Below are 57,462 nucleotides of genomic sequence, written 5' to 3' on the forward strand. Positions count from 1 at the left end.
GAGGGGGTGCCGGGAAACCCGGTCACCTCGACGTACCGGAACCCGTGGAAGGTGAAGCGGGGTTCGTAGATCTCCTCCCCCCGGCCCTTGAGGGTGTACGTGTCGGTCGCCGCCGCGCTCCGCAGGTTGGCGGTGTAGACCGTGCCGTCGGGGTTGAGCACCTCGGCGTGCCTGAGCCGGACTGTCGTTCCCGCGTCGCCCGACACGCGCAGGCGGACCGAGCCGACCATGTTCTGGCCCAGGTCGAACACGTAGACGCCCGGCTTGGGTTGAGTCATCTTCTGCGGCGTCAGCTCCCGCTCCACCCGTACCGGGCCGTCCACCTGCGCGACGATCAGCCCGGGACCGACGTCCCCGGCGTCGCGGACGCCGAGCCAGTTCCCGTCGTCGAAGCCGGGCGAGGTCCAGCCGGGAGTCTCCTTGCGCGCGTCGTACTTCTCGCCGTTCAGGAGGTCGGCGGCGACGATCGGCCCGGCGGTGGCCCGCCAGTCGGCGCCCGATGTGATGCGCTCGCTCGTTCCGTCCGCGTACTCCACCTCCAACTGGGCTAGCAGCGCCGGGCGTTGACCGTACTGGCCGGGCCCGAACATGCCGACGTTGCCCGCGTACCAGCCGGGAGCCAGGTACGCCCCGATGGCGTTGGCGCCGGGCCGCAGCAGTGTGGTGACGTCGTACGTCTGGTACTGGACACGTGTGCGGTAGTCGGTCCAGCCGGGAGCGAGCTGGTCGCGGCCCACGCGGCTGCCGTTGAGGTGGGCCTCGTACAGGCCGAGTGCCGTGGCGTACAGGCGCGCGCGTGCCACCTTCCGGCGCGGGAGCCTGAATTCGTGCCGCAGCTGGGTGACGGCGTACGACACCGGGACGACCCTTCCCCACGGCCCGCCGCCCCACGCGGCCGCCGTCCTGGCCGCCGGCCAGTTTCCGTCGTCGAACCCGAACTCGCGCCAGTCGGCTGGAGGTTCCTGGTCCGTGGCCTTCCAGGAGGCGTCGGTGAACACCTTCCGCTCACCGGAGGCGGTACGCACCACGAGGACGGCGATGAGTCCCGCCGGGCCCTCGGTCGCGTTGGTGGCGGAGACGGCGATAACGTTGTCACCAGTGTGTACCCGGTCCAGTACGTCGATCACGGCCGGGCGGCGCCAGTCCTCGTTGTCCGTGTCGAGGTCGGTGCGGGCCACTTCGACGCCGTTCACGGAGACGGCGTACACGTTGTCCGCGGTGATGGCGAGCGTCGCCGCCGTGATCCCGCCGGGCAGTTCGGCGGTGCCGCGGAACCAACGGGTGGCCGCCGGAACGCTGCTCGTCGGATCACCCTCGGGGAACCAGATCCAGGACCCGCCCTCGAAGGACGGGGCGTCCGCGAGGCTCGCCGGTGCGCCGATCCACTGTGCGGTCCACTCCCCGGCACCCATGAGACCGGTTTCCCACCACGAGGGCGCGCTCCACCCGGAGACACGGCCGTCACCGTCCCACACCCGCACGGACCAGTGGTAGCGCGTCCGAGGCTCGAGTCCAGGACCCGCGTACGGTACGAGGACGGACTCGCGGGACACGACCTTCCCGCTGTCCCAGACGTCCGGGCGGGAGAGCGCCGACTCGCTGGTGGCGACCCGGATCTGATAGGCACTCTGCCGCGTGCCCGCCTTGCCGGAGGCCAACGGCCAGCTCAGCCGTGGGCGCCGTGCATCGAGCCCCAGGGGGTGCTGGACGTATTCCACGGTCGGTGCCGTGACGCGCAGGCCGTTGCGTCCCGTCCGTGCCGGTGTCCGGGGCTCGCCGGTCGCCGGCGCGGCTGCCGCTGGTATCGCGTTCGCGGTCGCCGCCGCGACTGTGGCGATCGCGCCCGCCAGAACCTTCCTCCTACTGATCACTACGACTCCTCACACAGGAATGAATGAATCGATTCAATAAGGATGGGCGTGGGTAACGTAACGGCGGGTGAGGCGAAGGTCAATCGGTGTGCATTGTCTTCCTGTTGGGGTGCCGGCTTCGCGGCAGGTCCGAGCGGAGCCGCGGCACGCAGGGGTCGCGACGCGATTGAACGGTTTCAATCCCGGCACCGTTAATGCGGTCTGTCGGCCGGGGACTCCGCGTGCCGAAAACCTGGCAGGATCAGACAGAGTACGGCCGCGACGGCGGTCGTGGCGGCGAAGGCGCCCACCGCCCAGGCGCCGGACACGTGCTGGATGATCAGACCGGCGATCAGTGGCGCCAGCGCCGCCAGCGCGGTGGCCGCCATGACCACGGTGCTGATGACTCGGCCGCGCATCTCCTCCGGCGCGCTGCGCAGCACCACGGCGACCAGCGCGCTGTTCGCGGCCGGCGCGAGCAGCAACGCCAGGGCGACCGGTGCCGCCACCAGCGGTGACGGGATGAGCAAGGCCGCAGCGCCGAACAGCAGGGCCCCGGCAAGGGTGATCGTGGTGGTCAGGGTCGCCAGTCCCGTACGCCCTTGGAGCCGGGGGGCGACCACGGCGCCGAACAGCCCGCCGACCGCGATGGCCGCCTGCACCAGGCCGATCACCGCGGTGGAGGTACCGTGCTGTCGCATCGTGAGGGTGATGCTGAAGATCACGCCGCTGAAGGCGAAGTTCACCAGGGGCGTCTGAATCACCGCCGCGCGCAGCACCGGCACCTGCCAGACGAGCCGCAGGCCATCGGTCACCTCACGCCACAACGCCTTGCGCCCGGCCGCGTTCTCCGGGCGGAACCGCCCACGGATCCGGCTCACCGTGCCGCACGAGACCGCGAAGGAGACGGCGTCGGCCAGGAACGGGACGGCCCGGCCCAACCCGAACAGCACCCCGCCGAGCGCCGGGCCGGCCAGGCCGGCAGCGTACGTCCGGGCTTCGGTGGCGGCCCACGCCTGCTCGAGCTGGTCGTCCGGCACGATCCCCGGCAGCGCGGCGGCGGCGGACGGGTCGAACATGACACCGGCACTCCCCTCGATCAGGCTCACGGCCAGGACCACCGGCCAGGACGCGAGATCCAGCACGATCAGGGTGCCGAGCAGCGCCAGCAGGACGGCGCGCACGGTGTCGCAGATGATCATCGTCAGCCGCCGGTCGAACCGGTCCGACAGCGCCCCGGCGGGCAGTTGCAGACACAGCAGGGTGATGGCCCGCACCGTACCCACCACTCCGGCGAGCACCGCCGAGTGGGTCAGGGCCAGGATGAGCAGCGGGTAGGCGATCCCGCTGATCTGCGTGCCGGTATCGGACAGCAGTTGGCCGATCCACAGCATCCGGAAGCCCTTGTTGCGCCGGAGCGGAACCCGTCGTGGCACGTCGGTGGCTGTCTCTATTCCGCTGGCGTCGCTCACCCTCAACAAGGTACGCGCCGAGGTCGTCACCTGGTGCCGGGCCGGAGAACGTCTGCCCTGCCACTTCGTCGGGCGGGGCCGGCTCCGGGGTGCATGGCGGCGCGGCGGGGAAGAGGCTCGCTGACGCGGCGCTACCGTCATCAGGTGACAGGAATCAATGCCGACCGGCGGTGGTCCGAGTCCATGCCGGCGGCCTATGAGCAGTACCTCGTGCCGGTGGTCTTCCAGCCCTTCGCCGAGGACCTGACCGCCCGGGCGACGGCACTCCGCCCTCACCGCGTCCTCGAACTGGCTGCGGGGACTGGCGTGTTGACGTCTGGCCTGCTCGCTGCGGCACCCTCGGCCGAGGTGACGGCCACCGACCTGAACGAGGCCATGGTCGCTTTCGGGTCGACCCGGGCCCCGGGCGCGGTGTGGCGCCGGGCCGACGCACAGCGGCTGCCGTTCCCGGACGGAGGCTTCGACCTGGTGGTCTGCCAGTTCGGCGTGATGTTCTTTCCCGACCGCGTCGAGGCCTTCACCGAGGTCCACCGGGTGCTGGCCCCGGGGGGCCGGTTCCTGTTCAACACCTGGGGCCCGATCGGGACGCACGCCTTCGAAGTCGCGCTGCAGGCCGGGCTGGAGCGGGCATTTCCGGTCGACCCGCCGCGGTTCATCCCGACGGTTCCGCACGGCTACGCCGATCCCGCTGTCGTGGCCGCTGATCTGGCGGCGGCCGGGTTCGCCGTCGAGGACGAGCAGGAGCTGACGCTTCAGGGCCGGGCCGCGTCGACCGCCGACCTTGCCACCGGGTACCTCACCGGGACACCGGTGCGCGTGGCCGTTGAGGAGCGCGGCGACGGACCGGCGGTCCGGGCCGCCGTCATTGAGGAGATGACGGCCCGTCTGGGCCCGGGGCCGGTCACCGCCCCGATGACGGCGTACGTCTTCCGCGCCGCGGCCTGAACGCAGGACGCGCCCCGCGCCGAGGACGGGCGCGAGTCAACCTCGACGGGGCGCTGTCTGATGCGGCACCGGGGAAGGCGGAGCACTGACCGCACTCTCGTTCCCGGCGCCGAGCCACGGGGAAGCGTGCCTCCACCCCCATTGATGCGGGTGGAGAGTGATGTCGCGGAGTTCTGCCATTACTTGGGCGCGTGCGACCACGGCCCGCCCGGACGCCCTCCTTCACGAGGTGCCGCGGCCCCCGGCGCACAGCGCGTCGTCGATCAGGGTGCTGGCCGCGTTCTCCTGGTCCAGGATGTGCTCCGGGGTGTCACCGCGAGCCTCGGACATGGAGACCACAGCGCTCCGACGCCCGTCGTCGGTGACGCCGTTGAGGGTGACGTATCCACCGTCCCCGCCCTCGTGGCTCCAGTAGGTTCCTCCGCAGGACAGGGGGCGTTCCACCAGGCCGAGCCCGTATCGGCCCCCGGGCCACCACTGCTGGACGTCCGCGCTCACGGGGACGGTCTGCTTCATCTCTGCGAGTTGCCGCGGCGGCAGCAGGCGGCCCGCGAGCAGCGCGCGGAGGAGGCGGTTCTCATCCCGCGTTGTCGTGGCGAACGAGGTCTCGTGGTCCACCGCGACCTGATCGGTGACGTCCACCAGGGAGCCGGGGCCGAAGAGCTGGTAGGCCTCGGCGTGCGGCCGGGGCAGAGCGGAGGAAGTGCCGGTCCACCGGGTCTGGTCGAGGCCGAGCGGGCGCAGGACGCGGTCTTCGATCTCCCGGTGGGCGGGGTGACCGGTGGCCCGCTGGATGATCATGCCGAGCAGGACGTAGCCGGGGTTGGAGTACGCCCAGCCCTCGCCGGGCGGGAAGTCCGGCGCGTGGGCCATGGCGCGGGTTACCAACTGCTCGGGACTGTAGACGTCGTGGCGCTGCTGGTAGTACTCCTCCGCCGAGGTGTACCCGGGCAGGAAGTTGTGGATGCCGCTGGTGTGCTGGAGCAGCTGACGGATGGTGATCCGGCTGCCGTCGTTGCCGTTGCCCCGCACCACTGCGGGCAGCCAGTGGTCGACGGTGTCGTCCAGGGACAGCCGGCCCTCGGCCTCCAGTTGGAGGACCACGGTGGCGACCAGCGTCTTGGCCGTGCTGGCCATGCGGAAGTAGCCGTCGGAAGAGACCGGACGGCCGGTGCGCAGGTCGGCCGTGCCGCTGGTGGCGACCGACTGCCGACCGTCAGGTGCGACCACGCGGGCCTGCACGCCGCTGACACCGAGTGCGTGGATCGCCTCGGTGTTCCGGCGCAGCTGATCTGCGGCGGAGGGACCCGCGGGCCGGGCTACGGCGGTGGCGGCCTCGGCGGCGAGCAGCATGGCGCCGGCCAGAACCACCGCGAGGCGAGTGCGTGAAGTCGAAGTCATGGCCGAACGCTAGGTCCGCCCCGGGAGCGGAGACGATCCTGCGCGCCCCAGGATCGGGATGGGGATATCCCCCGCACGGGCCCGACATGCGCCGCCATCGCCACGGCACCGGGAAAGGGACCACCCGCTCACAACCGACGTCGGTTGTCATCGACACTTTCTCCGTCGCGTGCGGGTGCGGGTGCGGGTGCGGGAGATCGGTTCACCGCCCTGCGCCACTTCACCCTGGACGACGGAACAACGCGGTCCACAGGAACGTCACACCGAAGAGTGCCGACTCGTCGACCTCCACGAGGTCAGAGAAGATCCAGCGCAGCGATTCGGGCGTGTAAGCGAGGCCGCCCCTCAACTCGCGCTCCCGGTAAAGCTCCGCGTCGGCGAGTTCCGAACCCATTCCTCCCTCGCCGGCGGCGAAGCTGGTGAGGGCGAGATGGCCGCCCGGGGCAAGGACGCGGTCGAGGAGACTCAGGTAGCTGACCCGGCGGTGCGGCGGCAAATGGTGGAAGCATCCTGAGTCGACGACCAGGTCGTACGGGCCGCTCAACTCCGTTGGGGGAAGAGTGAAAGCGTCACCACGGAGGAAGCGGACATCGACGCCAACCTCGCGAGCCCGGTCCTCGCCCCACGCGACCGCCACCGCGGAGAGGTCGACCGCGTCCACGTCGAAGCCGCGCGAGGCGAGGAACAGGGCATTGCGGCCCGCCCCGCAGCCCAGGTCCAGGGCCCGACCGGGAGCGATCAGTCCCTGGTCGAGATGGGCGGCCAGGTTCTCGTCGGGCTTCGCCACGAAGAACGGGACCGGCTTTGACCGGTCGGCATAGAAGCGATCCCAGAAGTCCTTGCCGTCACCGGTCGCCAAGCGGCCAGCCTCGGATTCAGATGCGAAGAGCCCGTCCAATAGCGCGAGAACGTCCTCGACAGTGCGTACGGTCCGGTCCACCCGGCCCCCCTTTCGATCGAATGCGATCATAGGAGCGAGGGGAATAAAAGACCAGGTCAGGCGGCGTTTCGCGACGCCTGGAGTCGGCTGCTGCGGGCCCCGGAGGAGACCGGGGGCAACCCACTCCAGGCCCCCGCCCCACATCCGCCCAAGCACCCCTACGGGGCCGGGAAAGGCCCATCCCCGGGCCCCGCCCGGCAGAAATTTATCGACGAGTTGGGCTGCGGTCCGGCCTGGCAGCGGCGGGTGCCGGATCAGCTCGGCAGCTGAATCCAGCGACTGGATCGCTGGGCGATCGGCGGCGGAGCTGACTGAGCCGTTCACCTTCGTGGTTGGCACGGACGGTGCGCTTCGGCTGGCGCCGCGGCGGAGCGAGCACGTGGCCTGTGCCGGCGGAGCCATGGTTCTGAGTGCCGGCGAGATCGGTTTCGTGCGCGAGGCGGACCGGTGGGCCGTGAACGAGGTCAGCAACCAGTCCACCGGGTACTGCCCCGACATCGGCTCCTGGTGGGATGTCGCTCGTGCTCTGGACGCCGTAGGACTCGAACGGCCCTCCGGCTTCACGCACGAGGTGGTGTTCCGGCGGTGCCCTGGCTGCCGGGAGCACAACATCGTGCGAGGCGACGACTTCGTCTGCGTCTTCTGCGGCAGTGATCTGCCAGAGACGTGGAACGTGGATCCCACCGTGTGACGGCCGGCGCTGACAGCCCCCTTGCCGCGGATAGCAGGGGCGTTTCGCATCCCTCCACAGCCCGTGTTCCAGGGCGGGGTCGCCTTCCGTCCAGTACAAAGTGGTGCCGCCGGACTCGTCCCGTCGCTCAGTCGGGGGGATGCCGGCATCGAGCAGCCGCAGGTACGCCTCCAGGCGTGGTGACTTCGTCTCTGTACGGGCGTTCTCATAGTTTTTCACTGTTCGTCAGTCTTCATCCTCTCTTCTGGCCCGTACTTTCACCTGCGGCGCTGGAGAAGCGTGCGGCGAGTTCGGCGAAGGCAGCGGTCAGTTGAGGTGGACCGATGACGTGGATGTCGGTGTCGAAGCGACCGATGGTGGCGGCAAGACCGGTCCACGACCAGGAGCCGAGGGAGAGCCGACAGCGGTCGGGGCCGAGTTCTTCGACGATGCCGTCCTGCGCGAAGGGGGCCACAGCCTGCGCGGGGAGGTCGAGGACGACTTCGCCGCGGCATGGCCAGTCGGCGGTGGAGCCGTCGGTCCCTCGGAATCGGCCGGTCACGAAGGCCGCCACGTCATCGCCGGGGAGATCACGGGGGGTGAAGCGCGGGCCGGTGGGCGTGCGGGGGCGTATGCGGTCGACCCGGAAGGTGCGCCAGTCGGCACGGTCGAGGTCCCAGGCGATCAGGTACCAGTGACCGCGCCAGGTGACGAGGTGATGGGGCTGTGTCCGGCGCGGTCGCTCGGCGGGGTCTGTGGCGTCGTGCCCGTAGTCGAAGCGCAGTTCCTCCCGGGCGTGGATGGCGCGGCTCACCTCCGCGAGAAAATTCGTGCCGGCCGGGGAGGCGTTGCCGGTGCCGGGTGACTGGACGGCGGTGACCTGGAGCATGTCGATGCGCTGACGCAGACGGGACGGCATGACCTGACGGATGGTGGACAGGGCCCGTGCGGCGTCTTCGCCGATCGTGGCGCTGCCTGCCGCCGCCTGCAGGGCGAGGGCCAGGGCGACGGCTTGGCCGTCGTCGAACAGCAGCGGCGGCAGTTGCGAGCCCGCCGCCAGGCGGTAGCCGCCGGAGGGCCCCTTGAAAGCGAGGATCGGGTAGCCCAGTTCCCGTAGGCGGTCGATGTCGCGGCGCACGGTGCGCGGGGTGATGTCGAGCCGCACGGCGAGGTCGTCGCCCGACCAGTCGCGATGCGTCTGAAGCAGCGAGAGCAGCGCGAGCAGCCGCGAGGACGTCTTCTGCATGCGGACCATTCTGCCCGCAGTACAGGACACAACCTGTCCGCTACCCGTGGAATGGTGCTTATCAAGATCCGCCAGAGAGGCCATAGCCCCTGGCGACGAGGTTGCCGCCCGCACGGTTCCATCCTGCGGCGGCGCACCTCGCCGAACCGTGAGCAAGGAGAAGGCCATGTCCGTCACGACCACCACCCACCTGAACTTCCGGGGCGACGCGCGGGCGGCGCTGGACTACTACCAGTCCGTCTTCGGCGGGCGCATCACCGCCGTCACCTACAAGGACATGGGCAACGTGCAGAACGAGGACGAGGCGGACTGGGTGGTGTGGGGCGAGGTGGCGGGTGACAACGGCTTCCACGTCATGGCCTACGACGTGCCGTCCCCTCTGTCGTGGGACCAGGGCAGCAACCCGTTCTTCGTCTCCGTGCGCGGTGACGACACCGAGGAGATCGGTGCCCTGTGGCAGAAGCTGGCTGAGGGCTCGACGGTGGTGCAGCCCCTGGGATCGTCGCCGTGGGCACCGCTGTACGGCATGCTCACCGATCGCTTCGGCGTGACCTGGGTGCTGGACGTGGCGGCCCCGTTCAGCGGCTGATCCGCATCCGGCGGAAACACACCATGGGCCCGGGCCGCCACGCGTCGCGCGGCGGCCCGGTGCCGCAGAAGCGAACCGGAAAACCAGAAAACCGGAAACCGGAGCAAGGGACGGAGCACCATGCGCATGCGACAGCTTGGGCGGACCGGCATCGAGGTCAGCGCCTACTGCCTGGGCACCATGATGTTCGGCAGGAACGGCAATCAGGACCACGACGAGTGCGCGCGCATGATTCACCGCGCCGTGGACGCGGGCATCAACTTCGTGGACACCGCCGACGTGTACGGCTACAGCGAGACCGAGGAGATCGTCGGCAAGGCCCTCAAGGGGCGGCGCGACGAGGTGGTGCTGGCCACCAAGTTCAGTGGACCGATGGGCGAGGGGCCCAACCGCAGCGGCAGCTCACGCCGCTGGATCATGACGGCGGTCGAGGGCTCGCTGCGGCGGCTGCGGACCGACTACCTCGACCTGTACCAGATCCACCACCCCGACCCGCACACGGACATCGAGGAGACCCTCTCCGCCCTCAGCGACCTGGTGCGGGCCGGGAAGGTCCGCGCGATCGGCTCCTCGAACTCGCCGGCCTCACAGATCGTCGAGGCCCAGTGGGTGTCCCAGCAGCGTGCGTTGCACCGGCTGCGGACCGAGCAGCCCACCTACTCCGTCCTCAACCGCGGCATCGAGCGTGAGGTCCTGCCGACCTGCCGCCGTTACGGCATGGGCGTCCTCGTGTGGAGCCCGCTGGCCATGGGCCTGCTGACCGGCCGCTACCGCAAGGGCGCCGCTCCGCTGAAGAACGCGCGCATGCGGTGGGTCCCGCGGCACCTCACCGACGAGACCAAGCTGGACGCCGTCGAGCGGCTCCTGCCTGTCGCCGAGGACGCCGGCATGTCCCTCACCCACCTGGCCATGGCCTTCGCCACCGGCCACCCGGACATCAGCTCCGCTGTCATCGGACCGCGCACCACGGAGCAGTTGGACGACCTCCTCGCGGGCGCCACCTGCACGCTCGACGACGACGTCCTGGACCGGATCGACGCGATCGTCCCGCCCGGCACCGACCTCGGCCCCCTGGACGTCTCCCCCATCCCGCCATCCGTCACCCGACCCGACCTGCGCCGCCGCCCGGTCCACGAGCGCGCCGCGGCCTGATTCCATGACCGTCCTCAGCGTCCGTGCCCTCAATCGCGCCACCCTGGCCCGCCAGTACCTCCTCAAGCGCACCACCACACCAGTCCGGGAGACGGTGGCGCACCTGTGCGGACTGCAGGCCCAGGCACCCCAGGAACCCTTCACGGGCCTGTGGTCGAGAGTGCACGCCTTCACCCCCTGCCAACTGGACCGAGCACTGACGGACCGGCAGGTCGTGCGTACACACCTGATGCGCCGCACCGTCCATCTGGTCACCGGCAATGACGCACTCGCCTGGCGGGCCCGCCACGACACCATGTTGCGCCAGCGGGTGATGGCCACCTACCGACGCGAACTCGCCGGCATCGACCCCGACGAAGTCGCCGCGGCCGGCCGAGCGGTCATGGCCGACCACCAGCCCCGCACCATGAGCGACCTCGTCCAGGCGCTCCAGGACCGCTGGCCCGGCCCGCCCCGCCGCGTCCTGGGCGAGCTCCTCGTCGCCGCACTCATCCCGATGGCCCAGCTCCCCCCGCGCGGTCTGTGGCAGACGACAGCGGGCGTGCGCAATCTGCCCCTGGAGACCTGGCTCCGACGAGCCCCCGCCCCACTGCCGGACGACGCCGACGACCCTGTCGGACAGCAACTGGTGCGCCGCTACCTCGCCGCCTACGGGCCCGCCGCCACCGCGGACATCCGCGCCTGGAGCGGTCTGGCCGGTCTCCCCGCCGCGGTCAAAGCCATCCGGAACGAGCTGATCACCTTCCACGACGAACGCGGCCGCGAACTCCTCGACCTGCCCGACGCACCACGCCCTTCCCCGGACACTCCCGCCCCCGTCCGGTTCCTCCCGGCCTTCGACAACGCGATCCTCGGCTACCACGACCGCAGCCGCATCATCGACGACGCCCACCTCGGCCTGTCCGTCTCAGGACAGCGCGCCGTACTCGTCGACGGACGCGTCACCGCCACCTGGACCACACGCGACCAGCACCTCCGTATCACGCCCCTACGGCCCCTTTCCCCCCGGGAACAGGAAGCCGTCAGCGAAGAGGCCCACGACCTGGCCGACTTCCTGGACCAAGGCATCGACCATGTGGAGATCGCAGCCGCCCCCGCCGGCCTCGGCTGATCGGTGGTGCCGGCTGGCCGACGCCTCCCACCGCGTACGCACGTCCGGGCTCGGCCACCGCCACGGGTGACGCCGGGCCGGTCCTGCCCTGCCACGCGACCGTGCGGCCGTTCGGATCACCGAAGGCGGCCCCTGGTGGTGATTGTCGGACGCCTCGCGAGCGGCGGCTGCCGCAGGAGGCAAGGCATCTCGGCGAAGGGCGCACCCGAAGCCCGTGAGGAGATCAGCCATGTACGCAGCAGTCCGCACATACGAGGGCGTGACCGATCCCGCCGAGGCGGGACGCCTGGTGAACGAGGGGTTCGTACCGCTGGTTCGGCAGATCCCCGGGTTCGTGGCCTACTACTGGATCGATGCCGGGAACGGGGTCATGGTCTCCACCAGCGTCTTCCAGGACCAGGCCGGGGCCGAGGAGTCGGTCTCAAGAGCGGCGGACTTCGTGCGCCAGAACCTCGCCTCCCTCCTCCCCAACCCACCCCAGATCACGGCCGGGAACGTGGTGGCTTCCGCGTAGTGACGCCCTTGCCGGTGGACTCCTTGGGCGGAATCGTAGTCGTGTGTCCCGAGGCCCCCTTACTCTCCCGGTGTCACCAGCCCTGTCTCGTACGCGATCACGACCGCCTGGGCCCGGCTGTTGAGGTCGAGCTTGGTCATGGTTCGGTTGAGGTGGGTCTTGACCGTCGCCTCGCTGATCGACAGCCGGTCGGCGATCTCGAGGTTGGACAGGCCGCGTGCGGTGAGTTTGAGGACGTCGACCTCGCGGGACGTCAGCGCGCCCAGGTCCGGCGGGCGTGGCGCGCCCGGAGCGGGTCGGTCGTGGTGGGCGTATGCCTCGATGAGCCGTCGGGTCACGCTGGGGGCGAAGAGTGCGTCGCCGCCGGCGACCGCGGTCACCGCGGCCAGCAGCCGCTCGGGGCCTGAGTCCTTGAGGAGAAAGCCGGAGGCCCCGGCGCGCAAGGCTCCGTAGACGTATTCGTCGAGGTCGAAGGTGGTCAGGACCAGCACCCGGGGCGCGGGGGCGGGGGCGTCGGTGATGATGCGTGCGGTGGCCTGGATGCCGTTCATGCCGGGCATGCGGATGTCCATCAGGATCACGTCGGGGCGCGTCCTCGCGGCCAGCCGCACCGCCTCCTCGCCGTCCGCCGCCTCGCCGGCGACCTCGAAGCCGGGCGCTGCGTTGAGAAGGCCGACGAGGCCGGCGCGGATGAGGAACTGGTCGTCGACGACGAGGACTCTGGTCATCTCGTACGTTCGTCTCCCCACCGTGCGCCGGTCGCCGAGGTCGGCAGGGTCAGGCGGACCGCGAAACCCCCCTCGGCGCGTGGGCCGACGCTGATCGTCCCGCCGTAGAGCTTGGCCCGCTCCCGCATGCCGATCAAGCCATGTCCGCCGCCTGCCAGGACTCTGGCCGGAATCAGCCCGTCTGCGTTGCCCGTTCCGTTGTCCGTGACGGTGACGGTCAGTTCCTGCTGCCGGTAGTGCAGCCGCACCTGCGCGGCGGCATGGTGGGTGTGTTTGAGGACGTTGGTCAAGGCCTCCTGGACGACGCGATACGCGCACAGCTCCACGCCCGGCGCGAGCGGACGCACGACGCCCTGGATGCTCAGCTCGACGGGGACGCCACCGCCCCGGACCCGCTCGACCAGGTCGTCGAGGCGGGCGAGCGTGGGCATGGGCGCGGCGGACGCGGCGCCGCCCGGATCGTCTTCCCGCAGGACACGGAGTATGCGCCGGAGCTCCTCCAAGGCCTCCCCGCTGGTGTCCTCGATGGTGCCCAGCGCGCCCCGAACCGTGGCGGCGTCGGAGTCCAGGACGAACCGGGCCAGGCCCGCCTGCACGGAGATCACCGACATGTGGTGGGCGACGACATCGTGCAGTTCCCGCGCTATGCGCCCACGTTCGGCGGCGACCTCACGGCGGGCCCGCTCGGCCTGCTCGGCGCGCAACTGCCGGGCGAGTTCGCCGGAGCGGCGGGCCAGTGTGCCGGACCACACCAGCACCAGGCTGAACAGCAGGGCCTGGTTCACGACCAGCGTCATGGGCAGGTTGTCGCTGATCGCACCGGCATACATCCACTTGGCGGTCATCATGGCGGCGCATCCGACAGCGATGCGTGTCGAGTACACCGACGCCACCGTGTACAGGGCGAGCATCGAGCCGAACGCGGACACCACCGGCCAGTACCCCAGGCTGATGTAGGCGACGCCGGCCAACTGCACGGCCGCGAACACCATGAGCGGTGCCCTGCGCCGCAGGACGACGGGCAGATGCGCCAGCGCGAGCAGCACATAGGCGCTCGCGTCGAGCTCCGGCCAGCCCTGTGTCACCGACTGTCGTCCCAGCCGGACTGCCGCCAGCATCATGGCGAGCGCGACCAGGGTGTCGACGACCAGCGGTCGGGGCGGACGGATGCGCATCGCCGCAGCGTAGCGCCGACGCGCGTGGGGTGGCATCAACCTTCCGCGGTACCACAGAAGTTGCAGTGATCGCGCGGCTACCGCGCTCGGCGGGGCGGGAGATCCACCGGGTGCGGGACGCGGGAGCGGGGTGCGTGGTCGCACCTCCGATTCCTCTCATACGGCAGCCGCCGAGGCACCGGGCGAACCGACACTTCTGGGGCGACGGCGCCCGCCAGGGAGCCCGAGCCTCGACGCCTCTGCGGTGTCCGGCCTCCCCTTGGAGGGCGGACACCGCCCGTTGCACCGGAGGCGCGGCCTGGAGCTGCGGGTTGCCGTTGGCGGCGGGCGGGCGGTTTCGTCGTGCGGTGTCCGACGTTCCGATCAGGCCGTGGTCTTCGACTGTGGGTCGCTGCCCGTGGCGCGTAGTTCCTCGTTGATACGCCGGGCCTCTTCCAGTTGGTCTTCGAGGATGACGATGCGGCAGGCGGCCTCGATGGGGGTGCCCTGGTCGACGAGTTCGCGGGCACGGGCGGCGATGCGCAGCTGGTATCGGGAGTAGCGGCGGTGACCCCCCTCGGAACGCAGGGGGGTGACCAGGCGGTGTTCGCCGAGGGCACGGAGGAAGGCGGGGGTGGTGCCGAGCATCGCGGCGGCCCGGCCCATGGTGTAGGCGGGATAGTCGTCGTCGTCCAGAGGGGCGACGGCGGGGGTACTGCGAGGGGGCATAGACCTCTTCTTTCAGGGGACGCGTCGGGGGGCCCGAGTGCCGTACCGGCACCCGGGCCCCGAGCTTTCAACACCATCTACCGGCCGACTGCGTCGACCTTCTCTTTCCGCAGGCTCCGCCCGGGAGGGCGGGAGGCTGCGGGGATCGTGAATGCGTGACCGGGGACCACCTTCCAATCCGGGGCCTGCGGTACCCGAGCGGACTTCTTCCTCGCCCGGGCGATCCTGATGGCGTCTGCTCCTTACCTCGTTCGATTACTGGGTTGTACTGCTGGATACCGCGGTACTGCTCGCGACCCCTGGGCCGCGTCCTGCTTGACCTGCATGCACGCCAGTTCGTGTCTGTCGTGCCTCTTCGACTTCCTGGCTACGGAGAAAACAATAGATCCACGCACGGCCAATGTCTACTTCCGCCACGACAGATTTTCTTCGTGATTGGCATGCGTATGCCTACCGCAGAGGCGTACGGACAGGGGCGCGACGTCCATCTCGCCCCACCAGTCGGTCCGGCGCCGGCAGCCTGCCGCCGCGTTGCTGTGTGCCACCAACGTGACAGGGCTGCCGGCTGTGACCTGCCCGAGGTCGTCGCGTACGGCACGGACGATGCGGAGCCAGAAGGGCGCCGGAGCACCGGCGCCTGTGTGCAGCGGGGTTCTTGGTCATGGCGTCGATGCCCGCCCGAGGGGTGGGAGCCGAGCAGGTCCTCAGTCACAGTGGACGTACTCGGCCGAGGGGGAAGTTGTGACGGGGGAAGGAGGGCCGATGACGGAACCCGGTCTGTTCGAGCTGGAAGCCGTCGTGGTGGGGCAGCCGAAGCGTTCACGGTGGCGCAGATACATGGGCCCCGTCCTGGCCGTGTCCACCGTGAAGGGGACCCCGCTCGCCTGGGTCACGTACACCGACGGCACGTACTCCGTCCTCACGGAAACGTCGGGCGAGTTCCTCTTCCGTATCGAGAAGTTCGGATCGGCGAAGTTCCGCTTCACCGACGCCGCGGGCCGGGAGGTCGGCACCGCTGGTGCCCGTGGGCTCATCAAGACCCGGCAGCTGAGCCTCCAGACGGAGCAGGGACGCCCACTCCTCCTCACGCGGCCGGGTCTCCCCTACACCGAATGGCATCTCACGGAGACCGATCCGGACGGGGGCCCGGCGCCGGAGATCCTCGGCCGGGTCACGGTGAGCACCATCGACTCGTGGATCGGGTTGCAGCAGTACGTTGTCGAAATGGACCCTCGCCTGGACGCCGACGAACGGCGGACCGTCGTCGCCTCGGTCGTCTGTCTGCACCTGCTCCGCCGGCCTCCCGGTGACAGTACCGCGCCGGTGTGAGAGGGGCCCTGGTGCTGTGCCCGGGACGGTTCCACGTCGTATCGGGCGTCAGCGCGGGCGCGGGAGGAAGACGACAAGAACTCCTGACGTGGTGGCTTCAGTCGTCGCCAGAGGATGACGCCGCAGGCCGGGCCGAGGAAAGCTCCTGGACGTCGTCACGGATCTCCCGGCGGTTGCGCAAGCGGCGAAGCCACGCGCGAAACTGCCGCCCGCCCTCCGTCCATCCCAGCCCTTGCTCGACCTATCGAATCTCGATAGATTCCTATCGCGATTCGATGGAAGGATGGGCCATGGGAAAGCTGACCGTGCGTGCGCTGCGCGCCGTGCTCGTGGTGGTGCTCGCCGGCACCGTGTTCGTGCAGGCGTTGATGGTGTGGGCGTTGGCCACCGACCCGGAGGACGGGTCGCTCCCGCTGACCCCGCTGCGCGTGATCACGATCCTGGGCATGGCGTCGGTCCAGGTCGCCCTGGTCTGCGTATGGCGGCTGGTGACGATGGTGCGACGCGGAACCGTGTTCTCCCACGCCGCCTTCCGGTATGTCGACGGCATGATCGGCGCGATCGTGGCGGCTGCCCTCGTGTGGTTCGCGGTCACGGCCGTCAATGCGCCGGGCCAGCGGGACGACCCGGGTGTCACCGTCATCATGGGCGGGGTCGGCGTGGCCATCCTGGGGGTCGCGCTCATCGTGCTCGTGCTGCGGACGCTGCTCGCCCAGGCCGTCGCACGCGACGTCGAAGCGGCGCAGATGCAGGCCGAGTTGGACGAGGTGATCTGATGCCGATCGCCGTCGACATCGACGTGATGCTGGCCCGGCGGAAGATGTCCGTGGCCGAGCTCGCGGACCGCGTAGGGATCACGCCCGCCAACCTGGCGGTACTCAAGAACGGCCGCGCCAAGGCGGTGCGCTTCGCCACGCTCGCCGCGCTCTGCGAGGTGCTCAAGTGCCAGCCGGGCGATCTGCTGCGCTGGGAGGCCCAGGACGCCGCAGGCGGATGACGATCAGATGCCCGGCGCGGGGCCGGCTCGGCGTGACCGACGACCCGTCCGGATGCGCCGAGGGTCGGCCGGCCATACGCCATCCCGTGGTGACTGATGGAGCACGGCCGGGCGCCTGCCCACCCGGTCAGGTCGGGCGGTGGCACCCGGCAGCGCCGGTGCGGACTCCGGCCGCGGGATGAAACGCCGGGACCAGAGCTCTCATCCCGCACCCGGTCAGCGGACTCGGATGAACAGCACGTCGTATCCGCTGTCCGTACTGCGGGTCTTGACGTAGACACCGTCCGACCCGCCATTGGGGTTACCGGTGTTGCCTTCGACGGTGGTGAAGCTTGAGCCGCCGCTCACCGTTCTCACGATGCCTATGTGCTCCTCCCCGCCGGTGTAGTCGTTGCCCCCGTCCCAGTCGAAGGCCACGATGTCGCCCGGCTGCGGGTCCGTCGTCACCGAGAGGTGGTAATTGCCGGCCCGCGCCTGGTTGACCCAGTGCGACACCCAGGTGCTGCGGTAGGAGCTCGCCCCGGTCTGCTGGGCGACCCAGCTCACGAAGGTCGCACACCAGGCGTAGTCGCTGGTGGACAGCGACACGCCGACGGCCGATCCGTAGCTGTTCGCCCGAGCGCTGCCCTCGACCGTGCCGACCTCGGCCGCGGCCACATCGAGGATCTTGCTGTACCCGCCACCGGGCGGCGGCGAGGACGGCGGGGTGACCGCGCCGTACAGAGCGGCCTTGGTGTTCGGACCCACCTGGCCGTCGACCGACAGCCCCTTCTCGGCCTGGAAGTCCCGCACCGCGCTGTCGGTCAACGGTCCGAAGTCGCCGTCCACGGCAAGATCGGCTCCGTGGTGGTTGAGCAGGCTCTGCAGCTCGGTGACACAGCCGCTGCGCTGACCCTGCACGATATTGCTCGGGCACGAGCTGGAGTTCAGGTTGATCGGGGCCGGTGCGCCGCTGCCGCCACCCGTGCTGATGTTCGCGTACAGGGCTGACTTGGTGTTCGGGCCGACTTCGCCGTCGACGGAAAGGCCCGCCGCCGACTGGAACGACTTCACAGCCGCCAGGGTCAGGGGACCGAACTCGCCGTCGACGTCGAGGTGTTGCCCCTTGCCGTTGAGCAGGGCCTGCAGCGTCGCGACACAACCGCCGCTCTGCCCCTCCACGATGTTCGACGGGCAGGACGCCGATCGCAGGTCCAGGGCGGTGGACGGTGACTCGTCGGTGTTGTAGAGCTCCCGCTTGGTGTTCGTGCCGACCTGGCCGTCGACCGAAAGGCCGTGCCCGGACTGGAAGTTTCGGACCGCGCTGTCCGTCGCCGGTCCGAAATCGCCGTCCACGTCGATGGAGTAACCGAAGTGGCGGAGCAGCCGCTGCAGTTCGGTGACGCAGCCTCCCTTGTTGCCCTGGACGATGTTCGCCGGGCAGGACGAGGACGTGAGTTTGATCGGTGCCGGGGCCGAGCCGCCGGTCGCGTACAGCTTGGCCTTGGTCTGGGGGCCCACCTGTCCGTCCACGGCGATCGCGGTGGAGGACTGGTACTCGCGCACCGCGTAGAGCGTGTTCGCCCCGAAATTGCCGTCCACCACCAGACCGGCGCCGTGGGCGTTGAGCAGGTTCTGCAACTCCGTGACGCAGCCGCTCACCTGGCCCTGCTGGATCACGTTGGGGCAGGATGAGGAGGTCAGCTTGATCGCCGCAGGCGCGGCCGACGCCGGACCGGCTCCGAGCAGCGTGGCTGCCGAGAGGAGCGCCGTCGTGGCGGCGAAAACGCCGGTTCTGACTCTCCAACCCGGTCTCGGGGTCATGGTGACCCGATGCCGGGTAGGCGCTTTGTCGGTGTGAACGCGAAATGCACTCTTTCTCATGACTGCGAAACGTCTCCTTCGCTGGATTCGCGGATTGCGGTCGGACCGGTCGGCCGACCCGAGACCGCACACCGCGGTGATGTGTCGTTCATGGAGGGGCCACCCGCCCGGCAGACGCTTGCCTCAGGCCTGCAGCCGATAGACGGCGGAGAAAACGGTATTTTCGCCGGGTCGGCACGATTGGGCACCAACGGTCTTACCCAGCAACAGAGTTGAGGTGCTCAAGAGTCGTGATCGGGCTGTCGTTCCGCGCACGACGGTGGCAGTTCACGCTGTTGAGCACAATGTCTGCGTGCCATGGTCATGCTGGCTCCTTCCGGCCGCGAGCCGGGCAACGCCCCGTTGGATCCCTCCGAGCAGCCCGCGAGCTGTATGGCTCCGCTGGTCGGGCGGCGCCACTGTGCCATGACCGTAGGGCGGCGGCGCACCCTCCGCGTCGAGCAGCGGGTGGAACTCCCGCTCCACTGTGCGCGGTAGCCGTGGAGGTACCTGCGACTTCCGCGGTACCACCAAAGGTTGACGCTGCCGCGCGGCTTGGGCCCACGCTGCGGCGACACGCATGCGTGCGCCCCGAGCGCTCACCGTCGACACGCCGTCGCGCTCGACCGCGACGGCGATCCGGCCGGGACGGCCGTCGGTGGCGCAGGGCACCGCTGGCCTGTCGATCCCGGCCGCGACGCCCGGACCACCCCACCGCCACAGCGAGCAGGAAGCCGAAGCCACGCTCGACAGCTCCGCCGGGCATGGTGGTGCCCCGCACCACGGGGTGGGACGGGGTGGGGTGGTCAGAGGTCGAGGTAGAAGCGGATGGTGGTGCTGTCCGGAGCTGCGTGGAGGCGTACGAGGTCGGCGATGTAGTGGACGAGCATCAAGCCACGCCCGCCCAACTGGTCGCGTGTCGGGGGTCGACGGCCGGCCAGCGGATCGGTCAGCCGACCGCGGTCGTGGACCTCGCAGGCGATCTGCTCGCCCTCGGCCCAAATCCGCAGCGTCCCCGATCCACCACCGTGTACCACGCTGTTGGTGGTCAGCTCCGCCACCGCCAGCGTCAGATCCTGCAGCCGCTCGCCGGCGAGGCCCAGCCGCTTGGCTGCCTGGACCGCGAAGGAGCGGGCCTGCGGGAGTGCTTCCGCGTCGAACGTCAGCGACTCCGCTCCGGGCGGGTACGTGAGCGGCTGGTTGTAGCGAGCGACAACCTGCTCGGGAGCGTAGGCGTCGCTGGCCAGTTCGACGCCGGTGTCGATGACGACGGGATGGGTGGCGTAGGCGTCGGCGAGCACACCCGGTTCCAGACCATCCGCGTCGTACGGGCACAGGATCGTCACCTCACGGCCCTGGAAGGCGGCGTTGATGAGCGCCTCGTGCTGCACGCACGCCGGGTACTCCATGGCCGAACGACCGGCCCAGATCGGCTCGCCGATGATCCGCACCCGGCCGGCCGGGTGAGCGTCGGCGAAGGCGCGCAGTACGCCCGGGATGATCCGCCCCGGGTTGCGGCCCGCCTCGGTCATGTCGAGGAGCTTGACCTCGGCGGCGCTCGCTCCCAGTTCGGCCTTGATCAGTTCAAGGTTGGGGCCGGGAACGGCGACCGCGACGGCCTCTCCGGCGGCCAGTCCTTCCACGACGAAGGGCACCGTGCCCGCCGTGTACTGCTCCTTGCCCCGGTAGAACAGCGCGGGGTGGACAAAGGGTTCATTGCCGGTGGCCGTCATCATCGCCCCGCCACCTCGATCGTCGAAAGGCCGGGCCAGAACAGGGCCAGCATGCGCCCCAGCTCCGGCGGGGGTCGCTCCACGACGATCCGGCCGGTACCCAATTGCTGCGCGGTGACCGCCAGCGCCGCCGTGCCGCCCACATCGATGAACGTCAGGCCGGACAGTTCCACGAAGGAGACGTCCGTGTGGACGCTCGCCAGGCCCTCCAGGGCCTGTGTCCAGGAGGAACGGGTGATCACGTCGATCTCTCCAGCGGCACGAATCCCAGGGCGACCGGACAACGAGCGGATCTCCAGCGCAGCGCCGCGACGAGACGGCGCTGGGACCGGGATCGGCCCGGCCACACCGTGGGAGGCGTCCACGTTCTCTCCCCTACCTCAGATACCGCTGATCGGCGCTCCCCGGCTCTTCGCTTTACCGCGTCTACGGAGCGACGCACGTCATCGTATCGCCCCGCCAATACGGGCTGCTCCGTCGGGGGATCGTGCTGCCTGCCCGTCCGTCAGGGCGCCGGTGGTCAGGGGCTCTTTCGCCGGTCTCAGCGGTGGGGAGCCGAACGGATCCAGAAGGTGTTCGCATGGTCGTGGTCAGGCGGGGTAGTCGGGTCGCCGTCGGCCCGCGGCGCACAAGGGACGGGCCGACAAGCAAGGGAGGGAAGCAAGGATGACCGCGACAACGAGTCTCCAGCCGAACGTCGATCACGCTGCCGCTCGGCTGCCGGAGGTTGCCGATCCGCAGAAGGTGGCGCCCAAGGACGCGCGGTCGCTGTCGAAGCTGTTCTTCGAACAGCTGGCCGTCCTGGAAGAGGGCACCCACGCGTATCAGTACGCCCGCAACACGCTGATCGAGATGAACATGTCCCTCGTGCGCTACGCGGCCGGCCGGTTCCGCAGCCGTGGCGGGGACGAGATGGAGGACATCGTTCAGGTCGGCATGATCGGGCTGATCAAGGCGATCGACCGGTTCGAGCTCTCGCGTGAGGTCGAGTTCACTTCCTTTGCCGTTCCCTACATCGTCGGGGAGATCAAGCGGTTCTTCCGTGACACCTCATGGGCTGTGCACGTCCCCCGGCGCCTGCAGGAAGCCCGCGTCGAACTCGCCCGCGCCACCGACGAACTCCGCAGCCGTCTGGGCCGCACCCCGACGGTCAAGGAACTGGCCGAGCTGATGAGCCTTTCGGAGGAAGAGGTCATCGATGCGCGCTTGGCCGCCAACGGCTACAACTCCTCCTCCCTCGACGCCGCCATCAGCGGTGACGAGACCGGGGAGGCGGCGCTGGCCGACTTCATCGGAACAGAGGACGCCGCGATGGAGCTGGTGGAGGACTTCCACGCCCTGGTCCCGCTGCTCGCCGAACTGGCCGACCGCGACCGGCAGATCATCCACATGCGGTTCGTCGAAGAACTGACCCAGGCGCAGATCGCCGAACACATCGGCTGCTCCCAGATGCACGTCTCACGCCTGCTCTCGCGAACCCTGGCACGCCTGCGCCAGGGCATGCTCACCACGAACTGAACCAACGACGGCCGGCAGCCCACTCCCCCATCGGGCTCCGATGGCGGAACACCCGTCACCTACGGCGGCCCACAGCCGGGGCACGCCCGAACCTGAGGAACGGACAAGCACGCGGAGGTCTTGAAGAAGTCGCCGGGGAGTACTGTCGGACCGGGGGAAGCGCAGCGCTCAAGCTCCGTCGGCCGCCGGCCATGCGCCGCGGTCCAGCAGGTCCAGCACGAGTGCCGCGATGTTCCACGCGTCGTCCTCGCCCCGGTGATGGCGCCCCTCGAGCGGCAGTCCGGCGATCTGCAGGGCCTGGCTCATGCCGGGCTTCCTGCGCAGACCATGGGCCGCGGTGAAGACGGCCTTGGCGTTGGTGTGGGTGCGCTCCGTCGGATACCCGAACGGGTAGGCCACCCCGTCGGCACGGCCCTGCCGCACGAACTGCCGCCGGTCGTAGTCGCCCCAGCTCGTCCAGGGGCGCTCCGCCGCACCGTGCTCCTCGACCAGGAGCCGGCACGCCTCGGCGAAGGTCACGCCGTGCGCCACGTCGGCTTGAGTCAGGCCGGTCAGTTCGGTGCAGAACGGGCTGACGGACGACCGGACCGGGCGCACCAGAATGCCCTGCCGGGACACTCGGCGCCGCTCCCGGACGTCGACGACCGTCAGACCGATCTCGATGATCTCGCTCACCGAGCCGGGCGGCGGCTGTCCCTCCCAGCAGGTGGCCTCCACATCGATGACGTTCAGCAGGGCGGGGTGAGGGCGCATGGGGCGAGGCTATGAGGGGGCGGAGCCGTTCGGCATCCCTATTTCCGCTGGGCCACTGGTCGGACCAGCGGATGAGCCTCCGATGACGCCGTCAGAGTGATGTACGGCCATGACCGCAACCGGCGCGGCCTCTGCGCGCCTCATGTCCGGCAGAACCCCAAGAAGCCGGTGAGGAGAACAACGTGACGACCACCGCCCCCGAGCACGGCGCAGCCCACGCCTACGTCGACCCCTACGCCGTCGATGTGGCCGAAGTCGTCTGGCCGAAGCCGGCCGACTCGGACCGGGACATGGACTACCTGCTGCCGCCGCCGAATCCCGCCGAGCGCCTCGGCCTCACCATCAGCCCCCGCGACCAGCGACGCATCGACCTGCACGCGGCCCTGACCTCGGCCGGAATCCCGCCGTACCCCGACGACCGTGACGCCATCGAACAGCTCAGCGCCCTGTCCGACAACGTCAACGCCGCCCTGCAGCGCTGGCTGCACCACCCCAGGTGACTCCTGGGCGAGGTCGCCGCGGCACACGCCGGGTGTTCAGGGCGGCGACCCATCCGCGCGTGAGGCGCGGTGCCGCCCGGCCGGCTGCGGTAGAGGGTGGCGTGCGTGGGGGCAAGGGCAGGCCGACGGCCGTTGGCTTGCCGGCCCTTCGAAGGTCGTCAGCATCGGCGGCGGCATGGGCTCCCTCGCCCTCACCCACGGCCCAGCCGGCCCGGGTCACGCGTGCCGAAGGGCGACGCGATCCGCGCGGTGAGCCGAGAGGTCGAGGGCACAGGAGTCGATGACACGCCGACGAGACGCCGGTCTACCGGGGGCTGCCCGGGCGCGTGGTCGGTCACAGACGGCGCGAAGCCCCCGTCCTCGGTGTGGGCGTCGTCCTTCTCGCCGTTGGTGAGGACGATGCACGCGGCGCGCAGGCTGGCGCTGGCCCGCGCGGTGGCCGAGTGACGGGTATTCGCGCGACCTCAGCGCTCGGGGAGCAGCGGCTCTCGCTGGGGAGGGATCAGGGCCGGGTGGCAGGGGAGATCTGCCACGAGGTGCGGGGCATCGTGCTCTCGCGGCACCGAGTGGGCCTGGACGAGTGGATCGACGCCCTGGCCCGGGCTCTGGCTGACGCCGCGGCTTCGAATGCCCGTGCCCGCGAGGCCATCGAGCGTTTCCTGGCCTGACCGTCGTCGTTCCCGTGGCGTGACACGGACGCGGAGGGGCATGGTCGTGGGGGGTGTCTCCGTACTGCCGAAATCGTCTCCAGTACCCCTGTTTCACTTCGGCATGCACGTTCCGCACCGTCTGAATGCCCTGGGTTCGGACTTGGCCCAAGACTTTGTTTCGCGCTCGGCACCTGGGTTAGCCTGCGGCGTATTTTCCTCATCGCGCAGATCCGTGAACTGCGGAAATGCATGCACGACAGCCGGGCCGCCGATGCGGTCCGGGGGGAGTTCCGAGTCCTCGGTAGGGAGGACTCCTGGGGAGCGGAACGAGGGTGCGCATGACCAGCAACAGCACCGGTGTCGTAGAGGCCGTGCCGGGCGACCAGGAGTTGAGGCGGCTCCTGGCGGGGCTGACTGCCGTACGGGACGGGGACTTCGGCACCCGCCTGCCGGACGACGCCGACGGCCTCATGGGCGACATCGCCAAGGTGTTCAACGGCATGGTGGACCAGCTGTCGGTGTTCACCTCCGAAGTCACCCGGGTGGCCCGCGAGGTGGGCACCGAGGGGACGCTCGGCGGGCAGGCGGAGGTGCCGGGGGTCTCGGGCACCTGGGCCGATCTCACGGACTCGGTGAACGCCATGGCGGGCAACCTGACCACCCAGGTCCGTGACATCGCGCAGGTGGCCACGGCGGTGGCCAAGGGGGACCTGTCGCAGAAGATCGACGTGCCCGCCCGGGGCGAGATCCTTCAGCTGAAGGAGACCGTCAACACGATGGTCGACCAGCTCTCCGCCTTCGCCGACGAGGTCACCCGCGTCGCCCGCGAGGTCGGCAGCGAGGGACGCCTCGGCGGACAGGCCCAGGTGCCTGGTGTGGCCGGCGTCTGGCGGGACCTGACCGACTCCGTGAACCACATGGCGGGCAACCTCACGAGCCAGGTCCGCTCCATCGCGCAGGTGACCACTGCGGTGGCGCAGGGCGACCTCTCCCAGAAGATCACCGTCGACGCGCGCGGCGAGATCCTCGAACTGAAGAGCACCATCAACACGATGGTCGACCAGCTCTCCGCCTTCGCCGACGAGGTCACCCGCGTCGCCCGCGAGGTCGGCACCGAAGGACGCCTCGGCGGACAGGCGGATGTGAAGGGTGTCAAGGGCACCTGGCGCGACCTCACCGACTCGGTGAACTTCATGGCGGGCAACCTCACCGGGCAGGTCCGCAACATCGCCCTGGTGGCGACCGCCGTCGCCAAGGGCGACCTCTCCCAGAAGATCACCGTCGACGCGCGCGGCGAGATCCTCGAACTGAAGAACACCATCAACACGATGGTCGACCAGCTCTCCGCCTTCGCCGACGAGGTCACCCGCGTCGCCCGCGAGGTCGGCACCGAAGGACGCCTCGGCGGACAGGCCCAGGTGCGCGGTGTGTCGGGAACCTGGAAGGACCTCACCGACAACGTCAACGTGATGGCGTCCAACCTGACCGGCCAGGTCCGCTCCATCGCCCAGGTCGCCACCGCCGTGGCGCGCGGTGACCTGTCGCAGCGCATCACGGTCGAGGCCAAGGGCGAGGTGGCCGCGTTGGCCGAGGTCATCAACACGATGGTCGACACGCTGTCGGCCTTCGCCGACGAGGTCACCCGCGTCGCCCGCGAGGTCGGCACCGAAGGACAGCTCGGCGGACAGGCGCATGTCCCGAACGTCGCGGGCACCTGGAAGGACCTCACCGACAACGTCAACTCGATGGCCAACAACCTCACCGGCCAGGTGCGCAACATCGCGCTGGTGACGACCGCGGTGGCCAGGGGCGACCTGTCGAAGAAGATCGACGTGGACGCGCGCGGCGAGATCCTGGAACTCAAGACGACGATCAACACGATGGTCGACCAGCTCTCCGCCTTCGCCGACGAGGTCACCCGCGTCGCCCGCGAGGTCGGCACCGAAGGACGGCTCGGCGGACAGGCCGAGGTGGAGGGCGTCTCGGGCACCTGGAAGCGCCTGACGGAGAACGTGAACGAGCTGGCCGGCAACCTGACCCGGCAGGTCCGCGCGATCGCCGAGGTCGCCAGTGCCGTCGCCGAGGGCGACCTGACGCGTTCGATCACCGTGGAGGCGTCCGGCGAGGTCGCCGAGCTCAAGGACAACATCAACTCCATGGTGGAGTCCCTGCGCGAGACCACCCGCGCCAACCAGGAGCAGGACTGGCTCAAGACGAATCTCGCCCGGATCTCGAGCCTGATGCAGGGCCACCGCGACCTGCCCGTGGTCGCCGAGCTGATCATGGACGAGCTGGTTCCCCTGGTGTCGGCGCAGTACGGTGCCTTCTACCTGGCCGAGGACGCCGAGGACGGGCCCGAACTGCGGCTCGTCGGCTCCTACGGCTACCCCGAGGACAGCAGTCGGCCCACGCGTATCGCCATCGGCCGCACCCTGGTCGGCCAGGCCGCCCGCACCCGGCGCACCATCATGGTGGACGAGCTGCCGCCCGGCTACGTGACCATCTCCTCGGGGCTCGGCCAGGTGGTGCCGACCGCGCTGGTGCTCTTGCCGATCGTGGTCGAGGGCCAGGTCCTCGGCGTCATCGAGCTGGCGTCGGTCACCCGCTTCACCCAGATCCACCTGGACTTCCTCGCCCAGCTGATGGAGACCATCGGCGTCAACGTCAACACGATCGTGGCCAACGCCCGCACCGACGAACTGCTGGTCGAGTCGCAGCGTCTGACGGGTGAACTGCAGTCCCGTTCGGCCGAGTTGCAGGTGCAGCAGGAGGAGCTGCAGCGCTCCAACGCGGAACTGGAGGAGAAGGCCTCGCTGCTGGTGGCGCAGAACCGGGACATCGAGGCGAAGAACCTCCAGATCGAGCAGGCGCGGCAGGAACTGGAGACGCGCGCCCAGCAGCTGTCGCTGGCCTCGAAGTACAAGTCGGAGTTCCTGGCGAACATGAGCCACGAGCTGCGCACCCCGCTCAACAGCCTGCTCATCCTCGCCCAGTTGCTGGCACAGAACCCCTCCCGCAACCTCACGCCCAAGCAGGTCGAGTACGCGCAGATCATCCACTCCGCCGGCTCGGACCTGCTGCAGCTGATCAACGACATCCTCGACCTGTCGAAGGTCGAGGCCGGGAAGATGGACGTCACCCCCGAGCGGGTGGCACTGCGGCAGCTGATCGAGTACGTCGAGGCCACCTTCCGGCCCATGACGACGCAGAACGGCCTGGACTTCACGGTGACGACCGCTCCCGGCGCCCCCGCGGACCTGCTCACGGACGACTCCCGGCTGCGCCAGGTGCTGCGCAACCTCCTGTCGAACGCGGTGAAGTTCACCGAGCAGGGCGGCGTGGAGCTGAGCATCGAGCCCGCGGCGGACGACGCGGTGCCCGAGGGCGTGATCCGAGGCGGCGCCGTGGTGGCCTTCCGCGTCAAGGACACCGGAATCGGCATCCCCGAGCAGCATCTGGAGACGATCTTCGGCGCCTTCCAGCAGGCGGACGGCACGACGAGCCGGAAGTACGGCGGCACCGGTCTCGGTCTGTCCATCACACGCGAGATCGCCCATCTGCTCGGGGGTGCCGTGACGGTGGACAGCACGCCCGGCCAGGGCAGTACGTTCACGCTCTTCCTGCCCGTGGCCCGGCCCGACTTCGAGGAACTGATCAGCCACGGCAGGGCTTTGGAGCGGACCTCTGCCGAGCCCCTTCCCGAGGGATCGTCCCGCCCGGTGCCGGCGCCACGGATCGGGCCCGGGCCACGGCCCCGACGCCTGCTGGTCGTGGAGGAGCGGCCGCGCGGTCTGCTGACCCTCGTCGCGGAGAGCGTGGTCGCCGACCTGACACACGGCCGCGACGACAGCGTCCAGCGGCCCTCGGTCGACGTCATCACCGCCGTCGGAGCGCAGGAGGCGGCCGGCGCCCTCGCGGCCGATCCGTGCCACTGCGTCGTCCTGGAGCACGGCATGCGGGACGGCGAGACCTCCCGTTTCCTCGAGGCCCTGGAGGGCGACTCGGCGCTGGCAAGCGTTCCGGTGCTGGTGCACAGCGGTCACCGCACGGACGTGCCGCTGGAGGAGACGCTGCGGTCCCGCTCGGCGGGCGGGGCACTGGAGGTCCTGTCCAGTCTCGACGAACTGCGCGAGCGCATCGCCCTGCACCTGTCCGCCGAGGAACCCGGGGACGTGCTGTCCCTGGTCCGGCCCGAGGAGCCGCAGCAGCTGACTCCGCTCCCCGTCTACGACACGCCGACGGGCCGCACCGTCCTCGTCGTCGACGACGACGCGCGGAACCTCTTCGCGCTCAGCGGGATCCTGGAACTCCACGGCTTCCGGGTCCTGCACGCCGAGAACGGGCGCAAGGGCATCGAGACGCTGGTGAACAACCCGGACGTCGCGCTCGTGCTGATGGACGTGATGATGCCGGAGATGGACGGGTACACGGCGACGGCCGAGATCCGCAGGATGCCGCAGTACGCGGAGCTGCCCATCATCGCCGTGACGGCGAAGGCGATGCCCGGCGACCGGGAGAAGAGCCTCTCCTCGGGCGCCAGCGACTACGTCACCAAGCCTGTCGACACGCACGACCTCATCGCCTGCGTCCGCCGCTGGCTGCCCGCATGAGCACGCAGGCGCCCGTCCCGCACACCGGCGGGCCGGGCGCTCCGCAGCGCCTCCCGTTCCGCGCCCCAGGGCCCCGCAGCCGAGGAGCATCCACGCCGTGAGCATGTCCGAGCATCTGCGCGAACCGGGTCGGGGCGGTGAGCCGACGCTCGAATCCGCCGCTGCCCCGGCGTCGTCCGCCGTCCCGTCCGTGACTCCTGACGGGCTGTCGGTGACCGCCGAGGGTCCGTCGACGATTCCGGGCGGGCCGCCCGCGGATCTCGTGGGCGTCTCGTCCGCCTCTCCGGTCGGCAGACTGGCGGCCACCGTGGAGCGGCTCAGCCGAGAGGTGCGGGCCGCCCAGGCGGAGGCCGAGGGCCGTGCCCTGATCGAGCTCGCCAAGGGCATCCTGGTCGAACGACTGAAGTGCGGGCCGCCCCAGGCAGCCCGGCAGCTCTCCGAGTTGGCCGAGCAGGCCCAGGTCACCCTTCTGGAACTGGCGGTCGATGTCATCAACCAGGCCGCCCGGGACCGTATGTCCGAGGTGACGGAGGCGTTCCTCGCGGCGACCCGGGTCTCCGACGAAGCGGAGGCCGAGTCGGCCGCCGTACGTCTGCGCGCGGCCGAGAGCGGCGCCCTGGCCGCGAACGACGCCCAGGCCGTCGCCGACGCCTTGCTGGAGCAGGCGCTGTGTCCCCTCGGGGCGGTGGCCGTGGCCATCTGGGCCGCGGGTTCCGACGGTTCGCTCTCCCTTGCGGGCAGTGCCGGGTTCTCACCGGCCGAGGCCGCGCGCTGGCGTTACGTCCCACCGGACGTGGTGACGGTGGCGCGGCACGGCCTCACCGAGCGCGGGGGGCAGTGGATCCCGACCCTCGGGCAGACCGGGCTGCCCACCATCGGCCTGCACCACCATCCGGACGGCGGCAGGGTCGCCCTGCCCGCGGGCACCGGAGGGCGCATCCACGGCGTGCTGGAGATCGCCTGGCCCACTCCCCTGGCGCCGCAGCCGCCGCAGATCGTGCGCCAGGTGGAGGCCCTGGCCGAGCTGTGCGCCCACACGCTGGAAACACGCACGCCGCTGCACGACGGGGTCCAGGAGCCGCGCCTCCTGCCGGACGCCGCCGAGTTGATGGACCTGGCCGACGGGCTGCACGATCCCGCCCTGGTCCTGGTGCCGCACCTGGACGGCGCCGGGCACCTGGTGGACTTCCACATCCAGCACGTGAACGGCCGTTTCCTGGATCCGGCCGGCCGGCCGCGGGCGGTCGTCAACGGCGCCCTGCTTCTCGAGGCCTACCCGATGGCCGCGGGCGACAGCGAGCTGTTCCAGCGCATCGAGCGCGTGTACGCCACCGGCGAGCCGTTCAGGACCCGGCGGATGAACCTCACCGCCCTCGTCGACCAGGTCCCCCTCTCGGCGGTCGCGGACATCAGCATCAGCCGGCACGGCGGTGCCGTGCTCCTCATCTGGCGTATCGAGGACGAGACGGCACGACTGGCGAGCCTGCTCCAGCACGCCCAGCGTCTCGGCCGCATCGGCGGGTTCGAGGAGAACACACTGACCGGTGAGATCACCTGGAACGGGCAGCTGTTCGATCTGTACGGGCGCCCGCAGTCGAGCACGCCGGTGCCCCTTGAAGAGCTGCCGACCCATGCGCACCCCGACGACAGCGTCTCGATCCGTCGCTTCCTGCGCACGCTGTTGCACCACCGGCGGCCGGCGGCCGCGGCCTTCCGGCTGCAGCGGCCGGACGGGGTGACCCGCCACATCAGGATCGTCGCCGAACCGGTGCTCGACACCAACGGCCGGCTGCTCCTGGTCCGCGGCGCCTGCCAGGACATCTCGGCCCAGCACTGGACCGAGGTGGCGCTCGCCGCCACCCGCGACCAGTTGGCGCACACGGAGCAGCAGGCCACCGAACGCAACCGGCTGACCCTGCAGTTGCAGCACGCCATCATGCCTCCCACCCAGGCACCGTTGCAGGTGCCCGACCTGCAGGTGGCCGTCCGTTACCGGCCCGCGGAGACCGAGCAGCTGGTGGGCGGCGACTGGTACGACGCCGTCGTCCTGCCGTCCGGAATGGTGCTGCTGTGCGTGGGAGACGTGGCCGGTCACGGCATCGAGGCCGCCACCAGCATGGTCGTCCTGCGCAACGCGCTGCGCGGCCTGGCTGTGACGGGAGCCGGGCCGGGCCAGCTGCTGTCGTGGCTCAACATCGTCGCGCACCATCTGACGGGCGCCGTCACCGCGACGGCGGTGTGCGGTCTGTACGACCCGGAGCGGCGGACGCTGCGCTGGGCCAGGGCGGGACATCTGCCACCGGTGCTCGTCCGGAACACCGAGGCGGCTCCCCTGCCCCTGGTGAAGGGGATGCTGCTCGGAGCCGTGCCCGAGGCCCGGTACGAGGAGGCCGAGATGCAACTGGCCGCCGAGGACACTCTGTTGATGTACACGGACGGCCTGATCGAGCGCCGCGACCGGTCCGTGGAGGAGTCCCTGACGCATCTGCTGACCACCGCGAGCACGGCGCTCAGCGCACTCGACCACCAGCTGGACCGCCTGCTGACCTACAGCAAGTCGGACACCGACGACGACACGTGCATCGTGGGTATCCGGGTCGGGTGAGAAACGCGGTGACACGAGGGAGGGCGACGGCACCGGGGTGAGAATCGAGCCCGGCGCCGGTCGGTAATCCGCTGGAGGAGCCGTTTGCCGCGCTCCTATAGTGGCCCGCATGCGCGTCCCCTACCCCCGAACTCACCATTTGCCCTGGTCACCGGGCGTTTCCGCGGATGATGTGCGGGCCGGTGGGGTGAGCGGGTTCGTCGGGCGGGAGGTCGTGGTCACCGAGAAGCTCGACGGGGAGAACACGACGCTGTACGCGGACGGGCTGCACGCGCGGTCCGTGGACTCGGCGCACCATCCGTCGCGGGCGTGGGTCAAGGCGCTGCAGGGGCGGGTGTGCGCGCGGATACCGGCCGGGTGGCGGGTGTGCGGGGAGAACATGTACGCGCGGCACTCGATCCCGTACGACGCCCTGGAGGGGTATTTCTACGGGTTCTCGGTGTGGGACGACCGGGAGCGGTGCCTGGGGTGGGACGAGACCGTGCGGTTTCTGCGGGGGCTGGGGGTGCCGGTGCCGCCGGTGTTGTGGCGGGGGGTGTTCGACGAGCGGGCCCTGCGGCGGCTGCGGGTGGAGACCGGGCGGCAGGAGGGGTACGTCGTACGGACCGTCGAGGGCTTCGCGCGGGAGGACTTCGCCGGGCGGGTCGCCAAGTGGGTGCGGGCCGGGCATGTGACGACGGGGACGCACTGGATGCACGCCGCCGTCGTGGCGAACGGGCTCGGCCCGGCGGCCGCGACGTGGGCCGTACGGTCCGGGGCGGCGCCGGACGGGGAGGCGCTGGCCGGGCATCTCGGCGTGGCGGACTTCGACGCGGGCGCGGCCGCCGAGGTGGGCGCGCGGCTGGACGCGCTGGGGCGCGCCGGGGACGTACGGCTCGCGGGAGTGCTCGCCGCGCTGGGGCACCGCACACCCAGGGCGAGGCTGATGGGCCGGGCGGCCGGGGTGCTGGGTGTGCCGCTCGCGCGGCGGGTCGCCGATCTGGTGGGGCTGCACGCCGCCCTCCAGCGGCCGTACCCGGACGACGAGCGGCGGGCCGGGCTCGTACGGATGTCGTTCGCGGCCGATCTGGGTGTGCTGCACGCCGTCGCGGGGGCGGTCGCGGGGGACGAGCGGGCGCGGCAGGAGGTGGAGTGGTCCGCGCTGCACGCTCAGGAGGCCGGGCTGCTCGGTGAGGCGCCGCTCGGGGCGCTGAGGGCGGGGCTGCGGCAGGCGCTGGAGCGGGACGGGGTCGGCGGCGACGCCGGGGACCGGTGCTGGGCGCAGGCGCGGGCGGCGTACGCCCTGGAGCGGGCCATGACGGTGGAGGAGGCCGTCGCGGCGACCTGGCGGTGGCGGGGCGGGGACTTTCCCCGGCTGGTGCACCTCGTGGGGCCCTCCGGCAGCGGCAAGAGTGCGTTCGCGGCGCGGCTGGAGGGTGTCTCGGCGTGCGTTGCGCTGGACGGGCTGCGCGAGGCGCGCGGAGCGCGCGCGGACCAGAGGGCCAACGGCGAGGTGTTGAGGGAGGGGCTGGAACGGCTGGACGGGGCGCTCCGGGCCGGTGGCACGGTGGTGTGGGACGCCACCTCGCTCAACCCGCACCAGCGGTCCCTGGTGCACGCCGTGGCGCGCCGGCGTGACGCGCTGGTCACACACGTCGTGGTGCTCGTGGACGAGGACGAGCTCGTACGGCGCAACGCCACCCGTGCGCATCCGGTGCCGGCAGAGGTGCTGACGGGGCAGCTGCGCCGGTTCGTGCCGCCGTACCCCGGTCAGGCGCATCGCACCTGGTACGTGGGCGCGGACGGAACCGTCCAGGACCGTGACGGCACACTGGAGGGGGAGGACGCCTGATGCGTACCAGTGAGGAGATCTATCACCGCGTGCGCTGGGACGCGCGTTTCGACCCCGCGCGGTTCGTGCTCGGCATCCACCAGCGCGGTGCCGCGCCCAAGCGGGTGCCGCTGCCGGCGTTCGTGCCGGGCGGCGAGATCCCGTGGCACCGGGTGCTGTTCGTGGAGGCGGACGGCGAGGTGGTGTGGGACCGCGCCACGGGCGTGGACCGCATCGACGCCTCCGGTGCCGGCCGGGTGCGCGAGGCGCGGCTGCTGCGGGCGCCCTTCTTCACCGCGCGCACGCCGCACGCGTGGGACGCGGCCGCCGGGCGGTGGATCCCCGCGACGGCCACCGCGCGGGAGGCGGGGCCGGACCGGGTGCGGGTGCTGACCTGGAACACGCTGTGGGACCGCTACGACAGCCACCGCATCGACACCGCCGGACGCAGGCCGCTGCTGCTGCGGGCGCTGGAACGGGCCGACGCGGACGTCATCGCCCTGCAGGAGGTCGAGGCGGGGCTGCTGGCCATGCTGCTGGACGCGGCCTGGGTACGGGCCGCCTATACCGTCGGCACCGACCCTGACGGCAAGGACGTCGACGACTGCGGGCTGCTCCTGCTGAGCCGGCTCCCGGTGAAGGAGGCGGGGCTGCACGTCCTCGGGCACCACAAGGCCGTCACCGCCGTCGTCGTGGACACCGCGTCCGGGCCGCTGACCGTGGCCGCCACCCATCTCAGCAGCGACCACTCGGAGGACGGGGCGGGCAGGCGGGGCGCCGAACTGACCCGGCTCGCCGAGGGGCTGGCGGGCGTCCAGGGCGGCCTGGTCCTGGTGGGCGACTTCAACGACGGCGGGTCCGGCCCGGCGCGCACGCTCGGCATGCTCGACGCGTGGACCGAGACGCACGGGCCGGACGACCACTCCCCCACCTTCGACCCCGGTGCCAACCCGCTGGCCGCCGTCTCCTCCCTGACCGGCCGCGCCTCCCGCCTCGACCGTGTCTTCGTCCGCCCCGTCGACGGGCCGCGGGTGGCGGGCGCGGCGCTGCTCGGCGACACGCCCAGCCCGCAGGGGCTGTACGTCTCCGACCACTACGGCCTCGCCGCCGACCTGCACTGCGGCGCCGGCGCGCCCGTCGACGTGCTCGACGCCGCGCCGACACCCCGTACGGCGCTGGCGTGGGTGCCGCCGCGCGAGCTGTGGCCGGCGATCCAGGACGTGCGCCGGGATCACGACGTGCAGATCCGGCGCTGGCCGCCGCACGTCAACGTACTGTTCGGGTTCGTCCCCGAGTCGGACTTCGAGCGGGCGGCACCGCTGCTCGCCACGGCGGTCGCGCAGGTGGCGCCGTTCACGGCACGGCTGGAGGGACTGCACACGTTCGGGCACCGGGACGGCGCCACCGTGTGGCTGGACCCCGCGGCAGACGACGACACGCCGTGGGCGGAGCTGTGGCAGTCACTCGTTCGGCGCTTCCCGCGCTGCGGTGGACGCCACGACGGATTCACCCCGCACCTGAGCCTCGGCCGGAGCGGCGACCCGCACGCCGTCGCCGTCGACTGCGCCGCCCGGCTGTCCCGGCGGGGCGACGAACCGATGCGGCCGCGGGCCACGGTCGCCCTCGGCACCGGCGAGGTGCGCTGGCTCGGGGAGCCGGCCCTCGGCCGGCCCGACCGGGGATGGGAGGAGTGGGCCGTGCCCGCCGCCGCGGGCGTCCGGCCCGCCGTCGACGCCACGGCGGCCGAACACGTCGTACGGCGTCTGACGGACGCCCTCGGCGAGGGTGCCGTCCATCTCGCCGGGTCACGGCGCATGGGCTGCGCGCTGGAGGGGGCCGATCTGGATGTCGTCGCGGCGCTGCCCGGCACCGTCGACCTCGCGGCCGTACGGGAGCGGGTCACAGCGGCGCTGCCGGACGCCGAAGGCATGCGGGAGGTCGTCGGCGCGCGCGTGCCGGGGCTGCGGTTCCGTGTCGCGGGGCTCGACGTGGATCTGGTGGCCGTGGCCACCGGGTCGGTGCCGGTGAAGGACGCGGTGGCCCGGCGGGGCGAGCTGGGCGAGGCCGCGGCCATCGCGCTGAGCGCGGTGTCCGACGCGGACGCGGTCCTGGCGGCCGTGAGCGCGGACAGCGCGGGCGCGGGAGGGGTGCCGCGGTTCACGGCGCTGGCCCGAGGTGTGAAGGCGTGGGCGAGGGCACGCGGGCTGGACGCGGCGCCGTTCGGCTCCCTGCCCGGGGTGGCTTGGGCGGTGCTCGCGGCCCGCACGGTGCGGGAGTCGCCGGAGGTCTCGGACGCCGGTGATCTGCTGCGCCGGTTCTTCGGCACATGGGCCGCGTGGGACTGGCGCGAGCCCGTCGCCCTCGCCGGGGACGGTCACGACACGGGCGGGGCCCTGACCGTGCTGACGCCCAGCGCGCCCGTGCGGTCCTGCACCGAACAGGTCGGCCCCGACGGGCGGGACCTGCTCGGCATGGAGCTCTACCGGGCCTGGGAGATCGTGGAGGCCGCGGCCGAGTCCGGTGGGGATCCGTGGTCCGAGCTGCTCTCCCCGCCGCCCCTGCACCGGCGGCACGCGGCCTGGGCCGTGGTGACGGTCCTGCCCCGGCGGGCCGAGGAGTTCGACGAGCTGAACGGGCGCGTACGCGGGCGTATGCGCGCGCTGCTCGGCGCGTTGGCGGACGCGGGCGTCAGGGACGCGCAACCCTGGCCGCGGGCACTGGCCCCCGCGGCGGCGTCGGGCCGGGGGCCGGCAGGCGTGCGATACGCGATCGGGCTCGGCCGTACGCCACTCGGCGCGCAGCGGCTCGCCGAGATCGCCGGCCGGTGGGTCACGGGACTGCCGGGAGTCGAGGTGACCCGCGTCGAGGGCGGGGCGATGCCCACCCTGCGGTGACCCGCGGCGGAGGGGAGGCCGAGGCGGTGCTCACAGGAGGTCGGCCCAGCCGCTCCAGCCGCTGCCGGCCTTGGTGACGCGGGACTTGAAGCCACCGGTTCCGGTGCCCGCGTAGAAGTACAGGGCGCCGGAGGAGTTCGTGGCCATGAGGTCGGCCTTGCCGTCGCCGTTGGCGTCGCCGGGCGAGAACACCTTGTTGTACTGCTGCCAGCCGGTGCCGACCTTCACCCGGGCGGCGAAGGGGGCGGACGCGGTGCCGGTGCCCGCGTAGCGCCACAGGACGCCGGCTGTGTCCCGGGCCAGCAGGTCGGCACGGCCGTCACCCGTGAAGTCGCCCGCGCCGACGAGGGCGTTGTAGCGCTCCCAGCCGGTGCTGATCTTGACGCGGGCGGCGACCGTGGTGCCGGAGCCGTCGCCCGCATAGAGGTACAGCGTGCCGGTGGTGGTCACCGCCAGCAGGTCTCCCCTGCCGTCACCGGTCACGTCGCCGGGGCCGACGATCCGGTTGTAGGACGTGGAACCGGTGGCGAGTTGCGGGTCCGAGAGGGCGTAGAACGCCGGGTTGGTCAACCGGCCGCTGCTGACGGACTGGACGACGAGGTCGGAGAGGCCGTTCTGGCGGAGCGAGGAGGCGTGGGCCAGGCGGGTGGTGGAGGAAGGCCAGGCACCGCCGATCAGGAGCTTCCCGGTCAGCGTGCCGGTGCCGGTGACCTGGTAGCTGTAGACGCTTCCGGCCGACGTACGCGCCATGATCCCGTACTTGCCGAAGTGCGGGTTGTTGCCCGCGCCCGCGAGCTGCGTCGCCTTGCCCCAGCCCGCGCTGCGGGCGGATCGGGTGCCGAAGGTGCCCTTGCCGTTGCCGGGGTAGAACCACAGGGCGCCGGTGAAGTCCCGGGCCAGCAGGTCGGTCTTGCCGTTGCCGTCCCAGTCGCCGCCTCCGATGATCTGGTTGTACGACGCCCACTCGGTCTTCGGGTCCTCGACCCGGGTGCCGAGGGTGCCGCCCTTCTTGCCCGGGTAGCGGTAGAGGACTCCGGCCGGGGTACGGGCGAGGAGATCGCCGATGCCGTCGCCGGTGAGGTCGCCGGCGCCGATCAGCTCGTCGTACTGCTGCCAGCCGGTGCCGATCTGCACACGGCTGCCGAACGCGCCGGTGCCCTTGCCCGGGTAGAGGTAGAGCGTGCCGGCCGGGGTGCGGGTCACCAGGTCGGCCTTGCCGTCGCCGTTCAAGTCCCCCGGGGCGGCGACCTTGTTGTAGATCTGCCAGCCCGACGCGACCGTACGGTACGAGCCGAGGCCGCCGGGAGTGCGTGCGTACACACCGGAATGGAAGTACAGCACACCGGTCGGGCTGAGCGTCAGCACGTCCTGGACGCCGTCCGAATCGAGGTCTCCGGGCGTGAGTACGTCCTTGACCTTGGCGACGTCCGAGTCGAGGGCCATGGTCTCGCCCGCGCCGGTGTTGACGTACAGCTGACCGGCCACGTTGCGGTAGACCAGATCGGACGTGCCGTCGGCGTCGAAGTCACCGCGTGCGGGTGCGGTCGCTTCCGCGTCGGAGGGCAGCATCACGAAGGCACCCGCCGCGAGTACCGCCACCGCACCGGCCAGCGCGGATGTCTTCATGACCTTGCGTCGCCGGTGTCCGTGGGTTCCGTCGGGACGCCGGGATCGGGTGGTGAACACGTTCTCTCCCGGGAGGTCAGGGGGTGGTGGAGACGTCGGTGGGGCTGTCGGTGGAGGCGTCGCTCGTGGATTCGGCGGTGGAAGCCGATGCCGGGCCGGTCGCCTCGGTCGGTTCCGACGCTGCCGAGTCCGTGCCGCTCGCCGCGTCCGTCGCCGCGGCCGTGTCCTGTGAAGTGGCCGTGTCCTGTGAAGTGGCCGTGTCCTGTGAAGTGGCCGAGGACTGCGAAGTGGCCGAGGACTGCGAAGTGGCCGAGGACTGCGTCCCGACGCCGACCTGGTACACGCCCGGAACGCCGTCCTCCACCCGGAACGTCGCGGCGGTGGCGGTCGTCCCGTCCCGGGTCACCACGGTGGAGATCGCGCGCAGTTGGGCGTCGATGCGGTCCGGGGCGATGTCGAGGAGCAGGTAGCCGCGCCGGGCGTCGATGATCTTCCAGTGGGGGTTGTCCGCCAGCTTGGGGGCCCATTCGGCGGCGAAGGCCGTCAGGTCCTCGTCGCCGTTGGAGGAGATGGAGGTACCGACGAATTCCGCGCCGACCACGGCCGAGTCCGCGTCCTCGAAGTCCAGCTTGAGGTCGCTGACGATGGTGCGGTGCCTGTCGCCGGAGAGCACCACGGGGTTGCGGATTTCCTGGAACTCGGCGAGCAGGGCGGCGCGTTCCTTCTGGTAGCCGTCCCAGGCGTCGTACGACCACTCCTTGCCCACACCGGCGAGGAAGTCCGTCTCGGCCATCATCACCTGGGAGGCGACCAGGTTCCACCGCGCGCCGGAGGTGCGCATGCTGTTCACCAGCCAGTTCCGCTGTGTGTCGCCCATGATGACGCGGCCGGCCTCCAAGGCCCCGTCGTCGGTGGTCGCCTGGTCGTCGCGGTACTGCCGGGTGTCCAGCACGTGCAGCCGGGCCAGGGTGCCGAAGTCGAGCTTGCGGTACATCAGGACGTCGGGGCCGACGGGCTTCTGCGCGACACGGATCGGCATGTGCTCGTAGAAGGCCTGGAACGCGGCCGCACGGCGGGCCCGGAACTTGTCCACGGGCCAGGCGACGGGGTCGTTCGCGACGTCACCGGCCCAGTCCTGCTCGACCTCGTGGTCGTCGAAGACGACGACGAAGGGCGCGGCGGCACGCATCGCCTGGAGGTCCGGGTCGGTGTTGTACTGCTCGTGGCGGGCCCGGTACTGGGCGAGCGTGACGGGCTGGCCCGAGCCTTCGTGGCGGCGCACGCGGTAGGAGTAGGCGGAGCTCTCGTAGATGTAGTCGCCGACGAACAGCACCAGGTCCGGCTTCTGTGCGCGCATGTCCCGGTAGGCGGTGAAGTAGCCGTGCTGCCAGTTCTGGCAGGAGGCGAGCGCGATCCGCAGGTTGTCGGGGGTGGTCCCGGCGGCGGGGGCGGTGCGGGTCCGGCCGGTGACGGAGGTGCGGCCCAGTGCCGTGAAGCGGTACCAGTAGTCGGTGGCCGGGGTCAGGCCCGTGACGTCCACGTGGACGCTGTAGCCGAGGGCGCTGCTCGCCGTGGCCGTACCGTTCTTGACGATCGTGGTGAAGCCGCTGTCCGAGGCGAGCTCCCAGGTGACCGCGACGGTGGGGGCCAGGATGCCGGAACTGCCCTGCTGGGCGGGGACCACCCGGGTCCACAGCACGACCGCGGTGGGCAGCGGGTCGCCGGAGGCGACGCCCAGTTTGAAGACGGTGCCGCTCACCGACGCGCCGGCACCGCCCGTGGCGGTCGCCCCGCCGACGGAAGCCGAGGCGTCACCCGCCAGCACCTGTCCTGCTGTCAGCGCTCCCGCGGCCCCCAGCGTGAGGGCTCCTCCCGCGCCCAGGAACCGCCTACGGCGCATCCCGTCGATACCCGTGGTGTTGTCGCTCGGGTGCACGTGTGCCTTTCCCCCAAAGGCGGTGCGCTGAGCAGCGCCGGTGAACGTGATCGTCGTGGATTCTATGCAATACCCTCACTGGTGTGGGACCGGGTCCGTCATTCCGTTCGAACGAGCAGCAGGAGCCATGCGCCGACCATTGATATCCGTCGCCACGGTGCTGCTCCTCGCCGGCGCGGCGGCGTGCACCTCGCCGGCCTCCTCCCCGTCGTCCGGCGCCGAGGGGACGGCCCCGCGCAGTGGCTCCGGTTCCGGCTCGTCGAGCACGGCGGCCGGGGGCGCGTCACGGGCCGGCGGGCCGCGGAGCGGTAGCGGCGGCGAGAGTGTGTCCTCCCCGCCCGCAGGTGTGCTCTTCGGGGCCGACTCCCTTCCCAGCTCCGCAGCCGACCACTGCCGTACGAAGAACCTGGCGGCCGTGGCTCGCGGCACCGGTCCGGGCAGCGCCTCGGTCCTGATCACCAACAAGGGGGACGGCTCCTGCACGGTGCAGGGCTTTCCCTCCCTGCTCTTCGTCAGCGAGGCCGGCCGGGTCGAACTGCCGGTGGACTGGGCCGGGTCGGCCGCCGACGCCGCGAAGTTCACCCTCGATCCCGGCGACACCGCGTCCGCCGCGCTCACGTTCACCAGCCTCGACGAGTGCGACGCGGTCACCGGCCTCGACATCGTCCCGCCCGGTGAATCCCGGCCCCTGTCCCCCGCTTTCACGGCCACCGGCGGAAAGCGGGAGAAGGTGCGCGTCTGCGACACCGGCGTTCGGGTCAAGGCGTTCTCGCCCTCGCGATGACCTGATCGCCGCCTCCCACCGGTGGGGCCGGTCCATCGGCGCCCGCTCGCCCGCTCTCGCCGCCCCGGCGGTGCGGCGGCCGGTTCACCGTGCGCGGTCCGCTCCGGTGCGGCGGCGGGCCATGCGCGTGCAGAGGACGGCGAGAGCGATGAACAGGCTCACGATTCCGGCGGGAACGGCGGCTGCCGAGACCCGGTCCGTGTCCTCCGCCCCGGCGGTGGCGAGTTCGACGGCCGCGGCGATCGCAGCCGTCAGCAGACCGCAGGCGAGGAGGACGGCGACGACGTGCCTGGTTCGGTCGGTGCCCGTCGGGCGCCGGCCCGTGCGCAGTTCCGCCCAGTCGCGTGCGGCCTGTCGTGCCTCGCGCCGCCGCTGGACGGTCGCACGGGTCCGGAGACCGACGGTGACGGCGGCTCCGGCGAGGGCCACGGCGACGGGCATCCACCATGCCTCCGCGGCGAAGAGCAGCAGGGCGATGATCCCGGTCGTGCTCCAGCCGCTCAGGCAGGCGGCCGCGGCGGTGCGGCGGGAGTCGGGGCGGTCGGCGCCGGCCCGCAGATCGGCGAGGGCCGGCAGGTACCAGACACAGCCGGACACGGTCACCGTCGCGGCGCCCAGGGCGGCGATGGGCTGGATCATGGCCTAGCCCTCCGACTCGAGTGCGGCGATCTCCGGATGACGCAGGTCGAACGCCGGCGACTCGCTGCGGATGCGGGGCAGGCTGGTGAAGTTGTGGCGGGGCGGCGGGCAGGAGGTGGCCCACTCCAGGGAGCGGCCGTAGCCCCACGGGTCGTCCGTGGCCACGGGCTTGCCGTATTTCGCGGTCCTCCAGACGTTGTAGAAGAACGGCAGGATCGACAGGCCGAGCAGGAACGAGCCGATCGAGGAGAGGGTGTTGAGGGCCGTGAAGCCGTCGGCGGCCAGGTAGTCGGCGTAGCGGCGGGGCATGCCCTCCGCGCCGAGCCAGTGCTGGACCAGGAAGGTGAGGTGGAAGCCCACCGTGAGCGTCCAGAACGTGACCTTGCCGAGGCGTTCGTCGAGCATCTTGCCCGTGAACTTCGGCCACCAGAAGTGGAAGCCGGCGAACATCGCGTACACGACCGTACCGAAGACCGTGTAGTGGAAGTGGGCCACGACGAAGTACGAGTCCGAGAGGTGGAAGTCCATCGGCGGTGAGGCCAGGATCACGCCGGTGAGCCCGCCGAAGACGAACGTGATGAGGAAGCCCGTGGTCCACAGCATCGGTGTCTCGAAGGAGAGGCTGCCCTTCCACATGGTGCCGATCCAGTTGAAGAACTTCACGCCGGTCGGTACGGCGATGAGGAACGTCATGAAGGAGAAGAACGGCAGGAGCACACCGCCGGTGACGTACATGTGGTGCGCCCACACGGTCACCGACAGGCCCGCGATCGCGATCGTCGCCCCGATCAGGCCCATGTAGCCGAACATCGGCTTGCGGCTGAAGACGGGGGTCACCTCGGAGACGATCCCGAAGAACGGCAACGCCAGGATGTAGACCTCGGGATGGCCGAAGAACCAGAAGAGGTGTTGCCAGAGCAGGGCGCCGCCGTTCGCCGCGTCGAAGACATGGCTGCCGAACTTGCGATCGCACTCCAGCGCGAACAGCGCCGCGGCCAGGACCGGGAACACGATCAGGATCAGCAGGCCGGTCAGCAGCACGTTCCAGGTGAAGATCGGCATCCGGAACATGGTCATGCCGGGGGCGCGCATGCAGATGATGGTGGTGATGAAGTTGACGGCGCCGGCGATCGAGCCGAACCCCGAGAGCGCCACTCCCATGATCCACAGGTCGGCTCCGAGGCCCGGCGAGTGCACGGCGTCCGACAGCGGCGCGTACAGGAACCAGCCGAAGTCCGCGGCGCCGCCCGGGGTGAAGAAGCCGAAGGCCGCGATCGACGATCCGAAGAGGAAGAGCCAGAAGGCGAGCATGTTCAGCCGGGGGAAGGCGACGTCGGGGGCGCCGATCTGCAGCGGCATGATCCAGTTGGCGAAGCCGGTGAACAGGGGCATCGCGAACATCAGCAGCATGATCGAGCCGTGCATCGTGAACGCCTGGTTGAACTGCTCGTTGGACATGACCTGAAGTCCGGGCCGGGCGAGTTCCGCGCGCATCAGCAGCGCCAGGACGCCGCCGACGACGAAGAACACGAAGGCGGAGATCAGGTACATCGTTCCGATCTTCTTGTGGTCGGTGGTCGTCAGCCACTCCACCCAGGAGGGACGTTCCGGCGCCCGGCCGTCCCTTCGGGCTCCTCCGGGCGCCTCACCGGCGACGGAGACCGCGGCGCTCGGCCGCCCGGTCTCCACCTGTTCCGTCCGTGCCTCGTCCACCGGTTCGTGTCCTCCCCTTGGTGCCATCTCGTGGACGACGGGGAAGAGCCACGGGTACGGGACCGCGAACCGGCTCTTCCCGGCCGCCGCCCCATGATCACCAGAGGGGTACGGGGGCCCGATAGGGTCGAACGGCCCCTGCCCGGCCGTCACCCAGGGCCCAACGGCCCCTCTTCACGGCCCCGGACTCACAGCTCTGCCCCCAGGGGCAAAGCAACCGTCGGGTGGCTTTCGGGTAGTCAGCCCCACCCCCGGACGCCCGTGGATGTCACCGAGCAGCCCACCGTGCCCAAGCTTTGAACCCGGCACCCGCCGAAGGGGCGACTGGGACTGGCCCCAGGGGCTCGACGAGTGGGACCCGCTGGACTTCGACGACACGGCCGGATTCTCATCGATCCGGCCCCGTCGGCTCACTGATCCGCGGTGTTCAGCCGACCGGTCCCGTCATCGCGTGCGGCCGTACTGCCGGTTCGAGCAGCGACAATGTCCGCTGCCGCGCATCGAGGCCGACGCGGATGCCGACCGGCATCGGCAGGTTCGGGACGGCATGTCCGAACTCGACGTTGCCCAGGACCGGGATGTCACGGTCCCCGAGGACATCGAGGACTATCTCGCGCAGGGTCGGGGCTCCGTCGGGCGCACCCTCCCCGAGTCCGTCGATCTCGCGCGGGACGCCCACGACCATGCCGGCGATCCGGTCGAGGATGCCGCTGTGCCGCAGCACCTGCAGATAGCTCCACACGTACGCTGCCAAGCCTCCCTTCTCCTCCCAGAACAGCACCGCGCCGTCGAACCGCTCAAGCGGCAGCGCGTAGGCCGTCGCCTGCACCAGCGCTATGCGGTTGATCACCCCGCCGACGAGGCGGCCTTCGGCGCGGCCGGGACGCCAGCACTCCCACGTCGGAGTGGCAGGCAGTGCGCCGATCGCCTCCGTACTGGTCAGCAGCGTCGAGTAAAGCTTCTCCAGGTCTGCTCTGCGGGCGGCGGGCGCGGTCTGCCAGTGCCCGCCGAGGCCGGGTGTGGCCAAGTCCGTGTGGAACCCGACCAGGCCCGTGCGCTCATAGATCACCAGATGCAGCAGGGAGATGTCGCTGTAGCCGAGGATGGGCTTGGGGTCGGCCCTGATCGCCTCGAAGTCGATCAGGTCGAGGTAGCCGAGCGCGGTCTGGCCGCCGTCATGCGCCATGATGGCGCGCACCTCGGGATCACGTAGTAGAGCGTTGAACTCCTCGGCGATCTCCGCCGGCCGCGCCGCGCTCCACCAGTGGTGCCGCCCTGCCTCAAGGAGCGGTGCGAGGCGTACGCGGAATCCCATCCGCTCAAGCACGGCCACCGCCTGCTTGAGGTCGGGCTCGTAAGCGGCATGGAGCGGCCCGGACAGCGACGCGATGACGACGAGATCTCCGGGTTTTAGGACACGAGGTCGCAGCAGTTCAGGCAACGCAGGAAGAGTCACCGAGGCAGTCTCCCCACGCGCCCAACAACACGCCACACCTTTCAGCCCCCCTGTTGCTGGGCAGCGTCGTCCTCGCCGCCGCGACTCCGGTCCGGACGAGGTCGGAGGCCGTACCGACGAGCGGATCCTCGACTTCAGTGTCCGCGAGTCCCGCGAGGAGGCCTGGTACAACGCCGTCCTGCTCGGCGGACAGAACGAACGGGAGCGCGTCCGTGGCTATCGGGTGACTACGGAGCGGTGGGGACGAGCACCCAGAACAAGGTCGTGGTGCCCACCAATCCGATGGCGCCGAGGGTGGTTCCGGCAACGGCCATCCACACACGGCCGATGCCGCGGCGGGCGTAGCGGATGCCCACTGCGCCAAAAGTGACAGCCAACGCACTGGCGATGACCGCCCAGGGGAACATGAGGAACGCAAGCGCGAGGGAGGGGAACAGGGCGAACGCAGGCGCGACGGAGATGACACCCAGGACAAGCGCGGTTGGACCCAGGGCGGTGGCTGGCGTGTCGGCTTGATTGGGCATTAGCGGCTCAGACATGAGCTGTCCCCCCTTTGAACATGTTCAAATCTGGGTCGATCATACAGGCAGAAGGTGCGGCGAAGGGCGTCACCCAGTGACACCCGCCACTCGACCGCGAGAAGACCGTGCCCCGCCAGCCCACGGAGGCCGCGGTCACGTACCCCTGAACGCTCAGAGCAGCGTCTGCCAGTAGGCCCAGAACCGTGTTCCGATCAGCATCACGATGCTCAGACACCAGGTGACCGGCACCACCCAGTGGAACTCCCGCACGCCCGCGACCACCCCTCGGGGAGCAAGGACGGCACCGTGCCGGAGGTTGTGCACGGTGGTGTACCAGAACATGGCGATGGTGACGGCCCAGGCCAGGCAGCACCACAGGCACAGCGCGCCGATCTCGTACAGTGCCTGGGTCATCAGCCACATGCAGAAGCCCGCACCGAACATTGTGCCCAGGTTCAGCCCGAGCCAGAACCAGCGACGGAAGCGGGCTCCTGCGAGGAGCGCGAATCCGACGAACGCCACGACCGGATAAGTGGCCAGGCCCAGAAGGGGGTTGGGGAAACCGAACACGGATGCCTGACGGCTGCGCATCACGTTCGAGCAGGACAGCACCGGGCTGAGATTGCACGACGGGGCGAAGTCGGGGTTCCGCAGGAGTTCGAACTTGTCGACCGTGATCACGAAGGCCGCGAGCGCCCCGAGGGATCCGGTCACGATCAGCAGCCAGGCAAGGGCGCGGGAAGCCCCGATCGTGCTCGACGACGGGATCTTCCGTACGCGTCCGTACTCCTGGGTCCGGCTGCCCGGTCGACTCGGACTCGCGATGCCGGTCGTGCCGGTCGTGCCGGTCATCGGGAAGCCCCCGCCTCGCTGGTGCTCCCGGTGCGCGGCGTACCCACGGCGGCCGGGAGATCCACGCGGCCGGGCAGGCGGCGGTCACGGTCCGGCCGTGCTGCGGCGCGCAGCCCCGTACGCGTCGCGCCCAGCGGCCAGAACACCTCCACCGCGACACCGCGGGAGCGGGCGTAGGCCACGAGATGCGCGGTGGCGTCCCGGCCGTTGGAGGGCGAACCGTCCCATACGGCCACCAGACGCCGGCATCCCGCGATGATCTCCTCGTCCGCGCCGACGCACGCGTCGCGGTCGCTCGGGTCGTACGTCAGCAGCCGCACCTGCCGCACGAGAAGCAGCAACTCCCCTGTCGGCACCCGGTCCCGTTCCGGCAGCAACGTGGGCACCATTCCCCGAGTGGGGATCACCACCACCAGGTCCCGCCCCGCCTGCCGTACCGCCCGCGCGAACGCCACCGCGGCCCCTCCACCGGCGCGCACCACCGCCGGCTCCCCGTCGGGCTCACGCTTCAGCGACGCGGCCAGTTCGGCCTCCATCAGCCGCAAGGTCTCCGAGGTCACGTCCGCGTGGCTCACCATCGCGATCATCTACCGCTCCTTCCCGCCGTACGACGCCGTCACGGCGCTCTTGAGCAGTGAAGTCAGCGGGTGGGAAGCGTGCCTAGGGTCGAACGGCCCTGACGCGGAACATTCGGCACCTTGACCTTCGGCGTCGGTCCGCGCGGGTGCTGTACGGCAGCGGTGTCCTCAGTCGTCGTTGCGGATCAGGCAGGTGGTGGTGGCGTGGGCGATCAGCTTCCCCCGCTCGTCCATGACCTCCGCCGTCGCGGTGCGGCGTCCCGCGTGGACGACGTTCCCCTCGGCGGTGAGCGTCTGGCCGCTGGTGTGCGCGGCCCGGATGTAGTTCCTGACCATGGCCTCGTGCGCGGCCCGCGGTGTCTGGGCGGGCCTGGATGAGCGCCGACATGCCGGGCGTGCAGGGGATGTCGAGGTCGGCCTCGGGCAGTGAGGCGAGGTTCGCGGGGTGATAGTCGATCGTCGACCGGCGTAAGGACTTGGCACACTGCTCGTCATGGCCAATTCCTACGCGCAGGCAGTGCTGACCACTCCGGACCTTGACGAGGCACTGCGAGTCGCTGAGCGGCTGCTCGACCTCGCCGACACCCGGCATCTCGAAGTCGACTTCGCCGCGCGGGTCTCCACGACCCACGAACTGGAGCGGTTGACCGCCGTCATGCCGGACGCCGACTGGTGGTCCCACGAGCCCGGCCGGGACGGCTCCTCGCGCAAGGGCGACTCTCCCTCGGAGTGGCTCCCGATCTTCATGAGCAGATGGTGCATGGCTCCGGAAACCGTGACGGCGTTCCTGGCCGCGGCGGGGAGCGCCCCGGCCATGGTGCGCTGGGATTTCGACGGCTGGCCCGAGGCGCCTGAGGTCGGCCTCGGCATCGGGGGCACCAGAGGCGCCTACGTGACGGTATGTGTGAACGCCCGCGACCTCGACCTCGAGGAACCCGCCCCGGACCACACGGTGTACGTCCACGTGAAACAGGTGGAAGCCCAGCGAGCCCCCTGGCTGGCAGCGCAGGTCGGCCTCCAGGTCATCGGCGAGTTGCAGATGGCACCTCTCTGAGGCGGTCGCTCCACGGTTCCCCTGTGGCGTAATTCGTTTCCGTACCGCGTCGCAGGCCCCCTACTGTGGCGCGGTGACGACGCGGGTGATCATTCTCAACGGTGGTTCCAGTTCGGGGAAGTCCGGGATCGTACGGTGCCTGCAGGCCGTACTGCCGGACCAGTGGCTGGCGTTCGGGGTCGATTCGCTCGTCGAAGCGATGCCCGCGCGGATGCGGGCATCGGACGAAGGGATCGTGTTCGCGGCAGACGGCGGGGTGAGCGTCGGGGCGGACTTCCGGGCGCTGGACGCGGCATGGGTGGAGGGAATCGTGGCGATGGCCCGGGCCGGCGCCAGGGTCGTCATCGATGACGTCTTCCTCGGCGGAGCGGCCTCCCAGCAGCGGTGGCAGAAGGCTCTCGGCGGACTGGCCGTGTTGTGGGTCGGCGTCAGATGCGAGAGTGCGGTCGCCGCGGGCCGTGAGATCGCGCGGGGAGACCGCGTGCCGGGCATGGCCGCGGCACAGGCGGAAGTGGTTCACGAGGGGGTCTTCTACGACCTGGAGGTGGACACGACGCGGACCGAGTCCCTGGAGTGCGCGCGCTCCATCGCCGCCCATCTCGGCTGAACCGCGAACTGCCCTGTGCCTGCCCCGGCCGGGTGGGGCTCTTTCACCCGGGCGGAGCCGACTCGAAAGCGTTCACCGCGGGGAGGCACTTCACATGTCTGTCATCTTCTTCGATATCGGGGAGACCCTGGCCGATCCCGGCACGGCGCCCGACGGCTCCCTGACCCTTCGGCCCCGACCGCGTGTCATGGCTGTGCTGGACGCCCTTGGCGACGTACGCAAGGGGATCATCTCCAACCCCGGGGAGGGAGAGGCCGCCGTCGCCCGGGTGGCGGCCGCACTGCTCCAGGCGTTCCCCGGCCGTTTCACGGACGAGGCGCTTGTGCACTTCGGTGCGAAGGAGGATCGCGGGATCTTCGACCGGGCGGTCGCGAGTACGGGTGGAGCGGCAGCCGACGACTGTGTCTTCGTCGGCGAGAACGCCCGCGAGCGTGCGTTCGCCCGGGAGGCGGGAATGCGTACGGCGGTCCACCCGGTGTTCGCTCGCGCCGCGATGGACGACCGTCCCGTGCTCCGGACGCGGATCGAGTTGCCGGACGGTCCGGGCCTGCCCGAGTTGACCGCGGCCGTGAACGAGACCGAAGCGGTCCTCGTCCAGACCGTCTCCGCTCGGCTCGCGCTCGCCGTGGTGACCAAGCGGGGTGCCGAAGCGCTCGAGGACGCCGGTTTCCGCGTGGACCTGCGGGGACCGGTGGACGACACGGCGGCCTTCCCCGTCCAGGCGCCGTAGCGGTGCACGGCATGGGCGCAAACGGTGAGGAAGGCCGGAAGAACACCGGCGGAGGCGGACAGAGCGACGACGATGAGGCCGAGCGCCTGGCGACCGAGAAATTCGTCAGCGACCTGCTGGCGCGGGGCGAGGCGGTGTTCGAGGGCGAGGAGCCGACGCCGAGGACGACGCACGTCGTCAAGCGCGAGGACGACGGACGGCTCACCGTCCGCCGTCTGCGCTTTTTCCACTGACTCCGTCGACTGCTCAGTCGAAGCACCGCCGGACCAGGGCGAGACCCTCGCCGGTGGCGCTCCGCGTGATCTCATGCGTCTTCAGCCGGGAGGGGCTGTCGTCGACGAACGCCGCGTTCGAGCGATGCTCCTCGGGTACGTGGACGCGGCCCCGGCGGAAGAGGTCCTCGAGGTACGACGTGGCGACCCGCTCGGGGTCGGCGGGCCGCACCGAGCCGCCGTCGGGGCTGGAGCCCGCGATGCCGAACCGTCGTTCCTCCGCGGGGGCGGAGAGGGTCACGGGTTGAGTGACACCGTACGTCGCCCCGTGCACCGTGACGGGCGTGAGACCCTCGTCGTCGGCACCGCCCGGCGTGGCCTCGGCCATGGCGGCGCCCCGGCGGGTCACCTCCGGCTCGGTGATGGACGTTGCGGCCTCCAGGGAGAGGATGCCGTGGCGGATGAACGCCGAGCGCAGGGAACGACCGTACGTGCCGCCGAACCGGCGCTGGTCCGCGGCGATCATGTGGCCCGCGACCTGCGCGTAGTAGGCGGAGACCACGGGGGCGGCCACGACGGCGTCCACCAGCAGTTGTCCCGCGATCTCGGCCGCCCGGGCCAGACCGGCCTGATCCTGCAGATCCTGCTGCCGGAAGATGCCGGCGACGATCTTGAGGAACGCGCCGCTGAAGACCCGGGAGAAGGAGTGCGACTCGCTGGAGAGCGTGTTCGCGGGTCCGCTCGGAGGCAACTGCACCGGGTCGCGGTAGAAGAAGCTGTTGGAGAGGTTGCGCAGGCAGTCCGGGTCGACCGCGTTCGGGGCGCCCTGGCGGATCGCCCAGCCCAGTTGCTCGGCCATCCTCGACACCCGCGAGGACAGTTCGAGGTTGCCCTGTGTTTCGGCCAGGACCGCGGTCCGCAGCGATTCCAGCCGGAGTGAACTCAGCAGTGCGCTGACGTCACCGAACGCCTCGTGCAGGGCCGCCGCCTCCGCGCTCGCCGCGTTGAACAGCTGGGGGCGCAGGGCGTCGAGGATCGCGTGCCCCGTCTCGTGCTGGACGACCTCGGAGCTCTCGCAGGCGGCGACGGTGACACCCGCCACCGTGTGGCGGAAGAACGACACGCCTCTGCGGTCGTAGAAGGCGTTGAGGTCGTCTCCCGCGTCGAGGTGCGCGGTGAGGGCGCGACCGACCGTCGGATGCCACTGGGTACCGGTCGGGACCAGCGGACCCCAGGTCTGGCTTGCCCGGCTGAGCGCATCGGCCGCCACCCAGTAGCGGAAGGCCTCGGTGCCCGGCCCGGCGCCGTCCGGCTGCGGAGCGTTCCCCGCGATGGCCGTCGGGAAGGGTTGGGTGTCGAGGTGGGGAACGGGATGCGGTACGGGCATGTTGACCTGCGGAGGGAATCCGGGGTCGTCCTCGTACACCAGAACCGTCGGCATCGTCGGCTGCTGTTGCTGCACCGTCATTGCGGCTCCCTGACAGGGAAGAGATTGCGGATGGTGGAATCCCCCCAGGCACACGAGCCCCTCCCGTTCAGTACCGGGCCGGGGCCGCCCGGTGTCAATCCGAACAGAGGAGGCGGGGCGGCCCGGGCCGGCGGTGCCAACGGACGGGCGGGCGGTCCCTCTTGGTTTGTGGCGAGTGCGCACCTGCCATCGGCCCGGCGACAGGATGACGGCCGGACGGGTGACGGCACGGTCAGGAGCCCCTGCCGAGGCCGCCTGCCGCGCAGGGCCGGCCCCTGCGGCCCGGCACCCGTCGCAGCCCCTTCCCGAAGGCGCGGGCCGACCCCGGGGGCGTACGCCGTCCCTGGGGGCGTACGCCGTCCCTGCCGCCTCCGCCGTCCCTGGGGGCGTCCGTCGTTCCGTTGCCCGTGCCGGGATCAGGTGGTCCCGGTCAGGTCCGGTCCCGTCATGAGTTCCGCGAAGGCGCGGGCGGCGGTGGGGGAGGTGAAGAGCCGGTCGAGCCGGGCGCGGGCCAGGCCGCGGTGGAAGGAGCCGGAGTCGGTGTCGTCGCCGGCGTCATGGAGGGTGCGGGTCAGCCAGTGGGAGAACTCCTGGTCGTTCCAGACGCGGCGCAGACAGCTCCGTGAATAGTCGCGCAAGGCGGTGTCGTCCTGGTCACGGACGTGGTCCCGGACGGCTCGGACGAAGAGATCGGCGTCGTAGAGGGCGAGGTTCATGCCCTTGCCGCCCATGGGCGAGACGATGTGGGCGGCGTCGCCGACGAGGAAGAGACGGCCGTACTGCATGGGGTCGTGGACGAGGCTGCGGAGGCGGAAGATCTCGCGGTCGGTGATCGGGCCGGGAGTGAGGGCGGGGTCGGCGAGCCGGGTGCGCAGTGCGTTCCAGACGCGGGTGTCGGTCCAGGCGTCAGGGTGGTCGTCGGGCGGACACTGGAGGTAGTAGCGGCTGGTGTGCGGGCCGCGGGGGAAGTGGGCGGCGAAGCCGTCCGGGCTGACGGCGAGGAGCGGGTGGGCCGGGGGCGGGGCGTCGGCGAGGACGGTGAGCCAGCCGATGCCGTGGTCGACGGCATGAGCGGTGAGCACGCCGTCGGGTACGGCAGCTCGGCTGATGCCGTGGTCACCGTCGCAGCCGGCCACGAAGGCGCAGGTGATGGTGTGCGGCAGGCCGTCGGCGGTGCGGTAGCGGACGGTCGGGCGATCGCCGGCCAGGTCGTGCAGGGAGACGTCGGCGGCCTCGAAGCGCAGGTCCCCGCCGTCGGCGAGGAAGGTGGCCGTCAGTTTCTGGACGAGGATCTGCTGGGGGCACAGACGGGCCGGGAGGCCTTCGGAGCCGTCGCTGTCGGAGACCAGGTGGCTCTCGCCGTCCACCCGCAACTCCAGGATGCCGTCGTACGGGACACCGCCGAGGACACGGTCGGCCAGGCCCCAGGAGTCGAACATCCGGACGGCGCGGGTTTCGACGATCCCGGCGCGCTGACGCTGTGCCACGTACTCGCGCGTGCGGCGTTCCAGGACGACGCAGTCGATGCCGCAGCGCATCAGCAGGTTGGCGACCGTCATACCGGCCGGGCCCGCCCCGATCACCACCACGGTCGTGGACTCCGGCGCCGCCGTCAACTCCCCGGATACTTGGGCCACTTGGACCACCTCCAGGCGCCAGCGTAGTCGCGGGCGCCAAGACGTGCTGTCACCGGCCCGGCACCGGTGACAGCACGTGAGTCCGCCTGGTGCCGCGGATCAAGTCGCAGGAAACCGACGCCGACTCATCGGCGCGTCTGCGGCATGACCGCCGGACAGGCCCTAGCTCCGTCGCAGCCGAAGTGTCACGAGCTGGAACGGGCGCAGTCGTACGGAGAGCCGGTTGCCCTCGATCCGTGCTGCCGGGGCGTCGATGAGGGGACGTTCCAGCAGGTCGGTGGTGGTGGCGGCGGTGATGTCGAAACCCGCGGTGAGCGTGGCGCGGGTGCGGGCGCCGTGGGCCTCGTGGAAGCGGACCACCACGTCGCCGCTGCCGTCGTCGGCGAGTTTGACGGCCGTGACCACCACCTGGTCCTGGTCGACGCCGATCAGCGGGGCGACCTCCCGGGCGCCGCTGAGCGTGCGGGCGGGCAGGTTGATCCGCCATCCCTCGCGCACCGCGTCGCCGATCGTCGCGCCCGGTACCAGGGCGTGCCGGAAACGGTGGACGCCCTGGTCGGTCTCGGGGTCGGGGAAGCGCGGGGCTCGCAGGAGGGAGACGCGCAGTGTGGTGGTCGTGCCGCCGTCGGCCCCGGGTTCGTCGCGGACCGTACGGGTCACGTCGTGGCCGTACGTCGAGTCGTTGACGACCGCGACACCCCAACCCGGCTCCTCCAGATGGACGAAACGGTGGTTGCAGGCCTCGAACCGGGCCGCCTCCCAGCTGGTGTTGGTGTGCGTGGGCCGGTGGAAGTGACCGAACTGGGTTTCGGACGCGTAGCGTTCGGCGTGCACGTCGAGCGGGAAGGCGAGCTTGAGGAACTTCTCCGTCTCGTGCCAGTCGACCTCCGTGTCGATCACCAGCCGCCGCTCCCCCGGTGGCAGCGACAGCACCTGGACGGCACGCGACGCGCCGAAGGACCGTACGATCCGCACCGACGCGCCGTCCTCGCCGGCCGTGATCCCGTCCGTGCCGGTCAGGTCGGTGACCGTGTTGCGGTAGAACTCGTCGACGTCCCAGGCGTCCCACATGTTCGGGAAGTCGGGGTGGAGCTGGAGGAGGTTGGCCGCCCGGCCGGGGGCGACCGTCTCCCGGTGCGCCGCGATGTCGTATGCGGACACGACGAGTCCGCGGGCGTCGATCTCGACGCGCAGCAGGCCGTTGTCCAGGAGGTGGCTGCCGTCCGGTCGGGCGGTGAGGGTCGTACGGCCGTGCGAGGCGGGGGATTTGGCGCCACCGGCGGGAACGCCGTCGCGCTCGTGCGGCGCCGCGTTGAAGACGAGCGGGGTGGTTCCCTCGCCGGCCAGGGACCGCTGGGCCGCCTCGATGATCGCGGTCAGCTCCGCGGCCAGGCGGGCGTAGGTCGCCCGGGCCTCGCGGTGCACCCAGGCGATGGAGGATCCGGGCAGGATGTCGTGGAACTGGTGGAGCAGGACCGTCTTCCAGATCCGGTCCAACTGCTCGTAGGGGTAGGGAAATCCGGTGCGTACGGCGGCCGTGGCGGCCCACAGTTCGGCATCGCGCAGGAGGTGTTCGCTGCGTCGGTTGCCCTGTTTGGTGCCGGCCTGGCTGGTGAGGGTGGCGCGGTGGAGTTCGAGGTACAACTCTCCGACCCAAACAGGTGGTTCGGGGTATTCCGCCTGCGCCTTCGTGAAGAAGTCCGCCGGAGGTTCCCAGGTCACAGCCGCTGAGCCTTCGAGGTCGCGCAACCGGGCCGCCTTCGCGACCATCTCGCGGGTCGTGCCGCCTCCGCCGTCGCCCCAGCCGGTGGGGGCCAGGGAGTGGCGGGCGACGCCCTTGTCCTTGAAGTTGCGGGCCGCGTGGGCGATCTCGCCGCCCTTCATGGAGCAGTTGTAGGTGTCGACCGGCGGGAAGTGGGTGAAGATCCGGGTGCCGTCGATGCCCTCCCAACGGAAGGTGTGGTGGGGGAACTTGTTCGTCTGCGACCAGGAGATCTTCTGCGTCAGGAGGTACGTGGATCCCGCCGCCTTGATGATCTGCGGCAGGCCCGCGGCGAAGCCGAAGGTGTCGGGCAGCCAGGCCTCGTCGTTCTCGATGCCGAACTCGTCGAGGAAGAACCGTTTGCCGTGCACGAACTGACGGGCCATCGCCTCGGAGCCCGGCATGTTCGTGTCCGATTCCACCCACATGCCGCCCGCCGGCACGAACCGCCCGTCCGCCACCGCCTTCTTCACCCGTGCCCACACCTCGGGCCGGTGCTCCTTCACCCACGCCCACTGCTGGGCCTGGGACATGGCGAAGACGAAGTCCGGCTCGTCGTCGAGGAGCGCCGTCATGTTGGCGGTCGTACGGGCCACCTTGCGGACCGTCTCGCGCAGCGGCCACAGCCACGCCGAGTCGATGTGCGCGTGGCCGACGGCGCTGATGCGGTGCGCGGAGGGCGCCGCGGGTGCGGACAGGACGCCGGTCAGGCGTGATCTGGCCCCGGCCGCCGTGCCGCCCACGTCCTGGAGGTCCACAGCGTCGAGCGCCTTCTCCACCGCCCGCAGGATCTCCCAGCGGCGGGCCGACTCCACCGGCAGCTCCGCCATCAGCTCGCCGAGCACCTCCAGGTCGATCACCAGCTGCCACACCGTCTCGTCGAAGACGGCGAGGTCCATACGGGTGAGGGTGTACTGCGGTTCGCTTCCCGCCGTCTCCTTGTCGCCCAGCCGGGTGGGCAGGAAGGGGTGGTAGTCGAGGATCACGGGGTTGGAGGCGGCCTCGATGTGCAGGCGCACCTCCTCCCCGCCTGTGACGGGCGCGCCGACGCGCACCCACTGGTTGCGCGGGTTCAGGCCCTTCACCGGGGTGCCGTCGGGCCGGTAGACCAGGCCCTCGCACTGGAAGCCGGGCATGTTCTCGTCGAAGCCGAGGTCGAGGAGCGCCTCGACGGTCCGGCCGGCCCATGCCTCGGGGACGTTGCCGGTGACGCGGAACCAGCTGGTGCCCCAGGGAGCACCCCAGCGGGCGCCCACCTCGATCGGCTCGGGTTCGGCCGCCAGGCCCTCGGCCACCGGCACCGGTTCTCCGGGCGCGTGCCACACCGCGACCTCCAGCGGCACGGACTCGGGGTACACGGCGGGACGGATGCGCTCGTCGAGGACACGCTTGAGACGGGCTTCGACCAGGCTGCGGTCGTCATGCATACGGGGTGCTCTCCAAGGCTGGGGGACGGTTTACCAGGTGTGGGTCACGGTGACGGGGGCCGACGACGTGTACAGCTCCCCCACGGCCCGCAGTTCCAACCGCGCGGCTTGCTCGCCCTGCTCCCGGACCAGCCCTCCGACGTAGAAGGCCCTCTGGCAGGTGCCGCCGAGGAAGCGCCGGGTGCCGTCGGGCAGGAGGCGGTGCAGGGTGTGATGGCGCACATCGTCCGGTGCCGCGTCCCAGGCCAGGCGAAGGTCGCCTCCCGTGGCCGCGGTGATCCGCAGGCCGGTCGGGGCGGCCGGGATGCGGGGTTCGTCGCGGACGGCGATCGCGCCGAGCCGCCAGGTCACGGGGCCCTCGGTGGCGGTGAGGCGGACACCGAGCGCGTGAACGCTTCCGGAGAGGCCGGTGAGCGGCACGGTCGAGGTCCGCCAGCCGTCGCCGGAGTCCACGGGCAGGTAGGTGTACGGCGGTGTCGCGCCCGGCGTGTCCGGATCCGCGGTGGCGACGGCCAGCTCGACGATCACTCCCCCGGCGTCGGTCCGGTGCGTCAGCTCGACGACCGTGTCGGCGGTGACCGGCAGCCGTGTCGCGTAGAGCTCCAGCACCGTCGGCTCGTCCAGGGCGCCCGCGACCAGGACGCTGCTGCCGCCGTGCCACGCGTCGGCGAAGTCGAAGGTGACGGCCGGCCGCTCCCGCTCGGTGTGCACCGCCCAGCGCCGCGAGGGCAGCCGGTCCTGGAGCCCGAGGTGGTTCCAGGGAGTGTCCGAGGTGACCGTCCCGTCCTCGTACCACCGCAGTCCGTGGCCCGTGTTGAAGACGCTCGCGAACGGTACGGCCGTCACCGTGGACCGGTCCGCCACCGACACGGCGGGCGCCCGCCAGGTGTCCGTGCCGTCCGGCTGGGACGGGTCGAGCGAGCGGCCGGTCCAGAACCGGTCGTCGGCCGCGTGGAAGTCGCCGGGCGCCCTGCCGCCCGCCGGGAGGTGGTTGCGGGTCCACTCGGGGCGGTAGAAACCGATGGACGTGATGTGCGCCTTGTTCGTGGGCACGATCGCGTCCCAGGTGACGGACCTGTTCCAGCCGTTCGCCTCCACATCCACGCCCGCCCACAACTCGTAGCGGCTGCGGCCGAGTTGATCGGCCCGCGTCCCGGAGGAGGCAAGGGTGCCCGCCGACCAGCGGAAGTCCACGAACATGTCGTCGGCCGTCCCGAAGAACGCCTGGTTCTGGGCGTTGAGCGCGCCCTGCCAGCTCACGGTGCCGTTCACGGTCATCGCGTCGTACCAGGTCACCCGCTGCCCCCGGGCCGCGGCGAGCGACTTCAGCTCGGTGAGGAAGCCCAGCATGTCGCTGCCCAGCGCGGTGTTGCCGCCGCTGGTCTCGGCGTTGACGAACCAGCCGTCGAAGCCGTACGCGGCGGCGACCGCGACGAGCCGCGCGGCGAGCGGGTAGTGCCCGCTCGCGTCCTTCTGGACCAGGTCGCGGGTCCACTGAAGCTGCCCGCCGTAGGCGACGGGCGGCAGGAAGATGTTGCCGAGGACCGGTACGCCGTGCCGGTGCGCGGCGTCGACGATCGGCGCGTTCGGGGCCAGGATCACTCCCTCGCCGGCCGAACCGCCCCAGAAGACCAGCTCGTCGAGGTAGGCCCAGTGGGTGAGCGCGTAGTAGTCCGCGGTGGCCGAGCCCTGGGAGGGGTTGGCGGACGTGGGTCCGAAGGAGACCAGGGACTGGACGCGGGCCTGGCCCGAGCGGGCGGTCGCGTTCGCGGGGGTCGGGGTGAAGCGGGGGGCGAGCGGCACGGACGCCGCGTTGAAGGCGAGGTCGGTGTCGTCGGCCGCGGTCCAGTTCTTCAGGCTGCGCCAGGTGATGCCGGTGCCGGGGGTGCCCGAGGGCAGGGAGTCCGGGTACCAGTAGGCGGCGTACGGCTGGAGCGCGGCGGCGGCCTGCCCGGTGGCCGCGGTCGCGGCCCGGGAGGGCAGGAGGGCGGCCGCGGTGGCGGCGAGCAGGACGGTGCGTCTGGTGAGGTTCACGAGCGGGTGCCTCCTTGTGGGGTGGGGAGTACCTGATCGGGTGTGACGACCTCGGTGATGCCGCGTGCGGCGAGATGGTCCTTGTCGTCGGCGCGCGTGTCGAGGACGGTGGTGGGGCGGGCTCCGTCGGCGGTCAGCCGGAAGAAGGCGTCGTAGACGGCGCCGCCGGGGGCGCAGAGCGAGCGGACGGACGGGTCGGCGGGGACGACGAGTGCCGTGGTCCGGGCGGGGGGCACGGGCGACCGGTCGGCCGCCGCTCGCGCCAGCACCCGGGCCGTGTCCTTGGGTCTGCGGTCGTTGGTCAGCACGCCCAGCCCGTACTCCAGTTCCGGGAAGTCCGCGAGCCGCCGGGACACGTCGTGGGAACACCACCAGGTGATGCCCCACAGGTCGGGGCTGTCCAGGACGTTCCGCACGGTCGCCTCGGTGAAGGCGGCGGCGTGCTCGGCCGGGACGAGGGGCGCGGGCGCGCCGACCTCCTGGAGCCAGACGGGACGGTGCGGGTCCTCGGCCCAGGCCTTGCTCAGTTCGACCAGGTACGCGGCGTGGTGCTCGGCCTGGACCGAGGCCCGTCCGTGCCGCTGGGCGGTGCCGTTGAAGACCCAGGAGTGCACGGCCGTGACCGCGCCGCGCCGGGCGGCCTGGGCCGGTGTGAACGGCTGGTCGTCCTGGTACCAGGTCGCG

47 protein-coding genes (2 of these 47 only partly in view) are annotated in these 57,462 nt (G+C 70.9%); 21 read left to right on the forward strand and 26 right to left on the reverse strand.

All coding sequences use genetic code 11. From position 1 onward, the window contains the following. A protein-coding gene (locus tag ACIBVL_RS36895) for an alpha-L-rhamnosidase (RefSeq protein WP_399104479.1) crosses the window boundary here: on the reverse strand, window positions 1–1,871 show its 5' portion. It extends 1,345 nt beyond the left edge of the window; 1,871 of the gene's 3,216 nt are visible here — the first part of the coding sequence; it begins with the start codon at window positions 1,869–1,871; the stop codon falls past the left edge of the window. Window positions 1,872–2,062: 191 nt separating this feature from the next. After that, window positions 2,063–3,322 (reverse strand): MFS transporter, encoded by a 1,260-nt coding sequence (locus tag ACIBVL_RS36900; RefSeq protein WP_399104481.1) that lies wholly within the window; start codon window positions 3,320–3,322, stop codon window positions 2,063–2,065. A 183-nt stretch (window positions 3,323–3,505) separates the two neighbouring features. Between ACIBVL_RS36900 and ACIBVL_RS36905 the strand changes: the two genes are divergently transcribed. Beyond that, complete coding sequence (locus tag ACIBVL_RS36905) at window positions 3,506–4,267, forward strand: class I SAM-dependent methyltransferase (protein WP_399104671.1); 762 nt, start codon at window positions 3,506–3,508, stop codon at window positions 4,265–4,267. A gap of 222 nt (window positions 4,268–4,489) precedes the next feature. Here ACIBVL_RS36905 and ACIBVL_RS36910 read toward each other — a convergent pair whose 3' ends face one another. Together ACIBVL_RS36910 and ACIBVL_RS36915 are read right to left on the reverse strand one after the other, a co-directional pair. Then, window positions 4,490–5,668, reverse strand: coding sequence for a serine hydrolase domain-containing protein (locus tag ACIBVL_RS36910; protein ID WP_399104483.1), 1,179 nt, complete (start codon window positions 5,666–5,668; stop codon window positions 4,490–4,492). Window positions 5,669–5,888: 220 nt separating this feature from the next. Further along, window positions 5,889–6,608, reverse strand: a complete 720-nt coding sequence (locus ACIBVL_RS36915; protein WP_399104485.1) for a class I SAM-dependent methyltransferase — start codon at window positions 6,606–6,608, stop codon at window positions 5,889–5,891. 253 nt (window positions 6,609–6,861) lie between these two features. On the opposite strand from ACIBVL_RS36915, the gene ACIBVL_RS36920 reads away from it, so the two are divergent. After that, window positions 6,862–7,299: a hypothetical protein gene (locus tag ACIBVL_RS36920; RefSeq protein ID WP_399104673.1), complete on the forward strand. Its 438-nt coding sequence runs from the start codon at window positions 6,862–6,864 to the stop codon at window positions 7,297–7,299. A 232-nt stretch (window positions 7,300–7,531) separates the two neighbouring features. On the opposite strand, the gene ACIBVL_RS36925 is transcribed toward ACIBVL_RS36920, so the two are convergent. Then, window positions 7,532–8,524, reverse strand: coding sequence for a helix-turn-helix transcriptional regulator (locus ACIBVL_RS36925; protein ID WP_399104487.1), 993 nt, complete (start codon window positions 8,522–8,524; stop codon window positions 7,532–7,534). Between the two features lie 166 nt (window positions 8,525–8,690). Here ACIBVL_RS36925 and ACIBVL_RS36930 point away from each other — a divergent pair, with 166 nt between their 5' ends. The 4 genes from ACIBVL_RS36930 to ACIBVL_RS36945 all read left to right on the forward strand — a co-directional run bounded on the left by ACIBVL_RS36930 (window position 8,691) and on the right by ACIBVL_RS36945 (window position 11,890). Next, complete coding sequence (locus tag ACIBVL_RS36930; RefSeq protein ID WP_399104489.1) at window positions 8,691–9,113, forward strand: VOC family protein; 423 nt, start codon at window positions 8,691–8,693, stop codon at window positions 9,111–9,113. Window positions 9,114–9,233: 120 nt separating this feature from the next. Further along, complete coding sequence (locus tag ACIBVL_RS36935) at window positions 9,234–10,265, forward strand: aldo/keto reductase (RefSeq protein WP_399104490.1); 1,032 nt, start codon at window positions 9,234–9,236, stop codon at window positions 10,263–10,265. Between the two features lie 4 nt (window positions 10,266–10,269). Continuing rightward, window positions 10,270–11,376: a winged helix DNA-binding domain-containing protein gene (locus ACIBVL_RS36940; protein ID WP_399104492.1), complete on the forward strand. Its 1,107-nt coding sequence runs from the start codon at window positions 10,270–10,272 to the stop codon at window positions 11,374–11,376. Window positions 11,377–11,605: 229 nt separating this feature from the next. Continuing rightward, window positions 11,606–11,890, forward strand: coding sequence for a hypothetical protein (locus tag ACIBVL_RS36945; protein ID WP_399104494.1), 285 nt, complete (start codon window positions 11,606–11,608; stop codon window positions 11,888–11,890). A 59-nt stretch (window positions 11,891–11,949) separates the two neighbouring features. Here the strand turns inward: ACIBVL_RS36945 and ACIBVL_RS36950 are convergent, their stop codons facing one another. From ACIBVL_RS36950 to ACIBVL_RS36960, 3 genes are all read right to left on the reverse strand, one after another. After that, a complete protein-coding gene (locus tag ACIBVL_RS36950) occupies window positions 11,950–12,618 on the reverse strand; it encodes a response regulator (RefSeq protein WP_399104496.1) in 669 nt (222 codons plus the stop codon). Then, window positions 12,615–13,793, reverse strand: coding sequence for a sensor histidine kinase (locus tag ACIBVL_RS36955; RefSeq protein ID WP_399104498.1), 1,179 nt, complete (start codon window positions 13,791–13,793; stop codon window positions 12,615–12,617). Before ACIBVL_RS36955 ends, ACIBVL_RS36950 begins: the two co-directional genes overlap by 4 nt. 363 nt (window positions 13,794–14,156) lie before the next feature. Continuing rightward, entirely contained in the window at window positions 14,157–14,501 is a 345-nt protein-coding gene (locus ACIBVL_RS36960; RefSeq protein WP_399104500.1) for a MerR family transcriptional regulator, read from the reverse strand. A gap of 762 nt (window positions 14,502–15,263) precedes the next feature. On the opposite strand from ACIBVL_RS36960, the gene ACIBVL_RS36965 reads away from it, so the two are divergent. The 3 genes from ACIBVL_RS36965 (at window position 15,264) to ACIBVL_RS36975 (ending at window position 16,827) form a co-directional block, all read left to right on the forward strand. Further along, on the forward strand, window positions 15,264–15,830 hold the full coding sequence (locus ACIBVL_RS36965; RefSeq protein WP_399104502.1) for a hypothetical protein: 567 nt from the start codon (window positions 15,264–15,266) through the stop codon (window positions 15,828–15,830). Between the two features lie 290 nt (window positions 15,831–16,120). After that, on the forward strand, window positions 16,121–16,606 hold the full coding sequence (locus ACIBVL_RS36970; protein WP_399104504.1) for a DUF2975 domain-containing protein: 486 nt from the start codon (window positions 16,121–16,123) through the stop codon (window positions 16,604–16,606). Then, window positions 16,606–16,827: a helix-turn-helix domain-containing protein gene (locus tag ACIBVL_RS36975; protein ID WP_399104506.1), complete on the forward strand. Its 222-nt coding sequence runs from the start codon at window positions 16,606–16,608 to the stop codon at window positions 16,825–16,827. The genes ACIBVL_RS36970 and ACIBVL_RS36975 overlap by 1 nt, the downstream gene beginning before the upstream one ends. 216 nt (window positions 16,828–17,043) lie before the next feature. On the opposite strand, the gene ACIBVL_RS36980 is transcribed toward ACIBVL_RS36975, so the two are convergent. The 3 genes from ACIBVL_RS36980 to ACIBVL_RS36990 form a co-directional block, all read right to left on the reverse strand. Next, window positions 17,044–18,486, reverse strand: coding sequence for a peptidoglycan-binding protein (locus ACIBVL_RS36980; protein ID WP_399104508.1), 1,443 nt, complete (start codon window positions 18,484–18,486; stop codon window positions 17,044–17,046). A gap of 989 nt (window positions 18,487–19,475) precedes the next feature. Further along, window positions 19,476–20,405, reverse strand: coding sequence for an anti-sigma factor RsbA family regulatory protein (locus ACIBVL_RS36985; RefSeq protein ID WP_399104510.1), 930 nt, complete (start codon window positions 20,403–20,405; stop codon window positions 19,476–19,478). Continuing rightward, window positions 20,402–20,749 (reverse strand): STAS domain-containing protein, encoded by a 348-nt coding sequence (locus ACIBVL_RS36990; protein WP_399104675.1) that lies wholly within the window; start codon window positions 20,747–20,749, stop codon window positions 20,402–20,404. The genes ACIBVL_RS36985 and ACIBVL_RS36990 overlap by 4 nt, the downstream gene beginning before the upstream one ends. A 319-nt stretch (window positions 20,750–21,068) precedes the next feature. Between ACIBVL_RS36990 and ACIBVL_RS36995 the strand changes: the two genes are divergently transcribed. Next, a complete protein-coding gene (locus tag ACIBVL_RS36995; protein ID WP_399104512.1) occupies window positions 21,069–21,920 on the forward strand; it encodes an RNA polymerase sigma factor SigF in 852 nt (283 codons plus the stop codon). 168 nt (window positions 21,921–22,088) lie between these two features. Here ACIBVL_RS36995 and ACIBVL_RS37000 read toward each other — a convergent pair whose 3' ends face one another. Beyond that, window positions 22,089–22,673 carry an exonuclease domain-containing protein gene (locus tag ACIBVL_RS37000; RefSeq protein ID WP_399104514.1) on the reverse strand — a complete coding sequence of 195 codons (585 nt, stop codon included), beginning with the start codon at window positions 22,671–22,673 and terminating at the stop codon, window positions 22,089–22,091. Window positions 22,674–22,855: 182 nt separating this feature from the next. Between ACIBVL_RS37000 and ACIBVL_RS37005 the strand changes: the two genes are divergently transcribed. The 6 genes from ACIBVL_RS37005 (at window position 22,856) to ACIBVL_RS37030 (ending at window position 35,742) form a co-directional block, all read left to right on the forward strand. Continuing rightward, window positions 22,856–23,173 carry a hypothetical protein gene (locus ACIBVL_RS37005; protein WP_399104516.1) on the forward strand — a complete coding sequence of 106 codons (318 nt, stop codon included), beginning with the start codon at window positions 22,856–22,858 and terminating at the stop codon, window positions 23,171–23,173. A gap of 443 nt (window positions 23,174–23,616) precedes the next feature. Then, the gene (locus tag ACIBVL_RS37010; protein WP_399104518.1) at window positions 23,617–23,841 is read left to right on the forward strand and encodes a hypothetical protein; all 225 of its coding nucleotides are present in this window, start codon (window positions 23,617–23,619) and stop codon (window positions 23,839–23,841) included. Between the two features lie 320 nt (window positions 23,842–24,161). Beyond that, window positions 24,162–28,433, forward strand: a complete 4,272-nt coding sequence (locus ACIBVL_RS37015) for a HAMP domain-containing protein (RefSeq protein WP_399104520.1) — start codon at window positions 24,162–24,164, stop codon at window positions 28,431–28,433. Window positions 28,434–28,536: 103 nt separating this feature from the next. After that, a complete protein-coding gene (locus tag ACIBVL_RS37020) occupies window positions 28,537–31,038 on the forward strand; it encodes a SpoIIE family protein phosphatase (protein WP_399104677.1) in 2,502 nt (833 codons plus the stop codon). A gap of 109 nt (window positions 31,039–31,147) precedes the next feature. Continuing rightward, entirely contained in the window at window positions 31,148–32,869 is a 1,722-nt protein-coding gene (locus ACIBVL_RS37025) for an RNA ligase family protein (protein WP_399104522.1), read from the forward strand. Further along, on the forward strand, window positions 32,869–35,742 hold the full coding sequence (locus ACIBVL_RS37030; RefSeq protein WP_399104524.1) for a poly(A) polymerase: 2,874 nt from the start codon (window positions 32,869–32,871) through the stop codon (window positions 35,740–35,742). Before ACIBVL_RS37025 ends, ACIBVL_RS37030 begins: the two co-directional genes overlap by 1 nt. A 30-nt stretch (window positions 35,743–35,772) precedes the next feature. Here ACIBVL_RS37030 and ACIBVL_RS37035 read toward each other — a convergent pair whose 3' ends face one another. Continuing rightward, the gene (locus ACIBVL_RS37035; RefSeq protein WP_399104526.1) at window positions 35,773–37,368 is read right to left on the reverse strand and encodes an FG-GAP repeat domain-containing protein; all 1,596 of its coding nucleotides are present in this window, start codon (window positions 37,366–37,368) and stop codon (window positions 35,773–35,775) included. A 76-nt stretch (window positions 37,369–37,444) separates the two neighbouring features. Then, a complete protein-coding gene (locus ACIBVL_RS37040; RefSeq protein WP_399104679.1) occupies window positions 37,445–39,268 on the reverse strand; it encodes an alkaline phosphatase D family protein in 1,824 nt (607 codons plus the stop codon). Between the two features lie 163 nt (window positions 39,269–39,431). Here ACIBVL_RS37040 and ACIBVL_RS37045 point away from each other — a divergent pair, with 163 nt between their 5' ends. Continuing rightward, the gene (locus ACIBVL_RS37045) at window positions 39,432–40,088 is read left to right on the forward strand and encodes a DUF4232 domain-containing protein (RefSeq protein ID WP_399104528.1); all 657 of its coding nucleotides are present in this window, start codon (window positions 39,432–39,434) and stop codon (window positions 40,086–40,088) included. 84 nt (window positions 40,089–40,172) lie between these two features. Here the strand turns inward: ACIBVL_RS37045 and ACIBVL_RS37050 are convergent, their stop codons facing one another. From ACIBVL_RS37050 to ACIBVL_RS37080, 7 genes are all read right to left on the reverse strand, one after another. Further along, complete coding sequence (locus ACIBVL_RS37050; RefSeq protein WP_399104530.1) at window positions 40,173–40,727, reverse strand: hypothetical protein; 555 nt, start codon at window positions 40,725–40,727, stop codon at window positions 40,173–40,175. Between the two features lie 3 nt (window positions 40,728–40,730). Continuing rightward, the gene (gene ctaD / locus ACIBVL_RS37055) at window positions 40,731–42,440 is read right to left on the reverse strand and encodes a cytochrome c oxidase subunit I (RefSeq protein WP_399104531.1); all 1,710 of its coding nucleotides are present in this window, start codon (window positions 42,438–42,440) and stop codon (window positions 40,731–40,733) included. A 427-nt stretch (window positions 42,441–42,867) separates the two neighbouring features. Next, window positions 42,868–43,881: an LD-carboxypeptidase gene (locus ACIBVL_RS37060; protein WP_399104533.1), complete on the reverse strand. Its 1,014-nt coding sequence runs from the start codon at window positions 43,879–43,881 to the stop codon at window positions 42,868–42,870. A gap of 242 nt (window positions 43,882–44,123) precedes the next feature. Beyond that, on the reverse strand, window positions 44,124–44,435 hold the full coding sequence (locus tag ACIBVL_RS37065; RefSeq protein WP_399104535.1) for a hypothetical protein: 312 nt from the start codon (window positions 44,433–44,435) through the stop codon (window positions 44,124–44,126). Between the two features lie 153 nt (window positions 44,436–44,588). Continuing rightward, window positions 44,589–45,269 carry a vitamin K epoxide reductase family protein gene (locus ACIBVL_RS37070; RefSeq protein ID WP_399104536.1) on the reverse strand — a complete coding sequence of 227 codons (681 nt, stop codon included), beginning with the start codon at window positions 45,267–45,269 and terminating at the stop codon, window positions 44,589–44,591. Next, on the reverse strand, window positions 45,266–45,856 hold the full coding sequence (locus tag ACIBVL_RS37075) for a hypothetical protein (protein WP_399104537.1): 591 nt from the start codon (window positions 45,854–45,856) through the stop codon (window positions 45,266–45,268). Before ACIBVL_RS37075 ends, ACIBVL_RS37070 begins: the two co-directional genes overlap by 4 nt. A gap of 159 nt (window positions 45,857–46,015) precedes the next feature. After that, complete coding sequence (locus ACIBVL_RS37080) at window positions 46,016–46,183, reverse strand: PaaI family thioesterase (RefSeq protein WP_399104538.1); 168 nt, start codon at window positions 46,181–46,183, stop codon at window positions 46,016–46,018. A 157-nt stretch (window positions 46,184–46,340) separates the two neighbouring features. Between ACIBVL_RS37080 and ACIBVL_RS37085 the strand changes: the two genes are divergently transcribed. The 4 genes from ACIBVL_RS37085 to ACIBVL_RS37100 all read left to right on the forward strand — a co-directional run bounded on the left by ACIBVL_RS37085 (window position 46,341) and on the right by ACIBVL_RS37100 (window position 48,471). Further along, window positions 46,341–46,901, forward strand: coding sequence for a hypothetical protein (locus tag ACIBVL_RS37085; protein WP_399104539.1), 561 nt, complete (start codon window positions 46,341–46,343; stop codon window positions 46,899–46,901). Window positions 46,902–46,974: 73 nt separating this feature from the next. After that, window positions 46,975–47,508 (forward strand): chloramphenicol phosphotransferase CPT, encoded by a 534-nt coding sequence (gene cpt, locus ACIBVL_RS37090; RefSeq protein WP_399104540.1) that lies wholly within the window; start codon window positions 46,975–46,977, stop codon window positions 47,506–47,508. 94 nt (window positions 47,509–47,602) lie between these two features. Continuing rightward, window positions 47,603–48,238, forward strand: coding sequence for an HAD family hydrolase (locus ACIBVL_RS37095; protein ID WP_399104542.1), 636 nt, complete (start codon window positions 47,603–47,605; stop codon window positions 48,236–48,238). A 2-nt stretch (window positions 48,239–48,240) separates the two neighbouring features. Further along, window positions 48,241–48,471 (forward strand): hypothetical protein, encoded by a 231-nt coding sequence (locus tag ACIBVL_RS37100; RefSeq protein ID WP_399104544.1) that lies wholly within the window; start codon window positions 48,241–48,243, stop codon window positions 48,469–48,471. A gap of 13 nt (window positions 48,472–48,484) precedes the next feature. On the opposite strand, the gene ACIBVL_RS37105 is transcribed toward ACIBVL_RS37100, so the two are convergent. The 5 genes from ACIBVL_RS37105 to ACIBVL_RS37125 form a co-directional block, all read right to left on the reverse strand. Continuing rightward, a complete protein-coding gene (locus tag ACIBVL_RS37105) occupies window positions 48,485–49,918 on the reverse strand; it encodes a hypothetical protein (protein WP_399104546.1) in 1,434 nt (477 codons plus the stop codon). Window positions 49,919–50,334: 416 nt separating this feature from the next. Beyond that, window positions 50,335–51,555, reverse strand: coding sequence for a 4-hydroxybenzoate 3-monooxygenase (locus ACIBVL_RS37110; RefSeq protein ID WP_399104548.1), 1,221 nt, complete (start codon window positions 51,553–51,555; stop codon window positions 50,335–50,337). A 162-nt stretch (window positions 51,556–51,717) separates the two neighbouring features. After that, entirely contained in the window at window positions 51,718–54,744 is a 3,027-nt protein-coding gene (locus ACIBVL_RS37115) for an alpha-mannosidase (protein WP_399104550.1), read from the reverse strand. Window positions 54,745–54,774: 30 nt separating this feature from the next. Further along, window positions 54,775–56,778, reverse strand: coding sequence for an endo-beta-N-acetylglucosaminidase (locus tag ACIBVL_RS37120; RefSeq protein WP_399104552.1), 2,004 nt, complete (start codon window positions 56,776–56,778; stop codon window positions 54,775–54,777). After that, a protein-coding gene (locus ACIBVL_RS37125) for a glycosyl hydrolase (RefSeq protein WP_399104554.1) crosses the window boundary here: on the reverse strand, window positions 56,775–57,462 show its 3' portion. The gene runs 569 nt beyond the window's last position; 688 of the gene's 1,257 nt are visible here — the last part of the coding sequence; its start codon lies off the right edge, out of view; it ends in the stop codon at window positions 56,775–56,777. The genes ACIBVL_RS37120 and ACIBVL_RS37125 overlap by 4 nt, the downstream gene beginning before the upstream one ends.

This window comes from Streptomyces sp. NPDC049687 (assembly GCF_044465285.1).
Classification (GTDB): domain Bacteria; phylum Actinomycetota; class Actinomycetes; order Streptomycetales; family Streptomycetaceae; genus Streptomyces.

Excerpts from the sequence above, each read along its gene's own strand:
- ACIBVL_RS36905 (WP_399104671.1), top strand. The coding sequence starts at position 3,506 with ATGCCGGCGGCCTATGAGCAGTACCTCGTGCCGGTGGTCTTCCAGCCC.
- ACIBVL_RS36910 (WP_399104483.1), bottom strand. The coding sequence starts at position 5,668 with ATGACTTCGACTTCACGCACTCGCCTCGCGGTGGTTCTGGCCGGCGCC.
- ACIBVL_RS36925 (WP_399104487.1), bottom strand. The coding sequence starts at position 8,524 with ATGCAGAAGACGTCCTCGCGGCTGCTCGCGCTGCTCTCGCTGCTTCAG.
- ACIBVL_RS36930 (WP_399104489.1), top strand. The coding sequence starts at position 8,691 with ATGTCCGTCACGACCACCACCCACCTGAACTTCCGGGGCGACGCGCGG.
- ACIBVL_RS36935 (WP_399104490.1), top strand. The coding sequence starts at position 9,234 with ATGCGCATGCGACAGCTTGGGCGGACCGGCATCGAGGTCAGCGCCTAC.
- ACIBVL_RS36940 (WP_399104492.1), top strand. The coding sequence starts at position 10,270 with ATGACCGTCCTCAGCGTCCGTGCCCTCAATCGCGCCACCCTGGCCCGC.
- ACIBVL_RS36945 (WP_399104494.1), top strand. The coding sequence starts at position 11,606 with ATGTACGCAGCAGTCCGCACATACGAGGGCGTGACCGATCCCGCCGAG.
- ACIBVL_RS36950 (WP_399104496.1), bottom strand. The coding sequence starts at position 12,618 with ATGACCAGAGTCCTCGTCGTCGACGACCAGTTCCTCATCCGCGCCGGC.
- ACIBVL_RS36955 (WP_399104498.1), bottom strand. The coding sequence starts at position 13,793 with ATGCGCATCCGTCCGCCCCGACCGCTGGTCGTCGACACCCTGGTCGCG.
- ACIBVL_RS36960 (WP_399104500.1), bottom strand. The coding sequence starts at position 14,501 with ATGCCCCCTCGCAGTACCCCCGCCGTCGCCCCTCTGGACGACGACGAC.
- ACIBVL_RS36965 (WP_399104502.1), top strand. The coding sequence starts at position 15,264 with ATGACGGAACCCGGTCTGTTCGAGCTGGAAGCCGTCGTGGTGGGGCAG.
- ACIBVL_RS36970 (WP_399104504.1), top strand. The coding sequence starts at position 16,121 with ATGGGAAAGCTGACCGTGCGTGCGCTGCGCGCCGTGCTCGTGGTGGTG.
- ACIBVL_RS36975 (WP_399104506.1), top strand. The coding sequence starts at position 16,606 with ATGCCGATCGCCGTCGACATCGACGTGATGCTGGCCCGGCGGAAGATG.
- ACIBVL_RS36985 (WP_399104510.1), bottom strand. The coding sequence starts at position 20,405 with ATGATGACGGCCACCGGCAATGAACCCTTTGTCCACCCCGCGCTGTTC.
- ACIBVL_RS36995 (WP_399104512.1), top strand. The coding sequence starts at position 21,069 with ATGACCGCGACAACGAGTCTCCAGCCGAACGTCGATCACGCTGCCGCT.
- ACIBVL_RS37000 (WP_399104514.1), bottom strand. The coding sequence starts at position 22,673 with ATGCGCCCTCACCCCGCCCTGCTGAACGTCATCGATGTGGAGGCCACC.
- ACIBVL_RS37015 (WP_399104520.1), top strand. The coding sequence starts at position 24,162 with ATGACCAGCAACAGCACCGGTGTCGTAGAGGCCGTGCCGGGCGACCAG.
- ACIBVL_RS37020 (WP_399104677.1), top strand. The coding sequence starts at position 28,537 with ATGTCCGAGCATCTGCGCGAACCGGGTCGGGGCGGTGAGCCGACGCTC.
- ACIBVL_RS37025 (WP_399104522.1), top strand. The coding sequence starts at position 31,148 with ATGCGCGTCCCCTACCCCCGAACTCACCATTTGCCCTGGTCACCGGGC.
- ACIBVL_RS37030 (WP_399104524.1), top strand. The coding sequence starts at position 32,869 with ATGCGTACCAGTGAGGAGATCTATCACCGCGTGCGCTGGGACGCGCGT.
- ACIBVL_RS37035 (WP_399104526.1), bottom strand. The coding sequence starts at position 37,368 with ATGAAGACATCCGCGCTGGCCGGTGCGGTGGCGGTACTCGCGGCGGGT.
- ACIBVL_RS37040 (WP_399104679.1), bottom strand. The coding sequence starts at position 39,268 with ATGCGCCGTAGGCGGTTCCTGGGCGCGGGAGGAGCCCTCACGCTGGGG.
- ACIBVL_RS37045 (WP_399104528.1), top strand. The coding sequence starts at position 39,432 with ATGCGCCGACCATTGATATCCGTCGCCACGGTGCTGCTCCTCGCCGGC.
- ACIBVL_RS37050 (WP_399104530.1), bottom strand. The coding sequence starts at position 40,727 with ATGATCCAGCCCATCGCCGCCCTGGGCGCCGCGACGGTGACCGTGTCC.
- ACIBVL_RS37065 (WP_399104535.1), bottom strand. The coding sequence starts at position 44,435 with ATGTCTGAGCCGCTAATGCCCAATCAAGCCGACACGCCAGCCACCGCC.
- ACIBVL_RS37070 (WP_399104536.1), bottom strand. The coding sequence starts at position 45,269 with ATGACCGGCACGACCGGCACGACCGGCATCGCGAGTCCGAGTCGACCG.
- ACIBVL_RS37075 (WP_399104537.1), bottom strand. The coding sequence starts at position 45,856 with ATGATCGCGATGGTGAGCCACGCGGACGTGACCTCGGAGACCTTGCGG.
- ACIBVL_RS37080 (WP_399104538.1), bottom strand. The coding sequence starts at position 46,183 with ATGGTCAGGAACTACATCCGGGCCGCGCACACCAGCGGCCAGACGCTC.
- ACIBVL_RS37085 (WP_399104539.1), top strand. The coding sequence starts at position 46,341 with ATGGCCAATTCCTACGCGCAGGCAGTGCTGACCACTCCGGACCTTGAC.
- ACIBVL_RS37095 (WP_399104542.1), top strand. The coding sequence starts at position 47,603 with ATGTCTGTCATCTTCTTCGATATCGGGGAGACCCTGGCCGATCCCGGC.
- ACIBVL_RS37105 (WP_399104546.1), bottom strand. The coding sequence starts at position 49,918 with ATGACGGTGCAGCAACAGCAGCCGACGATGCCGACGGTTCTGGTGTAC.
- ACIBVL_RS37115 (WP_399104550.1), bottom strand. The coding sequence starts at position 54,744 with ATGCATGACGACCGCAGCCTGGTCGAAGCCCGTCTCAAGCGTGTCCTC.